Source organism: Chelatococcus reniformis (genome assembly GCF_014640075.1).
Lineage (GTDB): Bacteria > Pseudomonadota > Alphaproteobacteria > Rhizobiales > Beijerinckiaceae > Camelimonas > Camelimonas reniformis.
This window is the reverse complement of sequence record NZ_BMGG01000001.1, coordinates 455,726-513,396: the sequence shown is the minus strand read 5'-3', so window position 1 is coordinate 513,396 and position 57,671 is coordinate 455,726. Positions and strand designations below refer to the sequence as shown.

The window sequence follows — 57,671 nt, the reverse complement described above, 5'->3', positions numbered from 1 at the left end:
AATTCGGGCGGCGTCATCGATGCGCGGGAGAACGCGCTGTTCTCCACCGTGGTGATCCTGTCCATGGCCCTGACCCCGCTGCTCATGATCGCAGCTGATCGGCTATTGCGCAGCGAAGCATCGATGGACGGCGTCGACGTCGCCCGCGACCTGAAGGGGCGGATCCTCCTCATCGGCTTCGGCCGCTTCGGCCAGATCGCTTCGCAGGCGCTGCTGTCCAGGGGCGTCGACCTTGCTGTCATCGACAAGGAGCCCGACCGGATCCGCGACGCGGCTCGATACGGTTTCAAGGTCTACTTCGGCGATGGCGCCAGGCTCGACGTCCTGCGCCACTCCGGCGCGGGCGTGGCAGATGCGATCATGATCTGCATCGACGATCCCAAGGCCGCGCTGCAGATCGTGGAACTGGCGCAGCACGAATTTCCGCAGGCCAGGCTCCTGGTGCGAAGCTATGACCGTGGCCATGCCGCGGATCTGATCCGCGCCGGTGTCGACTATCAGATCCGCGAGACGGTCGAATCCGCCTATCTGATGGGAGCGGAGGGCCTGCGAGCGTTGGGCATTGCCGATGTCGACATCGAGGAAGCCGCCGAGGACATCCGTCGGCGCGATACGGAGCGGCTGGACGAACAGGTGCAGGGAGACGCCATGTCGGGCCGCGACAGGTTGCTCCTCCAGCCCGTCCCGGAACCGTTGAGTGGAGGGAGCGGAGAGGGACGACGATGACGGACCGACGGCAATCAGCGCTGTACATGGCGGCGGCGCTGATCGCGCTGGCGCTCGCCCTGGGCGCCTGCGCCTCACGGCTCATCGGGAGCACCTCGCTGACGGCGATACGCGAGGCGTCGTCGACGCGGACGTGGACGAATTCCCTGCCGGCGCCCCAGGTCTTGCCGCCTCGGTAACCATAATTTCGGAGGTTTGCGAGATGGTTAAGTCTCGCAAACCTTATCCGTCCGACGTTCCGGACGATGAATGGGCGCTGGTTGCGGCGTATCTCACGCAGACCGCGACAAGCCCCTCTCTCATTTCAGAACAGCCTCTTATAGCTGGATGGACTCCAGTCGTGTCGTATACGGATCACCGGTCGGACGAACCCAAGCCTTGACCTTCTTGCTGACCGCCCACTGAGAATCCGACCAAGGGCAGGTCCCGAGCAGAAAATTATCGTAGCAGAACTTATGCATCTCTTGCGCCAGCTTCACCTGGCGGTCCTGATCCGGTTCGTTGACCAGCTGCCGATAGCGATCGTCGATCTCGGGGAAGTTATCGGTCGCCCCATAGTTGGCGCCGGTGATCAGAAACGCCGCCGGCCTTCGCAAGTCATTGTAAAACGGCCAACCCTGAGCGGCGACGCCATGCAGCTTTCGGTTGACGAAACTGGTAAAGTAGCTGCCCGACTCCATTACTGTGATCTTCGGTTTGAGCCCCAGATCGGACCAGTAACCAGCGATCGCCTGGATCACTTCGGGAATACTTGGATACGACGACGAGCGGTAGCCCAGAAGATCGAACTCAAAGCCGACGAGGCCGGCTTCCTTGATCAACGCCTTGGCTCTCGCGGGGTCGTACTTGCGCACCGGAAACATCGCCTCGCTGTAGCCTAAGGCCCCGGGATAGACGTGCGCGTTCGGGCTCGGTTTGCCTTGTCGAAGCAACCCTTGCACGATCTCGTCCTGATTGACCGAGATGACCAGTGCCTCGCGGAAGCGAATATCATCCCACGGCTTGACGTTGTGTCCAACCTCGACGAAATTGAGTTTCAACAGAGCTGTCGCCGGCGATTTGACGATGGTGACGTTGGGATCGGCGCCGAGCTGTAGGGCCTGAACGCCCGTGATGCCTTCGATTAAGTCAACTTCGCCCGCGCGCAGCTGGGCGATACGCGTCGTAGGCTCTGGTACGACTTGCAGGCGCAGGCTCCGGACGCCAGGAATGCGGTCTTTCCGATAGTGGAGCTCGTTAGCCTCCATCTCACAGAGGGAGCCGACTTCATTGCGCACCACCTTGAAGGGCCCCGTCCCCATGGGTTGCGTCTTGAAGGCCTCCGCGCCAACCTTTTCGTAATGAGTCTTCGACGAAATGTAAAACCAGGCAAGAAATTCCCGGCATTCCATCGGCGTCGGCTGGAACAGCTTAATTTCAACAGTATATTTGTCGGTTGCCGTCACGGATTCGATAGTTTTCTTCAGGCCTGGGACATCCGCTGATGGCGGCGTTCGCGTCGTGAACGCTTTCCATGACCAGGCCGCGTCATCGGCCGTGAGCGGCGTTCCATCCCAAAACACGACATCTTCACGCATTTTGAATGTGACGGTCTTGCGGTCGGCGGAGACGCTATAGCTCGCAGCGAGATCGAGCTCACGCTGGCCCTTATCGTTGTCCCGAAAGAAAGAGTTGTAGAGGTGAGCATTGATCGGACGTGCCAAGCCGCCGCTCTGAAAAAATGGGTCGATCGACTGGTCCATCAGGCTGGCAACGGCCACACGGAGCTTGCCGCTTGGCGCCGCCTGTGCCGGGGCCGGAAAAACTGCGCTGCCGGCGGTGAAAGCGGCCGTGGAGGCGACCGCGCCAACCGCGCCCATCAAGACTTCTCTGCGATCGATATGTCCCGTCTGTGAAGTGTGGTTCTTTTTCATTGCTCGTCCTCCCGTTATTGGATCTCGATGACGAATTTACACTTTCCTCTCGCTGAGTACGTCAAATCCCTCCATCATCAGGCGCCAGCGTTCGTCAACGAGTGGCCGCAACGCTGGCTCGGTAAAGATATAGAGCCGGTTGTCGCGGATAGCGTCCAGCACCATGGCGGCGACCTTCTCCGGCTCGAGCGCACCAGCTGCGGCGCCGAGGCCGGTCCGGTTTGGCACGGCCGCCGCTGCGTCCATCCCCGCAGGGTGGTTCTGACCGCTTGTCTCACGGATCCGGGTCCTGACGGCGCCGGGGCAGAGGACGGACACGCCGATGCCCGTCTCTTTCAGCTCCTCACGAAGCGTCTCGGAAAGGCCAACAACCGCGAATTTGGTGGTCGAGTAGAGCGAACTGACCCTGCTCGGCAGCACGCCTGCGATCGACGCCGTATTCACGATGTGCCCGGGTGTTCCCTGAGCCCTCATCCGTGGCAGGAAGGTTTCGATGCCATTGATGACGCCCCAGATGTTGACGGCAACGACCCACTCCCACACCAGGCGGTCGGCATCCCCGGCGCGTTGCCATGGCACGACGCCGGCATTGTTGCAGAGGACGTCGACGGCGCCGAATTGCCCATAGGCGACGTCAGCCAACCGCTCCACGTCAGTGAGCTGAGCCACGTCGACTTGAGCCGGAATGGCGCGGCTGGGCGGCAGCTGCAGCAGGGCGCAGGTCTCCTCCGCGGAGGCGCCATCGATGTCGGCGAGCACGAGCCGCATACCGGCCGCGGCGAACGCCTGAGCCAAGCCGCGGCCGATGCCGCTCCCAGCCCCGGTAATGACTGCAACCTTCCCTGTCAGCTCTCGCACCGGCACCTCCCAGAGACCTGGCCTCTAGCCCGCGTAGTGGCAGGCCACGCGGTGATCGAAGTCGATTTCTCGGAGCTCGGGCTCCTCGCGGGCGCATCGCTCGGCAGCGAGTGGGCAGCGCGTGCGAAACCGGCATCCGCTCGGAGGATTGATCGGGCTCGGAAGATCACCCTCGATCGACGAGTTGAGATTGGGGCTTCTCGGATCAGGCGGCAGCGAGGCCTCGAGCAGCCCCTTCGTGTAAGGATGCCTAGGACGGACGTACAGCGCCTCGGAGGGCGCCCGTTCGACGATAGCGCCGAGATACATCACGATGACCTCGTCGCTCATGTAACGCACGGCGCCGAGGTCGTGAGCCACAAACACGAAGGCGGCTCCGCTGGCGGCTTGCAAGTCTTTGAGCAGATTGAGGATCTGTGCACGTATCGAGACGTCCAGCGCGGACACGGGTTCGTCGAGTAGAATGAGCTCGGGGTTGGTCGAGATGGCGCGGGCAATGGCGATGCGCTGACGCTGGCCGCCACTGAACTCGTGCGGATACATGCGGCCTGCCGTGGCGGGCAAGCCAACCGAATGAAGCAGCTCGCCGATGCGACCCGCGTTGGTGGCTTTGCGTCCAAAATTGACGCGGACGGGCTCCATGACTACCTGTTCGACGCGGTGGCGCGGATTGAGCGAGCTGTAAGGATCCTGGAAAACGGCAGACACCGACTTGTGAAAGTCGCGCAGTCCTTCCTTTTTTAGGTCCCAGATGTCGGTCCCGCGAAAGCGAATGACTCCGCTCGACGGCGTCTCCAGGCGCAACATCATGCGCGACAGCGTTGTCTTTCCGCAACCGGACTCGCCGACCACGCCCAGGACCTTGCCGGGCTTGATAGCGAGCGACACACGGTCCACCGCCCTCAGCTCAGCCTTTCGAACGGTATACGTCCTCGAGACCGCACTGAGCTCAATCAGCGGCGCGGTTGACGGACCCGCGGCGTCGTCGATCGTGTTCGGCGGGGCGATATTCAGGGCATCACTCATCGAGGCCCCGATCCGATCTTCGCCGACACCGCCCAGCAGGAGGTCGTGTGGTTGGGCGATAACACCACTTCCGGCGGAAATTCCGATGTGCAGATGTCCATGGCCTCTCGGCAGCGCGGGGCGAACGGGCAGCCGCGTTTGATCTGGCGGACGTCCGGCGGCTGGCCCTCGATCGCATGCAGCCGCCCCTTGCCGTCAGTCTCGCCATTCAGCGACCGCATCAACGCCTTGGTGTAGGGATGCGAGGGATTTTCAAAGAGCGAGACCAGACCAGCTTTCTCGACGATGCGCCCGGCGTACATGACGGCTACGTCGTCGCAGACGCGAGCGATCACGGCCAAGTCATGGCTGACGATGATCATGCTCAGCCGCTGCTCACGCTGAATCTCGCGGAGCAGCCTGAGCACCTGCATTTGCACGGTCACATCGAGCGCGGTCGTCGGCTCGTCGCAGAGCAGCAGAGACGGGTGGCACTCCAATGCCATCGCGGTAACAACGCGCTGTCGCTGCCCACCGCTCATCTGGTGGGGATAGCTGCGCACCCGCATCTCTGGCGCCGGGATTCCGACACGCCGCAGCCCGGCGATGACCTTGTCCCGCAGCACAGACTTCGTCTTGATCCCCTGATGCAGGCGCAGAGGTTCCTCGAGCTGATTTCCGATGGAGTACACCGGGTTGAGCGACGTCATCGGATCTTGGGTCACGACGGCGATCTGATCGCCTCGGATCCGCCGCATCTCCTCGTCGGTGAGCTTCAGAAGGTCCTTGCCCTCGAACAGGATTTCGCCTGACTCGATGCGCCCGGCCGGCTTTGCGATCAAGCGCACGATCGACATCATCGTGACGCTCTTGCCGCTGCCGGACTCCCCAACGATCCCGAGCGTACGGCCCTGCTGCAAGGAGAATGACACACCGTCCACGGCCTTCGCGACACCGGCGCGCGTACGGAAGTAGGTACGGAGATTCTTGACCTCCAGAAGGGCAGGCTGGCCTGACATCTGCGTCATAGCTGGCGGAACCTCGGGTCCAGGCGTAAGCGCAGCCAGTCGCCGAGCAGATTGATGGAAAGGACGACCAAGAAGATCGCGATGGCAGGGATGATGACGAGCGAGTCCTGGAACCCGATGTAGTTCTTGCCGGCTGCAAGCATTCCGCCCCACGTCGCCTGCGGAGCGGGCACGCCGAGGCCGAGGAAGTTCAGTGAGGCCTCGATCACAATCGTGGCGCCGAGCTGTAGAGTTGCAAGTATGACAAGCGGATTGACGATATTGGGCAGGATATGATGGAACAGGATCCGCATATTACTGCATCCTGCTACTTTCGCGAGCTTAACGAACTCGAGCTCCCTCAACCGAAGAACCTCGGCCCGCAGGACCCGCGCGTAGCCGGCCCACGTCATGAATATCAATGTGAGGACCAAATTAGTCGTGCTCGCGCCCACGGCGCCGACCACGGCGATGGCCACGAGCAGGAACGGCACGGCCACGAAGACCTCGGTCATGCGCGAGATGATGATGTCGACGATCCCGCCGAAATAGCCGGCAAGGAGCGCCAACACCGTCCCGATGGAACCCGCTCCCAGAACGACAGCAAATCCCACCAGAAGCGAGATGCGAGCACCGCTGATGAGGCGGCTGAGGTTGTCGCGGCCGAGATCGTCGGTTCCGAGCACGTAGTCCCACGTGCCACCCAGAAAGACCGGCGGCCGGTGAGCCTTCATGATCTGCGGGGTATCCGGATTGTGTGGCTCGAGAAAAGGCGCGAAGACGCCGAGCACGAGCAGGACAATGAGGATGGCGATAGATCCGACCGGCCAGCGTTTGAGCAGAGTACGGATTCTGCTTGAGATCGAAACGGGTGTGCCGGCATCGAGTGAGAGCTGCGTCATCGTGCTGCCCTCCCTCTACGAAAGCCGAATGCGTGGGTCGATGAACCCGTACAGGACATCGACGCCCAGGTTCAGCGCGACCAGCAGGACGGAGGACAGGAACACGATCGCTTGCACCAGGGGATAATCCCGAGCCTGAATGGCCTGGATCGACAACTGGCCAACCCCAGGCCATGCGAAGATACTTTCGACGATCACCGACCCGCTGATAAAAAAGACGAGCTGTAGCGAGAATAACGTTAGAATCGGAAGCATCGCGTTACGAAAGGCGTGTTTCCAGATGACTGTCCGCTCCGGCAGCCCCTTTAGTCGGGCCAATCGAACGTACTCCGTATCCAGCACGTCATGCATCGACGAGCGCGTCATTCTGGTGAGCGAGGCCAGTGAGTACCAGGACAGCGCGATGGCGGGCATGATGAACGACGTCCAATCCCCCATGCCAGACGTGGGTAACAGACGGAACTCGACCGCGAGGATCACGATCATCAGAATGCTGATCGCAAAGGACGGGATCGCCTGGCCCATCAAGGCGACCAGATTGGCGGCCCGATCGGTGAGTCCGCCGGACTTCACCGCGCTGTAGACGCCAATGAGGACGCCGACGCCGGCGGAGATCAGCGATGCCACGAATGCGAGCTGAAGCGTCGCTGGAAAACGCTCCATGTAGACATCGAGCGCCGGCTTACCGAACCGAAAAGAATTTCCAAAGTCGAAGCTGAGCGCGCCTTTGAGGAACAGGGCGTACTGAACGATGATCGGTTTGTCCAAACCGAGTTGTTCACGCAACGCGAGGCGATCCCGCTCGGAAGCGTCGGGTGGAATGAGGAGGGCCGCCGCATCACCACTGAGGCGCGATAACGCGAACACGACGATACTGATGCCGATGATCGTGATGATCGCCTGCAGAACGCGCGAGGTGAGATATGAAGTCACGGTCCGCCTCGATCTCCTACACAGGTGTCAAAACAGCAGTTAGGTGCGTCTGTAGGGGCCCTCCCCGCGGCGCCTAGTCTGGCCGTACGGAAATGTTGGCAGCCATCCATCCGCCATCGACGAGAAGAGTATGGCCGGTCACGTAGCTTGCCAGATCGGATGACAGGAACAAGATGGCTTTGGCGATCTCGTCAGTCGTTCCCCGGCGCTTCATGGGAATCGGCCCTTTGCGCGTCGTCCGGTCCGTCTCCTCGGTCTCGGGCAGACGAGGCGTGATGATGCTTCCCGGCGCAACCGAATTGACGCGGATATCGTATTTGGCGAACTCGACGGCCATCGTCTTCACGAGCTGGATGAGGCCTGCCTTTGCCGCGCCATAGGGAGCATGCCGGGGGGAGGAGTTCACGCCGCTGACCGACGTGATGCATGTGATCGCGCCCGGCTGGCCTTGGTCTACCAGGTGGCGCGCGAAAGCCTGGCCGAGAAAGAAGAATGACCGGAGATTCTGGTCGTGCTCGATGTCCCAGAGGTCGGGCGTGACCTCGAGAACGGATGCCCATCGCGCCTGGCCGACGATCGAGACCAGGATATCCAGCCCGCCAAGCTTCCGCTCCGCCTCCTGCACGAGCGCGGCTGTATCGGAGATTTTCAGGATGTCGCCCTGGAGGGCGGCACTGGTACGACCAAGCGCCGCGATCTTGGTGGCGACGTCCTTTGCCCGCTCTTCAACCACGTCGACGACGGCTACGTTGCACCCAACGCTGGCCAAGAGCAGCGCCGTACTTGCGCCCATGCCTTGGCCGCCGCCGACCACCAGGGCGCACTTGCCATCCAATTTAAAAATATCGTTCAGCATCAAATGTGCTCCTTAAGCTTGGCCGGCGCGGTGTTGCATTGCCGAAATACGGGTCGGACGATCGCGGCCGCCAATCCGAAGATTGGCGCCTGCCCGGACGCGCGCATTGCCTGTTTCGGCCTCCCGACAGACGGTGGCGGCGCGGTGGTTTCTTCGCGGCCGTGTCCGGCGTTGAGCCGGGACGACGAGGCACCGCGCGTGAAACCGGCATGGGTTCGGCTGGAGGCGTGTTTCGCTACGCCCGCACCCCTGCCTCGGCGCAGCGGGCGACAGGCACGACCATGACTTGGAGCAAACCCCTCATTATTATTCGTCTCCTCCCGCTCACTTTTATGTGTTCCGATCAGGTCGGCTGCCGGAGCGTCGGCGGCCCGAACCTCGATTGTTGCGGGTGGGAAAGCTGTTCCGCTACGGAACACGCTCGCCGGTCATCTCGCTATCGGGCTCGGTGCTGGTGACAAGATAAGGTCTACCGGCTAGCCCTGGCCATTGTCGCCAGAGGAAACTTCACTGTTCCTTTTCGTCAACATTGACCGAAAACGTAGGCCCGCTGCGCTCTACAGCGTTTTCGAGCGAAGTGGACGCCGGTTCGCGTGAAGAAAACGCGACAAATCAATCAGATAGAGCATTTCGGCGGTTCGAAGAAACGCGGAATTGCTATAGCGGCACGGTGATCTCCGCGCCGGGGCCGGTATGCTGGAGTTCGCAAATCAAGGGGAAGTCTTGCTTGGTCGCCACCGCGGAATCGCGCGCCGGCGAGAGGAGCTGCCGAGAAAGCGGGCGCAACGCGGCGCCGTTCGCGGTCAGTTGTGGCGGCGCTGCTCGGCGAGCTTCTTCTGCACGAAATCGAGGAAGACGCGAATGCGCGGGCTCATATGCCGCTGATGGTGAAAGACGGCATAGATTGGCTCCTCCTCCTCCTTCTCCACATAGTCGGCCAAGACGGGCACCAGGCGTCCGGCGGCGGTATCGGCGGCGACAACAAATTCGGAGATCCGCAGGATACCGACTCCGTTCAAGGCGAGTTGCCGCAACATTTCGCCTTGGTTGGAAATGGCGTTGCCGCGAACGGGCACTCGGACCGTGTGCCCATTCTCTTTAAACGACCAGTGCACGCGATGCGTGCGAACGGAGAAGCTCATACAATTGTGCGACAGGAGATCAGTCGGCGTCTGTGGCGTGCCGTGACGGCGCAGGTAGGAGGGCGCTGCACAGATGATCCAGCGCGATCCACCGATCTTGCGTGCGACCAAGGAGCTGTCCCGCTGCGGCCCCATCCGTATGGCGAGGTCGACGCCGGCCTCGACCGGATCCACGATTTCGTTGTGAAGCTGGAACTCGAGACGCAGGTCCGGATACAAGGCAAGAAACTCGGGAACGAGTGGCGCGAGCTGCAGGTAGCCGAAGGCCGGCGGCCCGAAGATGCGCAAGAGGCCGCGCGGCGAGTTTGACAGACTCTTCAGGGCGTTCTCGGCCTCGTCGAGGGTATCAAGAGAGCGCGCCGCTCCAGCGTAGAAGGCTTCCCCCTCCGCAGTTAAGCGGAGCGAGCGGGAAGACCGGTTCAAGAGGCGGACGTTCAGCCGTTTCTCCAGGCGGGAGATGCGCTTGCTCACGGCGGAAGGGGACAGAGAGAGCGCGCGCGCAGCCGCCGATAGCCCTCCGCAGGCGACAACGCGCGTAAAGACAAGAATCTCCCCATAACGGTCAGCGTTCATGTCGCTCTCCGGGCCTGCTCTCCCCATGGTCCCTCGTTTTTGAAATGAGGATCCTGTGCCCTCATAGCTGATCCGCTAGGGCGACGGGAGCGGGCGGGTCGACAGAAGATCGGGGTTGCTCAGCCTCGCGTTAGGTCAACCGACGGCTTGCGGCGCGGCCGCAAGGGGCTGCGACCGGGTGCGGACGATAGGGCGGGCCACCTTTCGGGAGGCGATCCGTCACCCGCTCAAGCCGCAAATCGCTTCCGAAGCCGGGGGGCGACCTCGCGCGCGTAAAGCTCAAGGCTCGGGTTCATGTCGTCCGTCCGCAATCCTGGGGGTACGGCCCAGGTCACGATGTCGGTCAGCCCATATTCCTCGATGAATGCGGTGAGCTCGGTCACGCAATGGTCGACGTTTCCGACGATCCAGGTCTGTGGAATAGCCTCGCCCGGCGTGATCCCGGACGCGCCGCCGGGCCCGCCGGACTCTTGACGGAAGCGATCGTAGACCTCCATGCGCCGCCGTTCGGCGGCGCGCACGGTCTGCCAGTCGCGTTCGCGATCGTCGGTGACGAGGCAGGAGCGGATAATGCCGACGCGAAATTCCGACGGATCGGTGCCGTGGGCGCGGAGGTCGGCCGCCCACGTGTCGAGGGTGCTGGCCCGCATCCCCTGCGGCAACAAGTTGGCCTTGTGCTGCGCAGCCCGGCGCGCGCCTGGTTCGCTCATCGCAGCCACCCAGAGCGGCGGCCCACCCTCCTGGACGTAACCCGGCCTGATCGTTACGTCCTCGAACGTGTAGCGTTTGCCCGTAAAGCTGAACTTTTCGCCGGTAAACGCCAGACGCAGGACCGCGAGGCCTTCGTCAGTGAGTGACACCCGGCGCGCCTGCGGAATGCCAAACCCGCGGAACTCATGAGGCGCGTATCCCATACCTACGCCGATTTCCACGCGCCCGTTGCTGATGTTGTCGAGCACGGCAAGATCTTCGGCCAGCCGGATCGGATGGTTGAAGGGGAGGAGGCAGACGTCGCAGGAGAAGCGAACGTGCTTGGTGCGCGCCGCCATCGCCCCTGCGACCGGAACCCATGACGGCAGGTAACCGTCCTCGACAAAATGGTGCTCGGTGAACCACACGAGGTCGAGCCCCAATCCGTCCAACCAAGCGACCTGTTCAATGATCGAGGCATAGAGCTCGTGGTGGCTGAGGCCCGATACAGCCGGATTGCGAAAGTCGTAGGCTACGCCTAGACGCAGTGCCCTGGCCATTCGTCACACCTCATCGTCAGCGGACTGGGTGGCCCAAGGTTAGCACCTCCTGTGACCTCAATGCCAAGGCGATCGTGACGCGCAGGAAAAATGACATTTCCCATGGGGCCAATGGTCATCTCCGACCGGTCGACTCTATCGTCTCACGGCAAGTCCCTCGCTGAGGACTGCGACGGGGCGCTCGTCTGCGCGGCGGCGAGCGAGACTTCCCGGTGACGAAAGGCAAACTGGGCATGCTGATGGCAGCGCTCCGTGTGACGACGGTTGCAGGCGGAGCTTTCACGCTTTCCGCCCAGCCATGGCCCGTATGTGCTCGGCCTACGAGCTCGACGTCTACGCGGGTAGCCGCGCCGTCGACGATCACGAGACATGGCCGCTATGAAAGATGCTTCGCATGCTGTTCACCCACACTCTGCCTGAGCGGACCGAAATAGGCGGCTCCCCCGTTGAATACCTGCGCGTCGGCGAAGGGCCGACGCTGCTCTATCTTCACGGCTTCGACGGCGTCAGCGTCGACGATCCATTCATCGGAGCACTCGCCAAGCACTTCGATGTCGTGGCCCCGTCGCTGCCCGGCTTTGGCGCGTCCGCGCGGCCGCGCTCGATGCGGACGATGGAGGACCTCGCGCACTTCACGGTGTCGCTTGTACGCACCCTCGGCCTCGACGACGTGACCCTTGTCGGATCGTCCTTTGGCGGGTGGGTTGCTGCAGAAATGGCTGCAAAAGGCTGTGATGGGCTCTCGCGCCTAGCTCTCGCCGACCCTGTCGGCGCACGCTTCACCACGGACCCGGCGGAAAAGGAAATCCTCGACGTCTTCATCACGGAGACGAAGCATTATCCGGGGCTCCTTTTTTCAGACCCCGAAAAGGCAAACCTGGCGTTTTCAAACATGGATTTCGCCAACATGGACGAGGATGCATCTCTGCGCTTCTGTGCAAATCGCGAAGGGCTCACTCAATTTGGTTGGGCGCCCTTGCTGCACAATCCGGGGCTGCGCGCGCGCCTCGCCTATATCGATATTCCCACGCTCGTGCTTTGGGGAGCGGACGACAGGATTGTTCCGGTCTCGTATGGCCGCCGCTTTGCCGAGGCCATTCCAGGCGCCACCTTCGAGGTCGTTGCGGAGGCAGGCCACTATCTTCCGCTGGAGCAGCCCCTCAAGTTCGCGGAACATCTCGTCAAATTCCGCCAAACGGCACACGTGAACTGAGAGGATAGCCATGAAGCTCTGGTATTTCACTGAGCAGCAGTATCACCCCGGGTGGGACAGGGTGGGCGGTCCCATTCGAAATACTCCACCGACGGCTCTCATAGACCCTGATGAGGCTGCCGATTTGTTCGACCGGTACTTTGAGGAGTATGCGGTCTTGGATCAGCTCGGGATCAACATCGCGGTCAACGAGCACCACGCGAGCTTCCAATGCATGTCGCCCTCGCCGATGGTCATCGTTGCGGCCTTGGCGCGGACGACGTCGCGGGTGCGACTCCTGTCCATTGGATCTCCCATCGCGCAGCGGCTCGATCCCGTCCGTCTCGCGGAGGAGATGGCGCTGACCGATATCCTGTCGCGCGGCCGAACCGAAGTCGGTCTCATCAAGAGCATCCCGTGGGAGCACTTCAACTCCAATTCCAATCCGATGGAGGTGAATGGTCGCTTCTGGGAGGCGCACGACCTCATCCTCAAGGCCCTGACCACGCGGGATGGCCCATTCTCGTGGGCAGGCGAATACTTTCATTTTCGCAACGTCAATATCGTTCCACGGCCCTACCAAGATCCGCACCCGCCCATCTGGATGACGGGGCAAAGCATCGCCAGCGCAGAGAATATCGGCCGCAAAGGCTATGTCTGTGTGACCTCGCAGAGTGGGTTCAGGGATGCTTCGCCCTTCTACGCCAGCTATCGCAAGGCGTACGAAGCGGCCCATGGCAGACCCACCCCCTTGGATCGCCTCGGCTATATGGGATACATGGCGGTGGGGCGGACCGAAGACGAAGCAGGCGAGATCGCCCAGCGCATTCACAAGTGGGTCGAATTCCTCGGAAGTCAGCACCCGAGTTTCCAATACGCCGCTGGATTTGCGCCGGCGGCTGCTTATGCGAGCGGCTTGCGGCGGGGCATGGGCGGGGTCCACTTCTTCCTTGGCCATCAAGCCCCCTCCATTCATGAGCTGCGCGAGAAGGGGATGATGTTCTGGGGCACAGTTGATCAAGTCTACGAGCAGGTCCGTGCCTTCTATAAGAAGGTCGGCGGCATCGGGCATCTGCTCATGCAGATGGGAGGCACCGCCACCAAAGAGGATACGCTCCGCTGCATGGACCTTGTCGCGAACAAGCTGCGGCCGATGCTCGAAGGGTTGGCGAACGAGCCAGTCCATGCCGAGCCCGAAAGGCTGCGCGCCTGAGAGCGGGAGCGAGCCGACGCGGTCGGCGCTGAGCAGGTTGCGCCGAGCGAACACTGTCGGGCGGGGCGGGTGACGGCCATCAGTCGTAGCCCGCCTCCCGATCTGGCATGCACGCACGCACGGGGGAGAGGTGGGCCATGAAGCCACTGGCTCGGGGCTTGGAGTTTCCGGAAGGGCCGGTCGCGATGGGCGATGGTTCGGTTATTCTTTGCGAGATCGTGGGAGGTCGGCTCACGCGCGTAGCCGCAGACGGTAAGACGGACGTCGTTGCAAACCTTGGCGGGGGCCCGAACGGTGCCGCCATCGGCCCCGACGGGCGCATTTACGTGTGCAACAATGGCGGCGCCCAGTGGGAAGGCGGCCGGATCGATGTGGTCGATCCGCGCACCGGCAAATGGGATGTCCTCTACGACAACGTCGATGGCCACCGGCTCGCCGGTCCGAACGACATTGTGTTTGATACCGACGACGGCTTTTACTTTACGGACTTCGGTAAGACCGAGGGGCGGGTGCGCCACCGCGGCGGCATCTTCTGGGCGAAAGCAGACGGTTCGCATATTAGAGAGGTTATTTTCCCCTTCAATGGGGATTTGAACGGCATCGGGCTGTCGCCGGACAACAAGACCCTTTATGCGACCGAGACGGCTGCCGCGCGTGTATGGTCCTGGGAGATCATCGGTCCGGGCTCTGTCCGTCGCAGGCCTTTTCCGGCTGCCGAAGGGGCTACGCTTGTCGCCCAACTTCCGGGCGTCGCGCGGTTTGACAGCATGGCTGTCTCCCAATCTGGCAAGATCCTCGTCGGAACGCTCAGACAGGGCGGGATCACCGAGATTTGTCCGCTGACGGGAGCATATAAGTACTACTTTCTGCCGGACTTTCTGGTGACCAATCTTTGCTTTGGCGGTCCGGACATGACAACCTGCTTTGTCACGATGGCGCATTCTGGACAGCTTGTCGAACTCAACTGGCATGAGCCCGGCTTGCGGCTTAGCTGGCAGCAGCCCTGGCAAGGCCGATCAGAAAGTCACACTTGAGGGTGCCGACCCCGCGGGCAGGACCGTTGATTCACGCGAAACAGCTCCGACAGCCGTAGAGAACGGCTGTGATGCGCCTGGCGGTGAGCACGGCGCGGGTGGCATCGACGCGCGCAGCGCCCACGTCGGGGGGGCGCCCCACCCACACCTCCAGTCTCGACCCGCATTCCTGCGCCCGGTAGGCGAACGTCTCCATGGCGTAGCGAGCGCCGGCCTAAACCGCAGGCCAGTCGCTGAGCCCACGAACACGGCACCCGGTCGGGCGACGACTCAGCCAGGACTACGCGCCGCGGTCGCCCCGCCCCGCCACGGAGCGTTGCCATATGGCACGATCGATGGCCGGGCCCCCAAGGAGGCTGCCAAATGGGCAGAGAAGCGTGGCCCAGCTGCTCGACGCCGCTGCCCGATCAGCTGACGAGGCCGGCCGGCACTTTGCCGCCGTTCTCCTTGAGCTTGGCGATAACCTGCTTATGAAGCCACACGTTCATCGTCGCCGAGTCGTTTGTGTCGCCGGTGTAGTGCAGATCCTTGGCCAACTCCTTGCGAGCGGAAAGGCTGCTGTCCAAGTCCAGGGCCTTCATCAGATCCACGATCGAAGAGCGCCACTGAAGCTTCTCGCCCTTGTTCTTCGCAGCGTTGTCAAGAATCGCAGCGACGTCGACGTTGCCGCTCGCACCGCCCGACGCGGGCTTTGCCTGTGCTGTCTCGACACCGGCCTGCGGCGCGCTCGCGGCGGCAGCTTCGCCCGCGGGCAGCGTCGGGCCAGTCCCTTGCGCGGAGGGAGCAGCAGTGGCCGATGTCGAGCCGAAGACGGCGCTCATGATTTTGCCAAGGATGCTCATGCTGGTGCTCCAGGTTCAAGAGTTCTGGCTCGGAGAACCAATGCGGAGCCCAGGCTGTTCCCGGCGCGCTTGGGCAGCGCGTGGAGCGCGTCATCATCTCATTGGCTGACCGCGGCGATGATGAGCGCCACCGCCCCTGGAGCGCTGGCCGAGCAAGCTGGAGGCCCGGCGCGGCCCGAAGCTCAATCCCCACGCGATCACCAACCGCGCCACCGACCAGGCGGCGCGTTTCTGACCGAAGACGAGATGGGCGTCTACGAGGCAGAACGTCAGCTTTGCCGCGACGTTGCGACGAAACCGCGCGCCCAGCCTACCTGGCGCTTACTCGCGTGTGTTGCCACGCGACGTATGAGCTAACGCAGCTTGTCTGACTACCGCCTGGCGGACTGCGGCCCTCGTCGCGTCCTCGTGCCGTGGATATCAGCCCACGCGACGCACGCCAGCAGTGTCTCGTTCGGTGAAGAAGCGCGTTCCGGCGGTCGCGACCGGGAGTGCAACAATCTATCCCACGACTTCCGGCCAGTTGCTTCCGCGACGCATGTCTCGCGTGGTGACGTTGCGTCTACTTCTTTTATCTCATTGAAGAACTTGAGATATTGGCGCACCCGACACGATTCGAACGTGTGACCTTTGCCTTCGGAGGGCAACGCTCTATCCAGCTGAGCTACGGGTGCCAGCCTGGCGCGGACACTAGCCGAGCCGGGCGGCCTGCGCAACGGGGCTCGTGTGGCTAATCGTGGCCGTGTCCCCAGCCGGCTCGCCGAGCCAGGCCAGCAGGCCGCGGCCGGCGGCAGCGCCGGTTGCCAACGTCGCCTGGAGCAGGTAGCCGCCGGTCGGCGCCTCCCAGTCGAGCATCTCGCCGGCGACGAAGGTGCCGGGGCGGGCACGCAGCATGAAGCGGGCGTCGACGGTGCCCTGCGGGATGCCGCCGGCGGTGGAGATGGCGCGGGCGAGCCCGGCGAGGCCGTCGACGGGGATCGGCACGGCCTTGATACACCGGGCCAGCGCCGCCGCGTCAGCGGCCGCTCCTGCGGCGACTCCCGCCACCGTTGCTGCGTCTGGCGGTCCCGGCCGGTGCTCCGCCTCGCGCAGCAGCACAGCGGCCACGGGCGGCAGGCTTGCCTTGCGCAGCCGGTTGGGGAGCGACGGCCGGCCGCCGGCGCGGCCAAGCTGCTGCGTCAATTCGGGCTCGTTCAGATCGGGGCGGAGGTCGAGGTGCAGCAGGGGGCGCTCGCCGCGGTCCAGTGCGGCGCGCACGTCGCGCGTCAGCGCGTAGACGGCGCCGCCCTCCAGACCCGCTTCGGTGATCACCGCCTCGCCGCGCACGGTGCGGTGACCCAGGGTGAGTGCGATGCGCTTCAGCGGCGTGCCGGCATGGCGCTCACGCAGCAGCGGCGTCCAGGCGACGCGGAGGCCGCTATTGGCCGGCGCCAGCGCCGTGACCGGGATGCCGGCCGCCATGAGCGGCGCCGTCCAGCTGCCGTCGGCGCCGAGGCGGGGCCAGCTCGCGCCGCCGAGCGCCAGCACGCAGGCATCAGGCCGCGCCATCACCGGTGCGCCGTCGGCCCCCTCGAACAGCAGCGCCCCATCGTCGCTCCAGCCGCGCCACGTGTGGCGCAGCCTGAGCTCCACGCTCAGGTCCGCCAGCCGGCCGAGCCAGGCGCGCAGCAGGGGCGAGGCCTTGAAGGCGTGCGGGAACACGCGGCCGCTGGAGCCGACGAAGGTGGGCTGACCCAACGCCTGGCACCAGGCCCGCACGGCCTCCGGCGGGAAGGCGCGAATCGCCGGCGCGAGCCACGGCGCGTCGGGGCCGTAGCGCTCCACGAAGCGGTCGAGCGGCTCCGAATGGGTGAGGTTGAGGCCGCCACGCCCGGCCATCAGGAACTTGCGCGCCGGCGAGGGCATGCGCTCGTAGACGACGACGTGGTGGCCGGCGCGGGCCACCACCTCCGCCGCCATCAGGCCCGCGGGCCCGGCGCCGATGATGGCGACGCTGCGGCTCACGGGTGGAGGGGGCGAGGGCGGATGCGCAGCCGGCATGGGCAGGGCTTTAAGCCATAGGCCGCCGCGGCGGAAGCGACTATGCGCGTCCGAGCGCGCGGCATCGCAGCCGCTTCGCCCGTTCCGCCAGGAGATGGTTCAGCGCGGGACGGCAGGCGGGCCTGCCGTCCCAACCGCCGGGATCACGCTCGGGCCGACGGTTCGGCCGGCGTCCGCATCATCCGCTTCAAGCTGCTCTGGGCATGCGGGTCGACGAAGTGGAAGAGCGCGGTCGACCGGATCTCGTCCGCATCGCAGGGTTCGTTCGTGTGCAGCGATCTGTAGCCCCAGAAGAAGTACAGATTGCCGGGCTTCAGCTCGAGGCTGACCATGCGGCCCCAGCGTCGCCCGTAGGCGTATTTGAAGAGCACCTGGGATAGTCGGTTGTCGACAAGGATCTTGTCGACCAGATTGGCGCCGTAGAACTTCCTGATCGGCCGCGTCTGCGGCAGGATGATCAGATTGCCCTTGGTTCCGTGCGACGGCATCATAATCGGGATAAGCGCGGTCAGGACATACGAGTCGTAGTGAAAGCGCATGGAATGGCGCTTCGCCTGCGTGCCAGCGAGGCAGCGCAATATCTGGTAGAAACCCACGTCCGGGGCCGGTGCGCCGTTTCCTTCCTGGTAGATCCCTCGACACAAGCCGACGAATGCGGGGTCGGCCTGCAGGCGCTCCAGGAAGGTGCCGCCGAGATCCTCGTGTCCCGAGAACCCGACATATTCGCCGCCGTTGCGGGCGACGGCACCGCGCACGAAGGCTTGTGCTTTTCGCAGTTCGTCTGGAGGAACGAAGCCGTCCACGACGGCATAGCCGTGCTTTTCGATGCGGCCTGCAAGGTCGGCCGGGAGGAGCGCAGCCAGGGTCCGAGCGGCTTCGATCATGCGGGCACCTAAGGCTCGGTCGTGGACGTGTCGGCGCGCCGCAGCCTGGCGGCAGTGCAGGGTTTGCGGCCGGCACGGCGTGATTGCAGCAATATCTACCGGTGAGCGATCGCCACAACCGGCCAAAACGGCCAAGTTTCGTCGAAAACGGGGAAGCGTTGCCCGGCGCTTTCCTCCGAAGGAGGGTGCTGGGATAGCCCAATTGCGGACTCTGTCGGTTTGATCGGCCCTCGGGATCAGGCTGGAACGGGCCGTCGCGGAGCGGCGGCGGCGACCAGCAGCATGGGAACCACTGGGTTGACGATCTGGATGGCGATCAGCGCGGCTTCGCTCAGCCAGCCGGCCAGATAGGCCGCGAGGGAGGCGATGAGCACGCCATGGAGCGCCACACCGCCGGCGAGCGTGGCGGCGACCGCCCGGGGTCCGAGATCGGGCCGTCGCAGCGCGATGCGGAAGGCCCACAGCGACATCGGCAGGAACAGCACGAGGGCGGTGAGCAGCCCCGGATTGTAACTGCCGGTCGCCACGGCCGGGCCGATATGGGCCACGGCGTTGATGGCCGGCACGTTGAAATAGCTGAGCGCGATCGCCGGCCAGCGGAGCCCGAGCAGGGCGCTGACCGGGCCGGCCAGCCACACCACGGGGATGTTCACTGCGGTGATGAAGGCCTCTGGGATCGCGCAGGCGGAGGTGTCGGCAAAGCCGAACGTGGTGCACAGCATGCCGCGAAAGGCGTAGGGCGTGCCGGCGGCATCAATGCCGTGCTCTTCGAACTGATGAATCAGGTAGGCGGCGGTGGCGGCCCAGGCGAGCCACACCATGTCGTAAGCGCGCGGCACTGTGCGGTCGCCGCGCAGGTCACCCAACAGCAGCCCGCCCACGAGCAGCGCGGCGAGGCCAAGCCCGATCCAGGGCCACAAATGGGAGAACGACGTCATGGGCGGGGCCTGGAGCGCAATTCGGTCCGATGGAACCACTCGATCGCAAAGAAGCGCCCTCGATTCAAGGAATGCTTCTAGCACCGCTGGCTTTCCTCACGCGCGGCGCCCGGAGGAGCTGCTTCAGCGTCGCGCCGAGCCGAGCGGCCTCGGTGACCGTTGCCGCGCCTACAGCCCCAGCTCTTCCACGATCTGGCGCTTGAGCTTGTATTTCTCGATCTTGTTGGTCGGCGTCACCGGCAGGGCCGGTATGAAGCGCACATGCGCCGGCTGCATGTATTTGGGCATGACGCGGCGGGTGTGATCGCGCAATTCGTCTTCGCCCAGCGCCTCGCCCTCGGCCAGCTCGACGAAGAGAGCGATGTCCTCCTCGCTGCCGACACGGGCCGGGATCGGGATGGCGGCGGCGGCGCGCACCTTCGGGTGGCTCGCCACCAATGCCTCCACCTCGTAGGACGAGACGTTTTCGCCGCGCACGCGGAAGAATCCGCCCATGCGGTCGACGAAGCAGTAGACGCCCGAGCCGTCGTCAAGCTCCTGGACGGCATCGCCGGTGTGGAACCAGCAGGTGCGCAACACCTTGAGCGTCGCCTCCGGCTTGCCGAAATACTCCAGCAGCAGAAGGCCCGGGAAGCGCGGCCGGAAGGCGAGCTGGCCCACATGGCCCGGCGGCAGGCGATTGTCGTCCTCGTCCAGCACGGCCGCTTCGAACAGCGGGTTGGGCGTGCCCATGAAGCCCTTCGGCACGGCGCCGCCGCCGTGGACGACGAGGCGCCCGTTGGCCCGGCAGCGCGCGAGGAAGTCCACCTTGGAGAGGCCGCGCCAGAGCGCCGCCGGCGTGCCCTCGGCCATCCCGAACTGGTCGATGACGCCGGCGAAGCCGGCACCCGACTCGGTCTGGCCGAAGCCGGAGGTAACGAAGTCGAGGCCGAAGCGCTGCGCCACCTCGTGGTGGTTGGGCGGCAGCGGCTGCATGTGCACCTTGTTCAAGGTGTTGGCGCGGTCGTCGGGCCGGGGTTCGGCGCTCATCAGCCACGGCACCATCACGTCGAGCAGGACGCAAGTGGTGGCGCCGCATTCGGCGATCCGATCCCAGAACCGGCTGGGGCTGAACTTGTCCCAGAGGCCCACGGTGTTGCCCTGCCAGAGCGCCCGCGCCAGGAGGAAGAAGGCGCCGCCCACGTGGTACATCGGCAGGTCGCAGTAGATGACGTCGTCCGCTGAAGTCATCTGCCGGAACGGGAAGGTGTAGTGGTTGATCCAGCGGAATGGCTGAAGCACCCCCTTCGACGGGCCGGTGGTGCCCGACGTGTAGACGATGTTTGCCGGCTCGAACGGCCCGCGGACGATGGCCGGCGGACCGGCGTCGGTCGCGGCGAGCGCCGCGAGGTCGTGCACCGCGAGGCGGGCGAAGGCCGGGCCGAAGGCGGCGTCCGTCGCGTCATGGTCGCCCGCCGCGGGCGTGTGCACGATCAGCCGCTCCAGCGGCACCTCGGCGACGACCTCCTCCAGCACCTCGGCGAAGGACGGGTCGGTGATCAGCGCGAACGGCCTGGTGTCGTTCAGCTGGTAGGACAGCAGCATGCCGCGGAAATTGAAGTTGATCGGCGCGAAGATGCCGCCGGCGCGCCAGATCGCCACCATGGCGACGGCGGCCACCAGCGAGTTGCGGGTCAGCACGCTCACCGGTGCGCCCTGCGTCACGCCGATCGCTGCAAGGCCGGCGGCGAGGCGGTCGGTGCGGCGCTTGAACTCGGCGAAGGAGAGACGGACATCGTCCTCGCCGTAGTGCAGGAACACCTTGTCGGGCACCGTCCGGGCGCATGCGTCGAGCTTGTCGAGGACGATGTCGCCTTCGGCGAGCATCTGGGCGAAGACGTCCTCCGGGCTCATGGCCATATCCTCCGTCGGGTGGCGTTGTCGGGTGCTCAGCGGCGCTTCGCCGTCGGGTCGAGGGCGATGCGCAGGGATTCGCCCAGCGTGTTGAAGGCGAGCGCGGTGAACAGGATGGCGAGGCCCGGCGGGTACATCTGCTCGGGCGCTATCTCCATGTTCTGGTAGGCGCGCGCCAGCATGGCGCCCCAGCTCGGGTTGGGCGGCTGGATGCCGAGGCCGAGGAAGCTCAGCGAGGCTTCGGCCAGCAGCGCTCCGGCGAGCAGCAGCGTCACCTGCACGATCACCGGCTGGATGGTGTTGGGCAGGATGTGGCGGGAGAGGATGCGCGAGGTCGGCGCGCCGAAGCAGCGGGCGGCGTCTACGTAAAGCTCGCCGCGCACCACCAGCGTCCGCGCCCGCACCAGGCGGGCGAGTTGCGGCGAGAAGACGATGCCCACGGAGATCATGCCGTTGGTGAGCCCGATGCCGAGCGCCCCGGTCACGGCGATGGCGAGCACGATGGCCGGGAACGACAGCAGGGTGTCGATGATGCGGCTGATCACGTCGTCGACCCAGCCGCCGAAATAGCCGGCGATGAGGCCGACCGGCACGCCGAGGAGGAGGGCGATGCCGACGGCGAGCGAGCAGGCATAGAGGGTGGCCGGCGCGCCGTAGATCAGCCGACTCAAGGTGTCGCGGCCGAGGTCGTCGGCGCCCAGCCAGTGCGCCGCCGACATGGGCGCGAGGGCGGCGTTGTAGTCCTGCTCGGTGGGGGAATAGGGCGCGATCACCGGGGCGAGCAGCGAGACCACGACGAGCAACAGCAGGAAGCCGAGGCTGACGGCGCCGCGGATGTCGTTGCGGATCCATCCGCCCAGGCGGTGCAGCGGGCCGGGCTCGGTGACGGCGAGAGCGATGCCGGTGGCGGTGCTCATGTCAGGAAATCCGCGGGTCGAGGACGCTGTAGAGCACGTCCGCCGTGAGGTTGATCAGGACGACGACGAGGACCATGGCGAACACCACGCCCTGCACCACCGGGAAGTCGCGGTTGATGGCGGCGTTGACGATCAGTCCGCCCATGCCGGGGATGGCGAACACGGCCTCCACCACCACCGTCGCCGCCAGCATGCGGTTGGCGAGCAGGCTGATGACGGTGAGCAGGTTGACGCTGACGTTCTTGAGCCCGTGCCGCCACAGGATGTTGCTAGGGCTCAGGCCCTTGGCGTGCAGGGTGCGCACCTGCTGGGAGGAGAGGATCTCCACCAGGGACGAGCGCAGCTGCCGCGACACCTCGGCGACGCCGCCGGAGGCGAGCGCGATGGCCGGCAGCAGGGCGTGGCGCAGCGCCCCCCCGGGGTCTTCCCCGAAGGGCACCGAGCCGGTCGCCGGCAGCCAGTTGAGGCCGAGCGCGAAGAAGGCCACCAGCAGCATGGCGAGCCAGAAGTTGGGAATTGCGACGCCCAGCGAGGCGATCGACATGACCAGGCCGTCGAGCCAGGAGCCCGGCCGGCTGGCGGCGGCGATGCCGAGCGGGATGCCCACCATGAGCGCGATGGAGAGCCCCATCACCACGATCAGCAGCGTGTTGGGAAAGCAGCGCGCGATCGAGGTGAGGACCGCCTCGCCCGACAGCAGCGACTTGGAGAGGTCGCCCTGCACTGCCTTCCACAGCCACTCGCCGTATTGCACCAGGAAGGGCTGGTCCAGCCCGTACATCTGGCGGATCTCGGCGATGCGCTGGTCGGTGGCGTTCTCGCCGGCCAGCGTCACGGCAATGTCGCCGGGCACCAGCTTGAGCAGCCCGAAGACGATGAAGGTCGACAGCACGATCACCGGGATCGTCTGCAGCATGCGGCGACCGATGATGCGGCGTTTGGTGGCGGACAGCATGGGGGTCAGTTGAGACTCACGTTTTCGTATTTTGGTTTGCCCAGGAGGTCGGGCTTGTAGCCCTTGACCTTGGCGGCGATGGCGTCGAGCTCGAACTGGAAGGCCAGGGGCGCCGACAGTGCGTTCTCCATGACGAAGCGCTGGATTTTGGCGAACACGGCGGCGCGCACGGCCAGATCCTCGCTCTCGCGGCTCTGGCGGATCAGCTCGACCAGGGCCGGGTCGGCCTCGCGGCCGGCGTTGTAGTAGGCACCTTTGTCGAAGCCCAGGGCATAGGTCATGCTCGGGTCGGGCCGGCCGGTCCAGGCCGACAGCAGCGTGTCGAACTTCTTCTCGCTGCCGAGGAACTGCGCACTGATCTCGGCCACGGTGCCCCGACTCATCTTGAGCCGGATGCCCACCTTGCCGAGCTGGTCCTGTACGATCTCGGCCCGCCTCACCGAATCCTGGTCGGTGTAGCTGCCGCAGGTGATCTCGACCCCGTCCTTGTAGCCGGCCTCCTCCAGCAGCTTGCGCGCCCGGTCCGGGTCGTACGGGTAGAGGCCGACCAGCGACTTGTCGAAGGCCCAGTGGGACTTCGGCAGCGTCATGTGCGCCACCTCGCCCAGGCCCGAGAGCGCCGCCTTGACGAAGGCTTCGCGGTCGAGCGCATAGTTGAACGCTTGGCGCACCTTGAGATTATCCAGGGGCGGGCGCGCCGAGTTGAAGTAGAACTGGATGCAGTAGAGTGTCGGCCCGGTGACGACCTGCAGGTCCTTGGCGCGGTCGATCACCGGCTTCAGCCGGGCCGGCAGGCTGTAGGCCATGTCGTTCTGGCCAGCGACGACCGAGCGCAATCCCGTCGCCAGCTCGGTGATGATGGCGAACTCGATGCCGTCGAGATAGGGCCGGCCCGGGCGCCAGTAATCGTCGTTGCGGGTCAGCACCACCCGCTCGTTGTCGGCCCAGCTGACGAACTTCCAGGCGCCGGCGCCCACCGGCTTGCGGTCGCCGGCGGTGCCGGTCATCGCCTTGGAGTTGGTGGGCGACACCATCATTCCGGCTCGGTCCGAGAGGATCGCCGGCAACGCGAAGTCCGGGTTCTTGAGCTTGAGGGTCACCTGGAGAGGCCCGGTCACCTCGACCGTATCGACGCTGGTCAGGTCGGCCTTGACGTTGGAGCGCGGGTCGGTGCGGTTGCGCTCGAGGTTGAACTTCACCGCCTCGGCGTCGAGCGGCGTGCCGTCGTGGAAGGTGATCCCGGGGTTGACGTCGAGCACCATCGTCCCCGGCTCGGGGAAGCTCCACCTGGCGAGGCCGGGCTTGGGCTTCAGCGTCTCGTACTCCCACTCCGTCAGCGTATCGTAGATCGGCCACAGGATGGTGTGGTCGCCGCCGCTGCCGCCGGTTGCCGGGTCGAGCGAGGAGGGATTGGCGACCGCGGCGATCTTCAGGACGCCGCCCCTCTTCGGCTCCTGGGCGTAGCCGGGCAACGGCGCCAGGCCGGCGGCCGCGGTGCCGCCGAGCAGCGCCAGCAGCTGCCGCCGGTGCAGCGCGGCGCGGCCGAACGAGGCGTTCGTCATCGCGTCCTCCTTCCCCGTTTGGTCAGCCGAGGCTGACGTTCTCGAACTTCGGCTTGCCGAGCAGGTCGGGCGTGTAGCCCTTGACCTTGGCGGCGAGCGCATCCAGCTCGTATTGGAAGGCCAGCGGCGCGGAGAGTGCGTTCTCCATGACAAAGCGCTGGAGCTTGGCGAAGACGGCGGCGCGCGCGGCGATGTCCTCGCTCTCGCGGCTCTGGCGGATCAGGTCCACCAGCAGCGGGTCGGCTTCGCGGCCCGGGTTGTAGTAGGCGCCTTTGTCGAAGCCCAGGGCATAGGTCATGCTGGGATCGGGCCGGCCCGTCCACGCCGAAAACAGCGTGTCGAACTTCTTTTCGCTGCCGAGGGCCTGGGCGCTGATCTCGGCCACGGTGCCGCGCGTCACCTTGAGGCGAATGCCGACCTTGCCGAGCTGATCCTGCACGATCTCGGCGCGCTGCACCCAATCCTGGTCGGTGTAGCAGCCGCAGGTGATCTCCAGGCCATCCTTGTGGCCGGCCTCGGCGAGCAGCTTGCGGGCCTTGTCCGGGTCGTGCGGGTAGAGGCCGACGAGCGACTTGTCGAAGGCCCAGTGCGACTTCGGTAGCGTCATGTAGGCCACTTCGCCCAGGCCCGAGAGCGCCGCCTTGACGAACACCTCGCGGTCCAGCGCATAGTTGAACGCTTGCCGCACCTTGAGGTTGTCCAGAGGTGGGCGCGCCGAGTTGAAGTAGAACTGGATGCAATAAAGCGTCGGCGCGGTGATCACCTGCAGGCCCTTGGCCCGGTCGATGACGGGCTTCAGCCGCGGCGGCAGGGCGTAGGCCATGTCGTTCTGCCCGGCGATGACCGAGCGCAGGCCGGTGGCGAGCTCGGGGATGATGGCGAACTCCAGCCCGTCGAGATAGGGCCGGCCCGGGCGCCAGTATGTGTCGTTGCGGGCCAGCACCACGCGCTCGTTGTCGGCCCAGCTGACGAACTTCCAGGCGCCGGCGCCCACCGGCTTGCGGTCGCTGGCGTTGCCCGTCAGCGCCTTGATGTTGGTGGGCGACACGATCATGCCGGCGCGGTCGGAGAAGATCGCCGGCAGGGCGAAGTCCGGGTTCTTGAGCTTCAGCGTGACCTGCAGCGGCCCCGTGACCTCGACCGTGTCGATGCTGGTCAGGTCCGCCTTGACGTTGGAGCGCGGGTCGGTGCGGTTGCGCTCGAGGTTGAACTTCACCGACTCGGCATCGAGTGGCGTGCCATCGTGGAAGGTGATGCCGGGGTTGATGTCGAGCACCATCGTGCGGGGGTCGGGAAACGCCCATTTGGCGAGGCCGGGCTTGGGTTTCAGCGTCTCGTATTCCCACTCCACCAGCGTGTCGTAGATCGGCCAGAGGAAGGAGTGATCGAAGCCGCTGCCGCCGGTCGCCGGGTCGAGCGTCGACGGGTTGGCGGCGGCGGACAGCTTCAGCACGCCGCCTCTGGTCTCGGCGTGGGCCGGGCACGGCATCAGGCCTGCGGCCGCTGTGCCGCCGAGCAGGGCCAGCAACTGCCGTCGCTGCAGCCCGGCCGCGCCGTCCATGACGTTCGTCATCTCGTCCCTCCCCACACGATCAACCCAGGCTGACGTTCTCGAACTTCGGTTTGCCGAGGAGGTCGGGCTCGTAACCCTTGACCCGGCCGGCGAGCGCGTCGAGTTCGAACTGGAAGGCCAGCGGCGCCGAGAGCGCGTTCTCCATGACGAAACGCTGGATCTTGGCGAACACGGCGGCCCGGGCCGCCAGATCCTCGCTCTCGCGGCTCTGGCGGATCAGCGCGACCAGCGCCGGGTCGGCCTCGCGGCCGGCGTTGTAATAGGCGCCTTTGTCGAAGCCGAGCGCATAGGTCATGCTCGGGTCGGGGCGGCCGGTCCAGGCCGCGAGCAGCACATCGAACTTCTTCTCGGCGCCGAAGAACTGCGCGCTGATCTCGGGGATGGTGCCGCGCGTGGACTTGAGGCGGATGCCCACCTTGCCGAGCTGGTCCTGGAGGATCTCGCTGCGGAGCACCGAATCCTGGTCGTTGTAGCCGCCGTAGCTGATCTCGATGCCGTCCTTGTGGCCGGCCTCGGCGAGCAGCTTGCGCGCCTTGTCCGGATCGTGCGGGTAGAGGCCGACGAGGGATTTGTCGAAGGCCCAATGGGTTTTCGGCAGCGTCATGTGCGCCACTTCGCCCAGGCCCGAGAGCGCCGCCTTCACGAACACCTCGCGGTCGAGGGCATAGTTGAAGGCTTGGCGCACCTTGACGTTGTCGAGGGGCGCGCGGGCATAGTTGAAGTACACCTGGATGCAGTAGAGCGTGGGCGCGGTGACGACCTGGAGCCCCTTGGCGCGGTCGATCACCGGCTTCAGCCGGGCCGGCAGGCTGTAGGCCATGTCGTTCTGGCCGGCGACGACCGAGCGCAGGCCGGTCGCCAGCTCGGGAATGATGGCGAATTCGATGCCGTCGAGATAGGGCCGGCCCGGGCGCCAGTAGGTATCGTAGCGGGCCAGCACGACGCGCTCGTTGTCGGCCCAGCTGACGAATTTCCAGGCGCCGGCCCCCACCGGCTTGCGGTCGCTCTCATTGCCGCCGAGCGCCTTGATGTTGGCCGGCGACACCATCATGCCGGCGCGGTCGGAGAGGATGGCCGGCAGGGCGAAGTCCGGGTTCTTGAGCTTCAGCGTGACCTGGAGCGGCCCCGTGACCTCGATCGCGTCGATGCTGGTCAAGTCCGCCTTGATGTTGGACCGCTGGTCGGCGCGGTTCCTGTCGAGGTTGAACTTCACCGCCTCGGCGTCGAGCGGCGTGCCGTCGTGGAAGGTGATTCCCGGGTTAAGATCGAGCACCATGGTGCGGGGCTCGGGGAAGCTCCACCTGGCGAGGCCGGGCTTGGGCTTGAGCGTTGCGTATTCCCACTCCACCAGCGTGTCGTAGATCGGCCACAGGAAGGTGTGGTCGAGGCCGCTGCCGCCGGTCGCCGGGTCGAGCGAGGAGGGGTTGGCGGCGCCCGCCACCTTGAGAACCCCGCCCTTGCTCTGCCCCTGCGCCCAGGCCGGCAGCGGGAGCGCGCCGATGGCGGCGGCTCCCATGAGCGCCAGCAGCTCGCGGCGCCCCGGCGCCCACGGCCGGTCGGCAGCGTCAGACATGGCGTTCCTCCCCTGATGGTCTTAGCCGGCTTGTTGCTGTGCGAGCTCGTCGGTCCGGCGCGGGTTGGGCGGTGGCGGCCCTGCCGGCGTCGCGAAGTGGCAGGCGACCCAGTGGTCCGCCTGAAGCTCGCGCCAAGCCGGCTCTTCCTCCGCGCAGCGCGGCTGCACCGACGGGCAGCGGGTGCGGAAGCGGCAGCCGGAGGGCGGCGAGATCGGGCTCGGGATCTCTCCCTCCAGCATGATCCGCCGCTCGGTCCGCATGCTTGAGGGGAGGGGCACCGGCTCGGCCGACAGCAGGGCGCGCGTGTAGGGATGCAATGGGCGCTCGATCACCGCCTCGGCCGGCCCGAGTTCCATGAACTTGCCGAGATAGGTGACCGCGATCCGGTCCGAGATGTGCGAGACGACGGAAATGTCGTGAGTGATGAAGACGTAGGTGAGGCCGAACTCGCGCTGCAAATCCGCGAACAGGTTCAGGATGTCGCCGCGGATGGAGACGTCGAGCGCCGCCACCACCTCGTCGCAGACGATCAGCTTCGGCCGCAGCGTCAGCACCCGCGCGATGTTGACGCGCTGCTTCTGGCCGCCGGACAGCTGGTGCGGATAGCGCTTGGCCGTCTCCGGGGCGAGGCCGACGCGGGCCAGCGCCTCCACCGCCCGCTCGCGGCGCACGGCGGCGGCCTCGCCGGCGATCTCCAGCGGCTCCATGATGGAATGCAGGATGGTCATGCGCGGGTCGAGCGCCGCGTTGGGGTCCTGAAAGACGATCTGGTAGTCGCGGCGGTGGTGGCGGAAGGCGCTTCGGCCCAGCTGCGCGGGATCGACCCCGTCGTGCAGGATGCGCCCGTTGGTCGGGCTGATCAGCGAGACCAGCGCGCGGCCGAGCGTGGTCTTGCCCGAGCCTGATTCGCCGATGACGCCGAAAGTCTCGCCGGCGCGCACCGCGAAGTCGACGCCGTCGATCGCCTTCACGGTTTCGCCGCTGTCGCGGGTGGGGAAATGGATGGTCAGCCCCTCCGCCGTCACGATGGTGCGGGGCTGGCTGTCGGCGGCGGTGCGGGGCCGTTCCGAAGTCATGGTGTTGCCCATCAGCTCACCGCCCCCGGCAACGTGAGCTCCGGCGCCCGCCAGCAGCGCGCGACCCGCTCCGGAGCGACGGGCAGCAGCGGCTGAGGCCGCTCGCAGCCGTCCATGGCCTGCGGGCAGCGGCTGCGGAAGCGGCATCCCGCCGGCATGGCCAGGGGCGAGGGCACGCGCCCGGGGATCGAGGGCAGATGCGCGCGGCGCTGGGCGAGGCCCGGCAGCGAGCGCAGCAGGCCCGACGTGTAGGGATGGCGCGGGCGGATCAGCGCCGGGTCGACGGGCGCGTCCTCCACCACCTCGCCGGCATACATGGTGATCAGCCGGGTGCAGATCTCGGCCACTACGCCGAGGTCATGGGTGATGAAGATCAGCGCCGTGCCGGTGCGCTCGCTCAGCGCGCGCAAAAGGTCGATGATCTGCGCCTGGATGGTGACGTCGAGCGCTGTGGTCGGCTCGTCGGCGATCAGGAGCTTGGGCTCGCAGATCAGCGCCATGGCGATCATCACGCGCTGGCGCATGCCGCCGGAGAGCTGGTGCGGGTATTCGTCGTAGCGCCGCGCCGGCGCCGGGATGCCGACGTCGGCGAGCGCCGCGATGGCCCGCTCGCGCGCCTCGCGCCGGCTGACGCGGTTGTGGGTGCGATAAGCCTCGCTGATCTGCTCGCCGACGGTGAACACCGGGTCGAGCGCGCTCATCGGCTCCTGGAAGATCATCGCGATGTCGCGCCCGCGCACCTCGCGCATGCGCCGCGCCGGCAGCTTCGCCAGGTCCTGGCCCTCGAAGCGGATCTCGCCGGTGAGGCGCGTGCTCTGCTGCGGCAGCAGCCGCAGGATGGCGAGCCCCGTCACGGTCTTGCCGCAGCCGCTCTCGCCGACGATGCCGACGCGCTCGCCGGGGTGCACCGAGAAGGTGACGTCGCGCGTCACCGGCAGTTCGCCGTCGGCGGTGGCGAAGGCGAGCGACAGGCCGCGCACGTCGAGCAGTGGCGCCGACGCGATTCCGCCGTCGAAGGACGAGGTGGAGGGTTGATCGTTCACGGGCGGGCCAGCCGCTCGGCCGCCCTGCACAGAAGCCCCGCGCCGCGCCTGGCCAGACTGCGGAAGCCCTTGATGCTGCGCGCGTGCGGCACGCCTGCGATCCCTGGCACCCCGTCCACCCATTCCATGCGCGCTAAAAGCATACTAACCCTCCCGATAGCGGCCGATCATGCGGCCCCGGCCATTCCCCGCCCCTGTCGCCCTGCCGCTCTTGGGGCGGTTCGGCTACTTTTGATACTTTATAACAGATGCGTCGGCGTCCCATGTCAACGCTCGCCGACACGAATCGATCGTCTGACGACCGGAACCGGTGGACGGAGCGAGCCCGCGCGCTGAAACTTTGCGCGGATGGAGGATGCGCCGGTTGGGTCGACCCTCCGCGCTACCTGTGCGGGAAATTATATATCCTATACAATATATTGGTGGTGTCGGGTGGCTCATGCGAGCCATTCCGCAAGCGCATGGCGAACGCCCGCCGTCGCCAGCGCCGTCTGCACCGCGTTGACAGGGCGCGCCGCGCGCCGCTAGCGTCCGCGCAGCGAGCGGGACACAACACCGCCGACTAGGGATGGAAGCGTATGACGGCTAACGCGACGGACGCGCGGAGTCGGACCTCATTCGTGGGGGCTCAGCTTCAAGGATTGACGCAAGAGCACGTGGTGCTCTTCATCACGGTGTTGCTGCTCCTGGCCTTCGGCGTGCTGCTGAAAGGCTTCGCCACCGTCGACAATTTCCTCACGCTGCTGCGCAGCATCTCGATCCTGGGGATCCTCGCACTCGGCATGGCGCTGATCGTCATCAGCCGCGGCATCGACCTCTCGGAGGTCGCCATCATGGCCGGGGCCTGGGCCGTGGGCCTGATCCAGATGCAGCAGGGCATGCCGGTCTTCTGGGCCGCCCTGCTCGCCCTTTCCATCGCGCTTGCCATCGGCGCCGTCAACGGCTTCATGGTCGCGTTCGTCGAGGCCCCGGCCCTGTTCGTCACCCTGGCGGCAGGCTTTGTCATCTACGGCCTCGCGTTCTGGTTCGCGCCGGCCTGGGTGGTCTATGCGCCCAAGGACGCGCCGTGGCTCATGTTCCTGGGCGCCGCCCGCGTCCTCGGCGTGCCATTGCCGATCTTCGTCTTCGCCGCCATGGCGCTGATCATGCACCTGTTCCTGTCGCGCACCTCGATCGGCCGCTTCATCTATGCCCAGGGCGACAATCCCGAATCGGCGCGCTACGCCGGCATCGCGCTGCGCCCGCTGATCATCCTGGAGCATGTGATCGTCGCCTTCTGCGCCTGGATCGCCGGGCTCGTCTGGATCGGCACCACCGGCAGCATCCAGATGGCGGTCACGCAGGGCACGATGATCTTCGACGTCATCCTGGTCGTGGTACTCGGCGGCGTCAGCCTGGTGGGCGGGCGCGGCGGCGTGTTCAGCGTGATCGTCGGCTGCGCGCTCATCGGCACGCTGCTCAATGCCTTCACCATCATGGACGTCAACAGCGAGGTCCAGAACATCATCAAGGGTGTCGTGCTGCTCGCAGCCATCATCCTCGACAACTGGCTGCATCCGCGCGACGAGGAAACGGCACGGCAGGGCGACTAGCGATCGTCGGGAGACTCCCTTTGGCCGCCGCCCGGCCGTCGCACGCTCGGCCGCGACAGTGCGGGTCTTCTTCTCCTCGATACTGTGAGTGTTGCGGGCATAACGCATAACAACGACGGGAGGAGCTCAACATGTCGAGACGACTGCTGAACGCGACGCTGGCCGTTCTGGCCGGCGCTGTGGTCGTGGGTGGCGTCACCGCGCGGGCGCAGGAGGGCGGCACCAAGACGGCGCGCGAGCTGCGCGAGCAATACGACAAGGCGGTCAAGGGCAAGACGGTCGCCTACATCCCCATCGCCCTCAATGTACCGCTGTCGGATGAATGGGGGCGTGTGCTGCGCGACGAGGTGGAGTGGCGCGGCATGAAGTTCATCGTGCGCGATCCCAACAACAACCCGTCCGCCATGCAGCAGGCGCTCACGGCGCTGGTCAACGACAAGCCCGACGTCATCGTGGTGCAGAACCCGAGCGTCACGCTGCTGCAGAAGGAGCTGAAGCGGGCCGAAAGCCAAGGGACCTATGTCATCCAGGTGAACATGTCGTCCAACTACAAGTCGTCGGCCTTCGTCGGCGTCGACTGGGTCGAGATCGGCCGCATGCTGGCCGAGGACGTGGTCAAGCAGTGCGGCACCGGCACCGGCAAGTCGGGCAAGGTGCAGATCGTGCAGGGCGAGCTCACCGCCGCCGCCAGCGTCGACCAGATCGCTGGTGTCATGGAGGTGTTCAACAAGGACCCGGCCATCAAGGTGGTGTCGAACCAGGCGGCCAACTGGGACGCCAACACGGCGCTCAACATCACCTCCACGGTGATCCAGCAGCACCCGGACCTGTGCGCCAGCGTCGGCTTCTGGGGCATCATGGAGTCGGGCGCGGCCCAGGCGATCCGCAACGCCGGCAAGATCGACCAGGTCAAGGTCTATGCCTCGGGCGAGGGCTCGCAGCTCGATTGCGACCAGCTCCAGCAGGGCAGCTTCTACAAGTTCCTGAGCTACAAGGCGACCGAGCAGGGCCACGATCTGGCGACCGCAGCCATCTCGCTGCTGCAGATGGGCGAGAAGCCGGGCAGCCGCAACATCGAATACTACACGCGCCCGGTGTGGCTCGACAAAGCCAATGCCCACGGGGCCATGTGTTTCGCCTTGCCGAAAAGTTGAGGGACGCGCTGTCGGGCGCGTCGACGGTGCTACGTCGGTGCCGCCATGGCCGGGCTTGACCCGGCCGCCCGGCCCCTAGGGGGGCGCCCGTCCGCCCAGCCCCGCCGGGCTGGCGTTTTCTGGGGTCGATGGATGGCCGGGGCGCGCCCGGGCATGACGCAAGGGGCTGGAACCAGATGTCGATGACGACGTGGAACGCGATGAGCGGCGCGGCGCGGCGGTTCTCGCCGCGGCTGCTGCTCTCCGAGCTGATGATGAAGCAGTGGTTCGAGCCGGTCATCCCGTTCCTGGTGATGATCGGGCTCGCCCTCTACTTCGCCGCCACCATCCCGGACTATGCCAGCGTCGCTAATTCGGTTTCGCTGCTGCGCCTGTTCGCCGAATTCGGCTTCGTCGCGCTCGCCATGGCAGTGTGCCTGATCTCCGGCGGCATCGACCTCAGCGTCGGGGCGATCTTCGCCATCGGCAATTTCGCGGCCCTGTTCTTCCTCCTGGTGCTGGGCTGGCCGACGTGGGCGGTCATTGCCGCCACGCTCGCCGTCGGCGGCGTCCTCGGCGCCTTCAACGGCTTCCTCATCGGCTACCTCAAGGCGCGGCCGTTCCTCACCACCCTGGTCACGCTGATCATCCTGCGCGCCGCGGTGAATCTGCTCAACGGCGCCTACGCCACCGTCTTCGCCACCAACTCGCCCGACAGTGCCGTCTGGGACTTCCTGGGCGAGGGGAGCGTGCTCGGCATCCCCATCAACGCGGCGACGCTGTTCGCTGTGCTGCTCGTCGGCCACCTCTTCCTCAGCCGTTCGCGCTACGGCTGGCACCTCACCGCCATCGGCGCGAGCCGCAAGGCGGCGCGCCATGCGGGTATCCGCGTGCGGCTGATCCTGTTCGCCGCCTACGTGCTGTCGGGCATCCTGTGCGCGGCGGGCGGCATCTTCTACGCGGCGCGCCAGGCCAGCACCGATTCCACTACGGGCGTCGGCTGGGAGTTCCAGGCGTTGACCGCCGTGGTGCTGGGGGGCGTCTCGCTGGCCGGGGGCAAGGGCACCGTGTGGCGTGCCATGATCGGCGCCATCATCGTCTTCATGCTCACCAACGGCCTGGTGCGAATGGGCATCCCCGGCTACATCACCTCGGCGGTGATCGGCGTGATCCTGCTCGCCGCCGTCGGCATCGACGTGAAGTGGACGAAGAACCGCGGCAAGGCGGTGCAGAAGACCTACGTCAACCCCGCCGCCATGCCGCTCGCTCCGGCGCCGTCGGTCGCCGCGGCCAGCGGCACGCCCTTCGCCCAGAACGACCGGCTGATCCATGCCGAGGCGATCGGCGTCGACCAGGTGGAGGGGCCCGAGGACGTCATCCTCGACCGGCAGGACCGGCTCTACGGCAGCACCCGCGACGGCAACATCATCCGCTTCTCCGGCCTGCGCTTCGAGCGGCGCGAGGTCTTCGCCCACATCGGCGGCCGCCCTCTCGGCATGCAGTTCGACAAGGACGAGAACCTGATCGTCTGCGTCGCCGGCATGGGCGTCTACGGCGTCAAGCCGGACGGCGAGGTCTTCAAGGTGACCGACGAGACCAACCGCACCTGGTACAAGCTGAACGACGATTCGCGCCTGCGCATGGCCGACGACCTCGACATCGGTCCGGACGGCAAGATCTACTTCAGCGACTGCACCACCCGCTACGAGATGACCACCAATACCCTCGACATCCTCGAGGGGCGGCCGAACGGCCGGCTGGTGGTTTACGACCCGGCGACGCGCAGGACGCGCACCCTGATCAACCACTTCTACTTCCCCAACGGCATCTGCGTGGCGCACGATGGCCGCTCGGTGCTGATCGCCAGCACCTCGCTGTGCAAGATCTTCCGCCACTGGCTCGAAGGCCCCAGGAAGGGGCAGACCGAGGTGCTCATCGACGAGTTGCCGGGCAACCCCGACAACATCAACCGGGCCTCCAACGGCGACTATTGGCTGGCCCTGGTCGGCATCCGCACGCCGACCTTCGACCTCGCCACGCGCAAGCCGGGCTTCCGCCTGCGCATGATCAAGCAGGTGCCGACCGACGAGTGGCTGGCGCCGGGCCTCAACCACGGCTGCATCCTGCGCTTCACCGAGGCGGGCGAGGTGCTGGAATCGTGGTGGGACCCGACCGGCATCTCGCACTCGACGCTGACCTCGATGCGCGAGCACAAGGGCTACGTCTACCTGGGCGGCCTGGAGAACAACCGCATCGGCCGCATCAAGGTCGACGGCGCCGATCCCGCCTGGACCGGCTACGAGGCCTATTGGGGCGCCGGGCGCCGGGACGGGAGGTGACGGCAATGGGCGTGTTCGATCATCTCATCAGCGATATCAGGCAGATCCTGTTCCCCAACGCCGAGCAGGATGCGGTGCCCTCCATGGATGGCGCCTTCAGTCCCAACGACCGGCTCGATGCCTGCGAGCAACTCGGACCGCCGCTTCCCGGCGCCGACGACATTGCCGTGGCCGCCGACGGCACGCTCTACGTCAGCGCCGGCCGCGACGTCATCCGCCTCGCAGGCCCCGCCCACGGCGAGCGCAGCGTCGTCGCCAGCTTCGATGGGGCGGCCGGGGGCCTTGCCGTGCATCCGGACGGGCGCCTCCTGGTCTGCGTCGCCGGGCGCGGACTCGCCGCCGTCCATGGGGGGGCCGGCGGCGCGCCCCAGGTGCAGTGGCTCGAGGCCGCGGATGGCCGCCCGCTGCACGGACTCACCGGCGTCACGGCAGGCCCCGACGGGCGCATCTTCGCCACCGTGGGCAGCAGCCGCCACCCGGCCGAGCGGTGGCTGCACGACCTCATGGAGAAGGGCCGGAGCGGCTATCTCGTGGGCTGCGACGCCGACCTTGGTGCCGCTTCCATCCTGCTCGACGGGCTGGCTTTCCCCGGCGGCGTCGCCGTGGCGCCCGACAAGCAGAGCCTGTGGTTCACCGAAAGCTGGTCGCACCGGGTGCTCAAGGCACCGCTGGCAGCGAGCAGCCGGCTCGGCCCGGTCGACGTCGTCATGCGCAACCTGCCGGGCTATCCGGCCCGCCTCGCGCCCGACGGAGAGGGCGGCCTCCTGCTCGCCCTCGTGGGCGTGCGGACTCACCTGATCGAGTTCGTGCTGCGCGAGGACGACTACCGCCGGGAGATGATGGCCAACATCCCCGAGGCCTACTGGATCGGCCCGGCGCTCGGCGGCAGTCACGACTGCCTGGAGCCGATGCAGATCGGCTCGGTAAAGGCGCTCGGCATCCAGAAGCCGTGGGCGCCGCCACGCTCCTACGGCCTTCTGGCCCGCATCGACACGGACGGCGAGGTGATCGAGAGCTGGCACAGCCGCGCCGGCGGCCACGTGCACGGCGTCACCGCCGCCTGCGAGACGCCGGCCGGCGTCATCGTCGTGTCGAAGGGCAACGGCCGCCTCGTCATCGCCCGGGAGAAGAGCCTATGATGGACATGGTCAAGGCCCCCCCGCCGGCGGCAGCCACGGACACCAGCGAGCCGGTGCTGCGCATCGTCAAGGGCAGCAAGATCTATGGCGGCGTGCACGCCATCGAGGATGTCGATTTCGACCTCTATCCCGGCGAGGTGCACGCCCTCGTCGGCGAGAATGGGGCCGGCAAGTCCACCTTGTGCAAGGCCATCGCCGGCGCCATTGCGCTCACGTCGGGCGACTACATCCTCGACGGCAAGCCGGCGCGCTTCGAGCAGCCGCGCGACGCGCTCGCCGCGGGCGTCTGCATGGTCTACCAGGAGACCAGTCTGGTGCCGACGATGACGGCGGCGCAGAACATCGAGCTCGGCAACGAGAAGCTGTTGACGCGATTCCGCAAGCTCAACATCCAGGCCCAGCAGCTCCTCCAGTCGCTCAACTTTCATGTCGACCCTGCGACGCCGGTGGCGATGCTGGGCGCCGCCAAGAAGCAGATGGTGGAGATCGCCAGAGCCATCTACCACAGAGCCCGCATCATCATCTTCGACGAGCCCACCGCGAGCCTGACGCCGGAGGAGATCGTCCACTTCTTCCACCTGGTGCGGGACCTGCGGGCCCGCGGCGTCTCGGTCATCTACATCTCGCACGCGCTCGAGGAATCGCTTCAGATCGCCGACCACATCACCGTCCTGCGCGACGGCCGGCTGGTGGCGTCGGCGCCGGCGAGCGAGCTGACGCGAGCCTCGCTGATCCAGCACATGGTGGGCCGCGACGTGGCCCAGACGCTCTACGGCAAGGCGCGGCCGGCGCGCCATGTGCGCCGCGAGAAGGTGCTCACGGTCGAGAACGTCACCATGGGTATGACGGTCAAGAACATGTCGTTCTCGGTCTACGCCGGCGAGGTGGTGGGCATCGCCGGCCTCATCGGCTCGGGCCGCACCGAGATCGCCAAGATCATCTTCGGGGCGCTCAAGCGCAACCTGATCAACGGCGGCACCATCCGCCTGCGCGGCAAGCCGGTGCGCTACCGCGTGCCCAAGCAGGCGATCGACGCCGGCATCGCCTACATCACCGAGGATCGCAAGCTGAACGGCTTCTTCGAGACCATGGTGGTGGACGACAACATCTACATCACCAATCTGGCGACGGACAAAGGCTGGCGCTTCCTACTGTCGAAGCTCAGGCGCAGCGAGATCGCCAACTACTGGGTGCAGCGCCTGCGCATCAACGCGCTGCAGCGCAAGGCCAGGATCATCGAGCTCTCCGGCGGCAACCAGCAGAAGGTGGTGGTCGCCAAGTCGCTGGCGCAGGACCCGTCGATCATCATCTTCGACGAGCCGACGCGCGGCGTCGACGTGGGCACCATCCCCCACATCCACGCCGAGATCCGGCGCCTGGCCGACGAGGGCAAGGCGGTGGTGGTGATCTCCTCCTACCTCCCGGAGATCCTCAGCGTCTGCGACCGCATCCTCGTGGCCCGCCTCGGACGCATCGCCGCCGAGTTCGATGCCGCCACCGCCACCGAGGACAAGATTCTCTACGCGGCGATCCACTGAGGGAGCTGGAGCGCTCCCGCCGTCGTCACGGGGAGGGGTACGAGCTCCCATCCGGGTCAAACCCGGCCCTGAGCGGAGGGTGGTCGGCGGCCGCGGCGCCCGTCCAACGCCGCACCCAAGCGGCTTACCCTGTCCGAGCCGCCGCAAGGTAAAGCGGCCCCAAGACCCCCACAAGTCCAAGCCGCCCTCCAGCCCTATCGCCGCTCGTCCTGCGGCTCCAAAGGACTTCTCCTTGCGGTCCTTATCCCGTAAGAGATCTCCGGGGGCGGCCGTTCGAGCGGCGGCTAGCTTGGTCATGAGCTGGCCTGAGGGGGCAACGGAATGACGATCTACGGGCCGAACATCAATGGCGTGAGCTACGACGTGACGCTGGATACGTCCGGCGCCTTCTACGACCTCGCGGTGCTGCACGAGGGCACCACCCCGGTTCACTTCGCCCACATCGCCGCCGGGCACATCCTGTTCAACGACGGCGACATCATCGAGATCGCGTCCGACCCCTTCGAGGTCGCCCACTACGTCGTGCCACCGACCGTCGAGGGCACCATCTCGATCATCGTCGATCTCGATGCCGACAACGTCTTTCACATCGGCGGGTCGGTCCTCATCGACATCGGGGTGGATTTCGCCAGCAGCGCCACACTGGACATCGACGGTGGCACGGCGACGCTGAGCGAGACGGTGGAGGTGCTGGCCGGCACTACGGTCAATCTGACGAACGGGGGCACCTTCGGCAACGGCGACGGCCTGCTCAGCGCGCTCGCCAACACCACCATCGCCTTCGGCCCCGGAGGCGGCACCTTCATCGCCGACGCGGGCGGCGCCCTGATCAACCTGTCGTCGACGCGGATCACCGGCTTCGATGCCGGCCGCGACCACGTGGCCTTCGAGAACCTCGTGCCGGGAGCGGTGGTGACGGGCTATTCCATCGTCACCGACGCCAACGGCGACCAGATCATCGTCGGCCACGACGAGGGTGCCGAGGTGCTTCGCTTCGTGATCGAGGGCGGAACCTTCCCGAGCGGCTCATACGTCACCGGCACGGGTCCGCTCGGCATCAGCACCGACGGCACCACCATCATCGTCACCGCCTGCTTCCTCGCCGGCACCCGGGTGGCGACCCCGGCCGGTCCCGTGGCGATCGAGACGCTGCGGGCCGGCGACCTCGTCACCACGCCCGGCGGAGAGGCCCGGCCGGTGCGCTGGCTGGCGATGCAGACGGTCGCCAGGCGCTCCATCCACGCCAACCCCTGGGCCGTGCTGCCCATCCGCATCCGCCAGGGTGCGCTCGGCGACGGCCTGCCGGCCCGCGACCTCTTCGTCTCCCCCGACCATGCGCTGCTGATCGAGGGCTGCCTCGTGCAGGCGGGGGCGCTGGTCAACGGCACCAGCGTCACCCGCCACGTCCACGCCCCGCAGAGCTTCGTCTACTACCACGTGGAACTCGACGACCACGCTCTCGTCTTGGTCGAGGGCGTGCCGGCCGAGACCTTCATCGACCACGTCAGCCGTCAGTGCTTCGACAACTGGCAGGAGGCACCCGCCCCGGCCGGGCCGATGCCCGAGATCGAGCTGCCGCGCATCAAGGCCGCGCGGCAGCTGCCGCGCGCTGTGCGCGAGCGCCTGGCCGCGGCGGAAGCCACGCTGGAAACCGCATCGCCGGTGACGCGCGCCGCTTGAAGCGGAGACGGCGCTAGGCGGATTGGCGGACACGTTGAGCTCAGGGCAGCAGCTGCGCCCAAATCGGAGCTGATATTCCCGCTCTATACCTGGCGCGACATCAGGATATCTTCCGCAGTTCGCCGGGTTTGTGCGCCGCGCGCTTGCCCGACTTCGCGCTCTCGACGATATACTGCGGATCGTCCTTGGAGGCGGCGGCCGTGTGACCCTTGATACGGGTCTTGGAGGTCTGCTTCCGCACCACCTTGCCGTGCGTCTCGCCCTGGCTGGTGTCCCACGCGACCTTGTCGCCCTTGCTGAGATTCTTGGCCATGGGACCTACCTCGCCATGGCACCTACCTCAGGTCGACCCGCGCGACCTTGTCGCGGTAGTCCTTCTTGGGATCGAAGCCCAGCAGCATCTTGACGCCGGCCATGAAGCTCGACGCATCGGCCCAGACCTGGCCCGCATCGGGATCGAGGCGCAGCAGCGCGAGCTTGGGGTCGTCCTTGCCGCCCTCGTACCAGGCGGCGACGTAGCGGTTCCACAGCCGGTCGATCACGGCGCGGTCGGTGTCCAGACTGAGGTCGCCATGCACGGTGGCGAAGAGGTCGTGGTCCCTGGAGGTGAAGGTCGCCACGGCGCGGGCGCCGCCGCGCAGCTGCCGCACCAGTTCGTTGTCCTTCGCTGTGAAGAACCAGATGGGGCCGCTTTCGTCGCCCTCGAGCTGCGCCGTCATCGGGCGTGTGTGCGCCTCGTCCACGCCGGCGATGCCGATCATCATCGTCATGTCCGATTTCAGCGCCTTCCAGAATTTCGCTTCCAGCTCGGCCGGGTTGGTCATGCTCGTCTCCTGCTGCTGTGCCTCGGCTCCGGCACGTCCGCCTCGGACATCGAGCCGCGACAGCGGCCACGGCGTACAGCTGGAAGGCCAGGGCGTTCGTTGCACCGGGAAGGGCGTGCTGTTGAAAGGCTTTGCCGAGCGAGATGTTCCGCGCGACGGCGAGCCATGCGGCTGCGCCGCCGGCGCTGGCGCAGGCCCGACATCGCCCGGGAACTCTCCCCTGGCTCGCGCGTTTCGCGCCGCAGGCTTTGTCTTCAGAGTATCACAGCGGCTCCAGCCTGGGCTGAGAGGTGGCAATGCGGCCGGATCGATGCGCGGACGATGCTGATCGCCTGTTTCTGACGGGCGGCGGCGAACTTGCCCGTCGTATTGCCGACTACGACTGGGCATCAACGCCGATAGGGCCGATCGAGGTGTGGCCGCCGAGCCTGCGCCACACTGTCAGTCTCATGCTCGCCAGCCCCGTGCCTATCGTCCTTCTGTGGGGCGGGGCGGGCGTCATGATCTACAACGACGCCTATTCGGTGTTCGCCGGCGGCCGCGACAGCACCCTGCTCGGTTCGCATGTGCGTCAGGGCTGGCCGGAAGTGGCCGACTTCAACGACAACGTCATGCGCGTGGGGCTCGCCGGCGGCACCTTGAGCTACCGGGACCACGAATTGACGCTGCATCGCGACGGCCACCCCGAGCAGGTCCTGCTGAACCTCGACTACTCGCCGGTGCGCGGGGACGACGGCGAGCCGGCCGGGGTGATCGCGGTCGTGGTCGAGGTGACCGAGGCGCACCGGGCTCGCGCGGCCTTGCGGGAGAGCGAGACCAGGCTGCGCTTCCTCGACGACCTCGGCCGGGCCGTCGCGGAGTGCCACGATGCCGACGAGATCCTCGCCATCACGACGCGGATGACGGCGCAGCATCTGGGCCTCAGCAACTGCGCCTATGCCGATATGGACGGGGACGAGGATGGCTTCACCATCCGCGGCAATTGGCATGCGCCGGGCACGCCGTCGATCGTGGGCCGCTACAGCCTGACCGATTTCGGCAAGCTCGCCGTCCGCGAGCTGCACGCCGGCCGGCCGCTGATCATCAACGACAACCGCCTCGAGCTCGCGCCGGAGGAGGCGAGAACCTTCCAGGCCATCGGCATCAGCGCCACCATCTGCATGCCCCTTATCAAGCAGGGGCGGCTGACCGCCCTGATGGCGATCCACGACCGGCAGCCGCATTTTTGGTCCGACTACGAGTTGAGCCTCATCCGGGAGGTCACCGCCCGGTCGTGGGCGCATGTGCAGCGCGTCGGCGCCGAAGGCACGCTGCGCGAGCACGAGGCGCATCACCGGCAGATTCTCGACAGTGCCATCGACTACGGCATCGTGGCGACCGATCTCGACGGCGGCATCACGCTCTGGAACCGGGGCGCGGCGGAGATGCTGGGCTGGAGCGAAGCCGAGATGCTGGGCCAGCCCATGGCGACGTTCTTCACGCCCGAGGACCGGGACGCCGACAGGCCCCGCCTCAAGCGCCGCGAGGCGCTCGAGACGGGCCGGGCCCACGACGCGCGCTGGCACCTCAAGAAGTCCGGCGAGCGCTTCTGGGGCCTGAGCGAAATGACGCCCCTGCGGGATGGGCGCGGCAGGCCGATCGGCTTCGTCAAGCTGATCCGCGACCGCACCCGGGAGTACGAGGCAGAGGAGGCGCTGCGCCAGAGCGAGGAGCGCCTACGCCGTGCGCAAGCGGCGGGCGGCATCGGCCTGTTCTCGATCGACGTTGCCACCAGCACCGTCAGTCCTACCCCCGAATTCTGCCGGATATTCGGGGTCGTGCCGGCCGCCCAGATCCCCGCCGCCGCCCTCGAGGCGCTGGTGCTGCGGCAGGACGCGGAGATCGTGTCCAACGCGGCGACCCGCCGCGCGGGCATCGCCCCGCTCGAAGTGGAATATCGGATCCGGCGGCAGGACAGCGGCGAGCAGCGGATCATCGCCCGCAAAGCCGACTACGAGCGCGACGCGGCGGGGCAGCCGGTGCGCATGGTGGGCGTGGTCCAGGACGTGACGGATCGGCGCCGCATCCAGATGGCGCTGGAGAAGAGCGAGGCGCAGTTCAGCGCGCTCGCGCAGAACATGCCCAACCAGGTGTGGACCGCGCGGGCGGATGGCGCGCTCGATTGGTTCAACGACCAGGTCTACGCCTATTGCGGGGCCGCGCGCGGCAGCCTCCGGGGCGACGGGTGGATGCAGATCGTGCACCCCGAGGATCAGCCGCGCACGCGCGAGCGCTGGGCGCAGGCGCTCGCATCGGGCGACACCTACGAGGCCGAGTTCCGCCTGCGCGACGCCGACGGCGCCTATCGCTGGCATCTGTCGCGCGCCTTGCCGCTGACCGACGCCCGCGGCGCGATCACGGCCTGGGTCGGGACCAATACCGAGATCGACGCGCAGAAGCGCACCGAGGAAGCCTATGCGCAGGATCGCGACCGGCTTTGGACGACCAGCCGCGACCTGATGCTGGTCTGTGATTTCGAGGGCATCATCACTGCGGTCAACCCCTCCGCCCCACGATTGCTCGGCTGGGACGAGACGGAGATGGTGGGCCAGGGCCTTGCCCATTTCCTGCATCCCGACGATCGCGAGGCGACGGCGCGCGAGATGGCAAACCTCTCCGCGGGCGCCGCTCCCCTCTCCTTCGAGAACCGCTATCGCACCAAAGCGGGGGAGTATCGTCTGCTCGCCTGGACCGCCGTGCCCGACAATGGCCGCATCCACGCCATCGGGCGCGACATTACCGAGCAGCGCGCCGTGGAGGAGGCGCTGCGCCAGAGCCAGAAGATGGAGGCCGTCGGCCAGCTCACCGGCGGGATCGCGCACGATTTCAACAACCTGCTCCAGGGCATCACGGGCAGCCTCGACATCCTCGGCAACCGCATCGCCCAAGGCCGCACCGCCGACCTCGGCCGCTGGCTCACCGGTGCCAAGCTGTCGGCCGAGCGTGCGGCGGCCCTCACCCATCGCCTGCTTGCCTTCTCCCGCCGCCAGCCGCTCGATCCGCGGCCGGTGCGCGCCAATCCGCTCATCTCGTCCATGGAGGACATGCTGCGCCGCACGCTGGGCGAGGGCGTGGAGCTGGAACTGGTGCTGGCCGGCGGCCTGTGGCTGACGCGATGCGATCCCAACCAGCTGGAGAGCGCGGTGCTCAACCTGGCGATCAACGCCCGTGATGCGATGCCGGCGGGAGGCAAGCTCACCATCGAGACCTGCAACGTGCATCTGGACAGCCTGTACGCGGCGCGCCAGCGCGACCTGAAGCCCGGCCAGTATGTCTGCGTCTGCGTGACCGATACCGGCATCGGCATGACGAAGGAGACGATCGCCCGGGCTTTCGAGCCGTTTTTCACCACCAAGCCCCTGGGGCAGGGCACGGGGCTCGGGCTCTCCATGGTCTACGGCTTCACCCGGCAGTCGGAGGGCTATGCGCGCATCTATTCGGAGGTTGGACAAGGCACGACCATCAAGCTCTACCTGCCGCGTCACCGCGGCGAGGAGGATCCGGAAGAGATTCACGGCGGGCCGCGCGAGGCACCCGCGTCGGAGGCCGGCGAGGTCGTCCTGGTGGTCGAGGACGAGCCGGTCGTGCGGGGGCTGATCGTCGAGGTGCTGGGCGAACTCGGCTACCGCGCCATCGAGGCGAGCGACGGACCCAAAGGGCTGGAGATCCTCCAGTCGCGGCGGCGCATCGACCTCTTGATCACGGACGTCGGCCTGCCCGGCCTCAACGGCCGCCAGATGGCCGACGGCGGCCGCGTCTCGCGTCCCGAACTCAAGGTGCTGTTCATGACCGGCTATGCCGAGAATGCCGCCTTCGCCTCGGGCTTCCTGGAGCCGGGAATGGCCATGATCACCAAGCCCTTCGCCATGGATGCGCTGGCGAGCCGCATCCGGGACATGATCGCGGGCTGAGCGCCGCGGCTCCGCCTTGGCGCAGGGCGCAGCCCGGGACCGGCGGAGCTGGCCCTCAAGGCCCGTTCGCCTATAGTCGGGCGCTGCAAGCAGCGCCGCCCCGCCAATGGCGGCGCGCAAGGGAGGTTACGCGTGCCCGTCGACCCACAAATTCAAGCCCTTCTCGACAAGGGGACGGGCGTGCCGGCGACGCATACGCTGCCGGTCCCCGAGGCGCGGCGCCAGTACGAGGCGCGCATCGCGCTGATGGCGACGCCCGCGGCCGTGGCGGAGGTGAGCGAGCGCCACCTTGCCGGACCGGGCGGACCGTTGCTCGCGCGGATCTATCGCCCGCACGGGACCGGCCCGTTCCCGCTCGTGATGTTCTTTCACGGCAGCGGCTTCGTTCTGTGCAGCCTCGATACCCACGACGGCATGTGCCGCAATCTCTGCGCCGGGGCGGGCTGCGTCGTGGTGTCGGTCGACTACCGGCTGGCGCCCGAGCACAAATTTCCCGCGCCGCTCGACGATTGCGTCACCGCGACCCGCTGGGCGGCCGAGCACGCGGGCGAGCTCATGGCGGATGCCGGGACGATCGTCGTCGCCGGCGACAGCGCCGGCGGCAATCTCGCCGCGGCGACCGCGCTGCGCCTGCGCGACGAAGGCGGCCCGAGGCTGCGCGGACAGCTGCTGATGTACCCGGTCACCGACTACCACACGCCCGGCACGCGCTCCTACCGCGACAACGCGGAGGGCTATGGCCTGACCCGCGAGACGATGGAGTGGTTCTGGGACCACTATCTGGCCGATCCGGCCGATGCGGCGAACCCCTACGCGGCGCCCCTGCGCGCGGCGTGCTTCGAGGCCCTGCCGCCGGCGCTCGTCCTCACCGCCGAGTACGACCCGCTGCGCGACGAGGGCGAAGACTTTGCCGCGCGCCTCCAGGCCGCCGGCGTTTCCGTGCAGCTCACGCGCTGGGACGGCATGAACCACGGCTTCCTCTTCTGGGTCGGCAAGGTCGACAAGGCCGACGGGGCCATGGCGGAATGCACGGCGTGGCTGCGCGCCCTCTTCGCCGAGCCGGCGGGCCCGGCGGATGGACGGCAGGGTCAAGCCCGGCCATGACGAGGTGGGAGTGGTTGCCCCAACGCCGTCGCCGGGCTTGGCCGGCTCGGGCGCTTAGGGGGACCAACGTTTCGCGCCGGGCTTTACGTTCACGGGCTCGGCCCACCCACCGGGCAGCGGGCGCCGGCCCCTCCTCTCAGCGCCGGCGGGCCACGATATAGTGGCGCTTATCTCTGTCCGTCGACGCGTGATGTTCGGTCGACAGAACGTCGAAGGCCGCGTCGGCCATGAGCCGGCGCAACTCGTCCACGCCGAAGACGCTCACGTGCGGCGCCCGGCCCAGGGCGCGCATCGCGGGCATCACGGCGAGCCGCAGCAGCGCGTTCATGTCGGCCAGACAAGGCGTCTTGGTGATGAAGAAGCCGCCCGGAGCGAGCAGGGCTTGGATATGGCGCAGCGTGCCCGGCACGTCGCGCACCAGGTGCAGATAATTGAAGGCGAGAACGGCGCTGAATGTCGCCGCCGCCGCGGCCAGTTGATCCGCCGTCGCGGTCTGGAAGGCGAGCGCCGGGATCGGGGCCTCGGCGCGCTTGGCCTGCGCGATGGCGATCATGCGGGAGGAGAAGTCGGTGGCAAGGTAGTGCGCCACACCGTCGGCCAGGCGGAACGCCGTCGTCCCTGTCCCGCATCCGAGCTCGAGAACGCGGTCATCCGGCTTGAGGAGCTCCCGCGTCCGGCCGAGGGTGCGCTCGTATCCGGCCGCGTCGGTGATCTTGCTCCGGGCATAGCTCCGCGAGGTCCGGTCCCAGAAGCGGGCATCGTGCGCTGTGCTCATCACCGGGGCTCCCTTCCAGGGCCGCCCTCCCGGGCCGGCCATCTCAGCGGTCGAAGTCGTGCTCGGGTCGAGGTGGGCCTCATCCTCTCTCTGGCAGATAAGGGTCGATCGTGAAAGTATCTGCCAATGCACCCGGTCGCCTTCATCGTCTATCCCGGCTTCGAGCTGCTCGACCTCTCCGGGCCGGCCGCGGTGTTCAACGGCGCCAACCGGGCCCTCGGTGAGCGCGGACGGCCGCCCGCCTACCGGGTCGCCATCGCCTCGGCCGGGGGCGGCGCCGTCGCCAGCAGCAGCGGCATTGAGGTCGAGACAGGCAGCATCGCCGCGCTCGAACCCGGCGAGGCCTGCACCGTGCTCGTCACTGGCGCCGAGCGGGAGCCGCTGCTGGCCGCGGTGGCGGACCCGGCGCTGCGCGCCGCGCTGCCGGGATTGACGGCCGCGCCCGGCCGCTTCGGCTCGGTATGCACCGGCGGCTTCGTGCTCGCCGCGCTCGGGCTGCTCGACGGCCACCGCATCGCCACCCACTGGGATTCGGCCGTACCCCTCGCCAAGGCCTTTCCGGCGGTCACGGTGGACGCGGAGGCGCTCTACGTGGTCGACGGGCGGCTGTGGACCTCGGCCGGGGTGACCACCGGCATCGACATGGCGCTGGCCATGGTGGCGCAGGATCTCGACGCGGCGATCGCCGGCGAGGTGGCGCAGCGGCTGGTGCTCTACGCCCGCCGCCCCGGCTACCAGTCCCAGTTCAGCCCCGTGCTCACCGCCCAGGCCAAGGCGGAGAGCCCCTTCGCCGACCTGATCGGCTGGATCCAGGCGAACCTCGCCGCGCCGCTCGACGTGCCGGCGCTGGCGGAACGCGTCGCCATGAGCGAGCGCAGCTTCCACCGCAAGTTCGTGGCGGCGACCGGCGCCACCCCCGCCCGCTTCGTCGAGACCGCCCGGCTCGACGCGGCCCGCCTCATGCTGTCGCGCGGGCTGGCGCTGAAAGCGGTGGCCGTGCGCGTCGGCCTCTATCCCCCCGCCCGCCTGACGGAGGCCTTCGAGCGCCGCTTCGGCATGACCCCGAGCCTCTTCCGCGACATGCACGCGGAATTGTAGGGCCGACGCAGAGATTCGACGCGCTGTTCATCACAGTAGAAAAGGGGCGCAAGGCGGCGACACAGCGTCCCGGAAACAGTATAGTCTCTGCAAGACGATGGATGATCGGGTCAAGCCCGACCATGACGGGACGAAGTGGAGAGCCATCACTCTCAACGTCATGGTCGGGCTTGACCCGACCATCCATCTACTGGAAGAGCCGCTCACCGCCACGCGAAGCCGGCGAGGCCGGCGTAGCCGCGCACCACCGCCTGGCGCTCCACGTGCGAGGCCACCTCCTCGATGTCGCGGAAACCCTCCGGCGCCCGTGCCTCGATGAGGTCGATGACCCGCTCCGGCCCGCCCTCGCGGTTGGCGAGCACGACGGCTGCCGTCGCAAGCCGCCGCTCCGCATCGTAGGCGGCGAGCGCGGCTTCGACCGATCCGCCCCGCGCCAAGTGACGGGCGAGGCTCGCTGCGTCGAGAATGGCTTGGCTCGCGCCGTTTGAGCCCACCGGATACATGGGGTGGGCCGCATCCCCCAGCAGCGTCACCCGCCCATGGGACCAGCGCGGCAGCGGATCGCGGTCGCAGTTGGGGTATTCGTAGAAGCCGCCGGTCGCCGCGATGATCGCCGCCGGATCGACGTAGTCGAGGCGGAAGCGGTCGCGCACGAAGGGCAGCACCTCGGCCGGCACCCCCGGCCGGCTCCAATCCTCGGGGCGCGCGGGCAGGGCGCCGCGCTCGCCGGTCCTGGCCATCACCGCCCAGTTGGTGAGGCGCATGTCCGGCCGGTCCGCCGCCGCTGCGATCGGATAGAACACGAACTTGGCGAAGTTGCCGCCGGCGATCGCCATCGTGCGTCCGTCCAGCCACGTGGGCCACGGCGTGCAGCCGCGCCACAGCATCACCCCGTTCCAGATCGGCGGCCCCTCATCGGGATAGAGATGGGCGCGCACGCGCGAATGGATGCCGTCGGCGCCGATCAGCAGGTCGCCGCGCGCGCTCGTCGCCCCGCCGCGGCCAGCGAGCGCGACCGAGACGCCGTCGGCGTCCTGCTCGACGCCGACCACCTGCCGGCCGGTGCGGAGCGCGTCGCGGCCCAGCCGCGCCACCACCGCGGCGTGGATCAGGCCGAGCAGGCGCCCACGGTGGATGCTGTATTGGGGGAAGGCATGCCCGGCCTCCGTGCCACGCAGCTCCCGCCACACCACTTGGCCGAGGCGGTTGGCATAGATCAGCTCGCGCGTGCGGATGCCGTGGGCATCGAGCTCGTCCTGAAGCCCGAGCCCGACCAGCTCCGCCACCGCATGGGGCAGCATGTTGATGCCGACGCCGAGTTCGCGGACGGCGTCCGCCCGCTCGAAGATCTCGACCTCGATTCCGGCCCGGTGCAGGGCGAGCGCGGTGGTCAGCCCGCCGATACCGCCGCCGGCGATCAGCGCCTTCATGATGCCGCCTCATGGGATCGTGTGTCGGAGGCAGGCTAGGGGCGGGGCGGAGGGGGCGGTATGACAGAACGGGCGGGATATCTGCCAGGTGGGGCCTGAAGAGGGACGGGCTCGACGGGTTGCTAGGGGAGCTGCTTCGTTTTGCAGAAAGCCTCCATGTATGGAGGGCCGAAATCAACGAGCTCCCGAATAGAATCGCGTACGAAAACCTCAATTATGGTGACGATTCGAATCGGTATAAATTCGCATATTTCTGAAATTTGATCTTTTGCATTTTTTCCATGTGTTTTAAATTTGTTGTAGTTCGTTGAGAGTAGTAAAAACCGATATTGATGATCCACGTTTCGTCTTCCACTCAAGCATATTTTTGATGTCAGATTTCGCCATACTGAGTGTTCCCTATGCATCCAATTTCATCCGAGGCGACGCGATATATAATTCTCAATTTCGTGGGCAAAGTGGAGAGCGTGCCGCCCCTGTCGGCTACGGGCAAAAGGCGGATGACCGTCCACCCGCCAATGAATTGCGGCTTCCATCACCTGTCGCCCACGCGCTGCTACGGCGTCCAAGCTCGGAGACGATACGGGTCCGCCCAGGATGGTGGAATAGCGGTTCTGTCTCGCCCGTCGCTTGATCTCTGGCCCGACCTTCAGATTGATCTTGCGCTTCGGGTTCCGCGAGAGGCCAGCGGTCGACTCCGGCCGCATCGCGCGCTCCGCAATTGACTGCCCTGACGCCTCAGCCTCAATACACAGGTCGCGCAAGCCGCAGAGCCCCACACCCCGCCGGAGTCGCCATGCTGTCTCGCCTGCTCGCCCTGGCTTTGCTCCTGCTGCCCGCCCCAGCCCTGGCCGGCGTCAAGGAGAAGCTCGCGGCTGCGGCGCCGTCCGCGGCGGTGCTCATGGTCGATGCCGCCGGCAACGAGCTGGTGGCGCAGAACGCGGATGCGCCCTTCGTCCCCGCCTCGGTCACCAAGATCGTCACGGCGTGGCTGGCGATGGAGGTGCTGGGCGGCGACTATCGCTTCCAGACGCGCTTCTATCTCGACGACAAGCGGGTGCTCCACGTGCGCGGCGGCGGCGATCCGTTCCTGATCTCGGAGGAGCTGGCGCTGCTCGCGACCGGGCTGGTCGCAGCCATCGGCACGGAGCCGATCACCGGCATCGTGCTTGACGCGAGCTACTATCCGTCGAAGCTCGCCATCCCCGGCATCGAGGACACCGAGGAGGCGTATGATGCGCTGAACGGCGCGCTGGCGGTGAACTTCAACACGGTCCATGCCGTGCGCAAGGGCGGCAAGGTGCGCTCGGCCGAGACGCAGACGCCGATCACCCCGCTCGCCATCGCCGAGTTCCGGGCGCGGGGCCCAAAGGGGAGCGGGCGCATCAGCCTGAGCAAGGACCCGGCGGTGAGCCTGCGCTATGCCGGCGAGCTGATCGCCGCCTTCATCGAGCGGGCCGGCGGCCGCGTGACGGGCGGCATCTCGATCGGGCCCGTGCCGGAGGGTCGCGAGCCGGTCTACGTGCACCGGCAGTCACGCCCCCTGTCCGAGATCCTCGTGGCGCTGCTCCGCGGCTCCAACAACTATGTCGCCAACCAGGTCTTCCTGGAGATCGGCGCGCGGCGCCTGGGCGGGCCGGTGAGCCTCGACAAGTCGCTTCAGGTCGCGGGCGCGATGCTGGCCGCCAATGCTCTCGCCGACAGCATTCATCTGGAGGAGGGCTCGGGCATCAGCCGCGGCAACCGCTTCACCACGCGCGGCCTCGCCGAGGTGCTCGCCCTCTTCGCTCCGCACGCCGACCTGCTGCGCGGCCACGACGGCGGGGCCAACAAGACCGGCACGATGGAAGGGGTGCGCACGCTGGCCGGCTATGCCGACACCGCAAAGCACGGCCAGGTGCGCTTCGTGATCGCGCTCACCAACGGCGACATCGGGTTGCGCTTCCGGCTGCTGCGGCTTCTGAAAGCCGAGTTGTAGCCGCCAAGAGGCGGTAGGCGACGCCCGATCTGTCTGAACTCGATGGCTGCTGGCACGCGGCACGTGCGCGCCGGCCCCCTCCACCATGCTGCGCATGGTCCCCCTCCCCCGCGTCGCGGGGGCTGCGATCCTCACCAACGCAGTGGGGGAGGGGGACCGCCGCAGGCGGTGGAGGGCAGCGACATGTCTGTCACGCGCCGCTCGCATCGCTCAGCTGGTCAGATGCCCGGCCCACATCCGCGCGGCCCGATGCTTGACACGTTTAGAACGCGTTCTAACTTGAATCGTCCGCCGAAAGGCCGCTTCGCCGAGACGGCGTGCGCAGTCCTCACGCGTGAGGGGCACCGCTGACGCATGAAGGCGCGAGCCGGCAGGTATTCAAATCAAGCTTGAAAGGATGCGCGCCGCCGAGGGTCAGCGGCGCGCAGCGAATGCTTGGCGGAAAAAACGAAAGGGCCGCTCGACGGCCCGCCGCGGGAGGACAGACGCACATGACGAGCGACAGGCCAACCCTCATCCGGCCCGACGGCGAGATCTCTCGCCGCAGGCTTCTCACCGCGGCGACCGCGCTCGTTGGAGCTGCCGTGCTTCCCCACCGTGTGCGCGCGCAGGGCCCCGCAGATCCGCTCAAGATCGGGTGGGTGCGACCGACGACGGGCCGTCTCGCCTCATCGTTCTCGTCGCTCTACGTCAACGGGCTCGTCGCCATCGATGAAATCAATGCGGCCGGCGGCATCCTCGGGCGACAGATCGTCCGCGACGAGCAGGACGACGAGGCCTCCCCTGCCAAGGAGCCCGCCATCATCCTCAAATACGCCGAGGAGGGGATCAACTTCGTCTGTGGCCCGACCGGCTCGTCCCAAACGCTGTCGTCCATCTCCGCGTCGTCCCCGCGCAAGATCATTCAGACGTCGTATAGTCTGGCCTCCGACGTCGCCAACGGCACGAAGTATCCCTATCACTATCAGCTCGTTTTCAACTCGGACCATCAGGCGGTGGCCTGCGTTTCCTACTTGTGTGACGTGCTCAAGCTGAAGAAGATCGGCATCCTTCAGGAAAGCACGGCCTACGGGGAGCAGATCACGCCGGTGTCTAAGGCTGAGCTGCGCAAGCGCGGCCTGGAGGCGGTCGACACCCAGGTCTTCCCCATCACGGCTCCGGACCTGTCGGGTTACGTGCAGGCTCTGCGCAAGGCCGGAGCCGAGGGCGTCCTCATGTGGATGTCCAACATTCCGAACTCGGCGATGATCTTCAACGCCATGAATTCGATGAAGTGGTTCCCGACCATTACCGGCCACACCGCCCTGTTCCTCGAAGCCTTGCTCGACATGGTGCCCGCCGAGGCCCTCAAGAACGTCTACTCCACCTGGTACAAGTCGCTCACGTGGTCGGATACCCAGGAGCGCGGCACTCGGCAGGTCGAGTATGTGAAGAAACTCCTGACCTACCCTGGCGCGGAAGGGAGAGGAACGGATTCAGCGGGCAGCCCCTACTACGACTTTCTCAATCTCCTTAAGTTCGTCATCGAACAGGAAAAGACCTTCGAGACGCCGCGCCTCAAGACGGCCCTCGATAGCGTCAGGAACTTCCCGGGGATGCTCGGCAACCTGAGCTTCACGCCGGAGAACCACTGCGGCTTCAGCCCGGCGGACATGGTGATGGCGACGATCATATCGGCAAGGGATCCGCGGGCCCTCAAGGTCTTTCGCGAACGTGCGCCGATGTAGCCCGGAGCAGGATGGGCGCGCCGGCCCCCTCCACCATGCTGCTCATGGTCCCCCTCCCCCGCGTTGCGGGGGAGGATCAAAGCCTTGCCGCCGCGCCTGTTCCTCCTCCGCGCAGCGGGGGAGGGGACCGCCGTAGGCGGTGGAGGGGGCGGCGACGCGACCGCCCCGTGTCGCGGCGAGGATCAATGGATCGCCGCATACATGATCTGCCGCTCGTCGGCGGTCGCCGCGTCCAGCTCCGCCACGATGCGGCCCTGCCGGGCAACCAGGATGCGGTCGGAGATGCTGAGCACCTCCGGCAGGTAGGAGGAGATCACCATCACCGCCTTGCCCTCGTCGGCGAGGCGGCGGATGGCGCCGTGGATCTCGGGGATGGCGCCCACGTCGACGCCGCGGGTCGGCTCGTCGAAGATGACGATCGACGGGTCCTGGGCCAGCGCCTTGCCCACCACCACCTTCTGCTGGTTGCCGCCGGAGAGCTCCACGATCTTGGCGCGGCTGTCGAGCGCGGCGATGCGCAGGCGGGCGATCAGGTCGGCGGCGAGCGATTTGCGCACCGCGCCGGAGAGCAGGAAGGTGCGGCCGGCCTTGGTGGCGAGCTTGCCCACATACATGTTGTCGTCGATGGCCATGGTCTCGAAGAAGCCGTCGAGCTTGCGGTCCTCGGTGATGTAGACGATGCCGTCGTCGATGGCCTGGCGCGGCACGCGGTAGCGCACCGGCTTGCCGCGCAGGTAGATCATGCCGCCGTTGATCAGGTTGCGCTTCAGAGCGCCGGCGATCACCTTGGCGATCTCGGTGCGGCCCGAGCCGATGAGGCCGGCCACCCCCACCACCTCGCCGGCGTAGAGCGAGAACGACATGTTCTTCACCGCCGTGCCCATGGTGACGTTCTCCACCTCCAGGACTTTTTCGCGCAGCACCGGAGGCGCTGACGCCGCGGGCGCCGCCGTGGCGTGCTTGGCGTAGTGGGTGCGGGAGATGTCGCGGCCCACCATGTGCCGCACCAGCTCCTCGCGCGTCATGTCCTTCGTCGGCGCGGTGATCACCAGCTTGCCGTCGCGCAGCACGGTGATGCGGTCGGAGATCTTCAGCGATTCTTCGAGCGCGTGCGAGATGTAGATGATGGCGACGCCCCGCGCCCGCAGGTCCTCCACCAGGTGGAAGAAGTGCAGGATCTCCTCGGGTGTCAGGCTGGCGGTCGGCTCGTCGAAGATGATCAGCCGCGCCTTGTGGCGCACGGCGCGGGCGATCTCCACCATCTGCCGCTTCGCCGTGCCGAGCGTCGCCACCATGGCGGTGGGCTCGACGTGGAAGTTGAGCGATTGCAGCAGCTGCTGGGCCTGGATGTTGAGCGAGCGGAAGCGGGTGATCAGCGGCTCGTTGCCGAGCTCCAGGTTCTGTGCCACCGTCATCGTCGGCACCAGGCTGGTCTCCTGGTAGACCATGTTGATACCGGCGGCGAGCGCGTCGGCCGGGCGCTCGAAGTGCGCCGGCGCCCCGTCGAGGGCGATCTCGCCCGAGGTGAGCTGGATCGCCCCGGCGATGGCCTTGCACAGGGTCGACTTGCCGGCGCCGTTCTCGCCCACCAGCGCGTGCACCTCGCCGGCGTGGACGTCGAAGTCCACGTCCTCGATGGCGTGCACGCCGCCGTAGATCTTGCTGGCGCGGGTGACGCTCAGCACCGGCACTTTGCCGGTGCCTTTGGCTGCGGCGGCCGCCGGCTGCGCCGCCCCCGCCGCGATGATCATCTCGTTCATTGGCGGGTCTCCGCTGGGGCTTGGAGCAGCTGGCCCATCGCCTTGGAGACGACGACGAGGCCCTGCGGCGGCTCGATGGCCCTGACGATGCCGTGGTGGTCGCCGCCCGCCCGGCTCTGGACGCTGTCGAGGAAGCGGCCGTCGTCACCGATGCGGCCGACGAAGCCATAGGAGCGCGGCGGCGCCCAGGGCTTGAGGATGCCGAGCTTGCGCATGCCGCCGCCCTGCAACGGCTCCAGGTAGCTCTTGCCGGACGCATACTGCGGCGCGATCCACAGCTCCGGGGCGATCGAGAGCATCATGTCGCGGCGGAAGTCGTCGTCGCGCAGCACCAGCTCGACCAGGTGCGTGCGCAACGCGAACAGCGGCAGCCAGAAGCCGCCGGCCGCAGCCGGGGTGAGGCGCGCCGGATAGCCCGGCAGGTTGGGGATCAACACCTCGGGCGCGGCGAGGCCCCCGGCGCCGGAGGCGCAGCGGCTGACGCGGTGCATCCAACTCTCGGTGAACCAGAGCTGGCGCCCATCGGCCGAGAACGCACAGCCGTGCGGATAGGCGAGCCCGCCGCGCACCACGCGGGCCGTGGCGAGCCCGGCGTCGGCGACGATGAGCCGGCCAGCGGCATTCTTCTCCATCAGGTCGCGGCACCAGTCGGCGGCGCGGTGGCGGCTGCTGCCGTCTGTCAGCACGATGGTGCCGTCGGGCGCCGCGGCGACGCCGGTGAGGCAGGCGAGGGGCTGTCCCTCCGCCTCGGTCAGCCAGCGCTGGCCGCCGTCGGTGCCAATCGCCGCAAGGCCTTTGCCGGCGACGCAGACGAGCAGGCGCCCGTCCGGGTGCAGCGCCAGGGCGCCCGCCGCGGCGTCGAAGCTCGCCAGGGTGCGGCTCTGGCCGAGGCCGGGGCCGAAGCGGTGCACCACCTGGCGCCCGGCGGAGACGTAGAGGCCGTCGGGGGCGACGGCGACATCGTCGACGTCGGTCAAATCGGGCAGCAGCACGGTGAAGGCGTCGAGCTTGCCGTTGGGGGAGAGCGCGCCGTCCATGGAGGGGATGGCGTGCTGGTCCCGGTCCGGGAAGAAGATCTGCTCCATGTTGCGGAGGAAGTGACTGTAGAAGGCCATGATTCAGCTCCGCCGCTTAAGCTGAAATCTGCGACCGGAACTGAGTTCCGGTTCGAAAATTTCAGCTAAAATTTTCAAGATACTGCAGAAATCCCGGACCCGCTCGTTGGGCGGACTCGGGAATTCTGCTTGTTACCCCAATAGCTCTCCCACCCCGTCCAGTCGGGGTCGGCGCCCGGGAGCTTGATACGGCCGATGCGGTTGTTCTCCAGGCCCCCGATGTAGAGATAGCCCTTGTGCTCGCGCATGGAGGTGATGGTGGGGTGCAGCTTGCCCGTCGGGTCCCAGTAGGTCTCCACCGGCTGGCAATCGGCATCGAGCTTCACTACGCAGCCGTTGTTGAGGCCGGGGTAGAGCCACTCGTCGCGCGGGATCTCCTTCACCATGCGCAGGCGGAAGTCGGGCTTGCGCATGGCGAGGTCGTAGGCCGGCGAGCGGATGCCGGCGAGCGCCAGCCAGTAGCCGCCGTCGGAGGCGCGGTTCAGGTTGTCGGGGTAGCCCGGCAGCTGCTCCACCACGGTTTCCAGCTGGCCCTTCTTCGGTCCGGCAATCCAGTAGCGCAGGATGCGGCACAGCCAGGTGGAGACATAGAGCACCGACTGGCCGTCGTGGGCCACGCACACGCCGTTGGGGAAGCGCTGGTTCTTGATGATGGTGCGGGTGGTGCGCGTCGCCGGGTCGTAGCAGATCATGCGGCCGTTGCCGCGGCCCTCGATGCCGTCCATGTCCCAGCTGTGCATCTCGTAGCGGATGGTGGCTTCCGAGAAGTAGATCTTGCCGTCCGGGGCGATGTCGAGGTCGTCGGCGAGGCGCAGGCGCGAATCGTCGTTGAGCTTGCCCCAGGTGCGGTTGGTCTCGTCGGTGATCTTGAAGATCTCGCCCTGGGGCGTGACGCCGTAGACACCCATGCCGCCGTTGCAGCAGACCAGGTTCTCGTCCTTGTCGAAGGCGAGGCCGAGCGGCCGGCCGCCCATGCGGGCGAAGACCTCGCGGTGCTCGAAGTTGGGGCCGGAGAAGCGCAGGATCCAGCCCTCGCGGGTGCCGGTGTAGAGCCTGTCCTGCCGGTCGAGGATGACGTCTTCGGGGCCCTCGACCTGGCCGAGCCCGATGACCTCGGCCTGGCTCAGTCGGTCGTTCTCGGCGTAGGGCGAGGCGCTGCCGCGGGCGATGGAGGGCGCCTGCTTCAGCTCCAGCCGCGTCGGGTTGACGTAGATCTTCTGGATCGCCTTGCCCCGGTTCTTCGCCCATTTGACGTCGAAGCCCACGGCGACGAGCAGGATGGCGCCCAGCGCCGCCATGGTGAGGTAGCCCTCCAGCCCCAGCCGCACGAAGCCGTTGATCAGGAGGAAGACGATGACGGCGCCCATGGCCGCCCGCCACACGGTGCCGCGGCCGCCGGCGAGCGAGATGCCGCCGAGCACCACGGCGGTCAGCGCCTGCATTTCCCAGCCCTGGCCGGTGTCGGAGCCGGCGCTGTTCTGGCGCGCCGCGTAGAACAGGCCGGCGAGCGCGCAGAGCAGGCCGGAGAGCACGTAGGTGCCGAGCAGCACCCGCTCCACGCGGATGCCGGCGTGGCGCGCCGCCTTGCGGCTGGAGCCCACCGCCATGATGTGCCAGCCGTAGCGCGAGCGGCTCAAGTAGACGTGGCCGATGATCAGCACCACGAGCAGTGCCAGGGCGTTGGTGGGGATGCCGAGAATGGTGCCGCCGCCCAGAAAATCCCAGACGTCGCTCTCGATATCGGAGACGGCGAAGCGCGGGGCGTATTTCTCGCTCACCATGTCGAAGCCGGCGCGCAGGATGATCAGGGTCACCAGCGTGGTGAGGAACGGCCGCGCCTTGAGGTAGCCGACGAGCACGCCGTTGATCAGCCCGATGAAGGCGCCGACGGCGAGCGTGCCGAGCGCCACCGCCCACACCGGCCATTCCCACGACTTGAACAGGATGAGCGCGGCGAGGTTGGTCACCGCGAAGATGGCGCCGACGCTGAGATCGATGCCGCCGGAGATGAGCACGAAGCCCATGGCCACCGAGACGAGGCCGATCTCGGCGAACAGCCGCAACAGCTGCTGGGTGTTGTCGAGCGAGGTGTAGTTGGGCACCGTCGCCGAGAAATAGCCGATCAGCGCCACCATCAGCAGGAACGGAACGATCGGCTCCATCCAGTTCTTCGACAGGAGCTCCGACAGGAACAGCTTGATCGAGAAGCGGTAGCGCAGATCGTTGACGGCGTCCCGGACCGACGACCGCGGCGGCGGCGAAGCGGCGACCGACATGGGCTCTCCCTTAGGGTTCTTCTGTGTCTCGGCAGCCGGGCCGGCTTATCCGAGTGCCGAGATGGGCTCGAATTCTTCCGCTGGAGCCGGGGCTTCGGCCCCGGCCCTTGATTCCAAGGAGATGGATAGCCGGGTCAAGCCCGGCTATGACGTTGAGGATATGGGCTTTTCCGCCTCAACCTCGTCATGGCAGGGCTTGACCCGGCCATCCATCCGCTCGAACGCCGCAGCTACTTCTTCAAATCCCAGCAGGCGTCGCCCTTGCCGGTCTCCTTGTCGAGCCAGTTGAGCTCGCTGAAGTTGGCGATGTAG

At 66.9% G+C, this 57,671-nt stretch carries 45 protein-coding genes and 1 tRNA gene (2 of these 46 running past the window's edge); 16 read left to right on the top strand and 30 right to left on the bottom strand.

Annotation, left to right across the window (positions count from 1 at the left end; genetic code table 11):
- Window positions 1-726, top strand: the final stretch of a protein-coding gene (locus IEW34_RS02255; protein ID WP_188607482.1) for a monovalent cation:proton antiporter-2 (CPA2) family protein. It extends 1,044 nt beyond the left edge of the window; 726 of the gene's 1,770 nt are visible here — the last part of the coding sequence; its start codon lies off the left edge, out of view; the stop codon is at window positions 724-726.
- Window positions 723-905: a hypothetical protein gene (locus IEW34_RS02250; RefSeq protein ID WP_188607481.1), complete on the top strand. Its 183-nt coding sequence runs from the start codon at window positions 723-725 to the stop codon at window positions 903-905. The genes IEW34_RS02255 and IEW34_RS02250 overlap by 4 nt, the downstream gene beginning before the upstream one ends.
- Window positions 906-1,043: 138 nt before the next feature.
- Here the strand turns inward: IEW34_RS02250 and IEW34_RS02245 are convergent, their stop codons facing one another.
- The 9 genes from IEW34_RS02245 to IEW34_RS02205 form a co-directional block, all read right to left on the bottom strand.
- Window positions 1,044-2,639 carry an ABC transporter substrate-binding protein gene (locus IEW34_RS02245; RefSeq protein WP_188607480.1) on the bottom strand — a complete coding sequence of 532 codons (1,596 nt, stop codon included), beginning with the start codon at window positions 2,637-2,639 and terminating at the stop codon, window positions 1,044-1,046.
- Between the two features lie 36 nt (window positions 2,640-2,675).
- Window positions 2,676-3,497 (bottom strand): SDR family NAD(P)-dependent oxidoreductase, encoded by an 822-nt coding sequence (locus tag IEW34_RS02240; protein WP_188607479.1) that lies wholly within the window; start codon window positions 3,495-3,497, stop codon window positions 2,676-2,678.
- Window positions 3,498-3,521: 24 nt separating this feature from the next.
- The gene (locus IEW34_RS02235) at window positions 3,522-4,523 is read right to left on the bottom strand and encodes an ABC transporter ATP-binding protein (protein WP_188607478.1); all 1,002 of its coding nucleotides are present in this window, start codon (window positions 4,521-4,523) and stop codon (window positions 3,522-3,524) included.
- Window positions 4,520-5,530, bottom strand: a complete 1,011-nt coding sequence (locus IEW34_RS02230) for an ABC transporter ATP-binding protein (RefSeq protein WP_244641697.1) — start codon at window positions 5,528-5,530, stop codon at window positions 4,520-4,522. The genes IEW34_RS02235 and IEW34_RS02230 overlap by 4 nt, the downstream gene beginning before the upstream one ends.
- Complete coding sequence (locus IEW34_RS02225) at window positions 5,527-6,411, bottom strand: ABC transporter permease (RefSeq protein ID WP_188607477.1); 885 nt, start codon at window positions 6,409-6,411, stop codon at window positions 5,527-5,529. Before IEW34_RS02225 ends, IEW34_RS02230 begins: the two co-directional genes overlap by 4 nt.
- Before the next feature lie 15 nt (window positions 6,412-6,426).
- The gene (locus IEW34_RS02220; RefSeq protein ID WP_188607476.1) at window positions 6,427-7,344 is read right to left on the bottom strand and encodes an ABC transporter permease; all 918 of its coding nucleotides are present in this window, start codon (window positions 7,342-7,344) and stop codon (window positions 6,427-6,429) included.
- A gap of 73 nt (window positions 7,345-7,417) precedes the next feature.
- Window positions 7,418-8,200 (bottom strand): SDR family NAD(P)-dependent oxidoreductase, encoded by a 783-nt coding sequence (locus IEW34_RS02215; RefSeq protein WP_188607475.1) that lies wholly within the window; start codon window positions 8,198-8,200, stop codon window positions 7,418-7,420.
- A gap of 803 nt (window positions 8,201-9,003) precedes the next feature.
- Window positions 9,004-9,915 (bottom strand): LysR family transcriptional regulator, encoded by a 912-nt coding sequence (locus IEW34_RS02210; protein ID WP_188607474.1) that lies wholly within the window; start codon window positions 9,913-9,915, stop codon window positions 9,004-9,006.
- Between the two features lie 227 nt (window positions 9,916-10,142).
- Entirely contained in the window at window positions 10,143-11,165 is a 1,023-nt protein-coding gene (locus tag IEW34_RS02205) for an LLM class flavin-dependent oxidoreductase (protein WP_188607473.1), read from the bottom strand.
- Between the two features lie 394 nt (window positions 11,166-11,559).
- Between IEW34_RS02205 and IEW34_RS02200 the strand changes: the two genes are divergently transcribed.
- From IEW34_RS02200 to IEW34_RS02190, 3 genes are all read left to right on the top strand, one after another.
- A complete protein-coding gene (locus IEW34_RS02200) occupies window positions 11,560-12,378 on the top strand; it encodes an alpha/beta fold hydrolase (RefSeq protein WP_188607472.1) in 819 nt (272 codons plus the stop codon).
- Window positions 12,379-12,388: 10 nt separating this feature from the next.
- On the top strand, window positions 12,389-13,570 hold the full coding sequence (locus tag IEW34_RS02195; RefSeq protein ID WP_188607471.1) for an LLM class flavin-dependent oxidoreductase: 1,182 nt from the start codon (window positions 12,389-12,391) through the stop codon (window positions 13,568-13,570).
- A 137-nt stretch (window positions 13,571-13,707) separates the two neighbouring features.
- Window positions 13,708-14,604 (top strand): SMP-30/gluconolactonase/LRE family protein, encoded by an 897-nt coding sequence (locus tag IEW34_RS02190; RefSeq protein WP_188607470.1) that lies wholly within the window; start codon window positions 13,708-13,710, stop codon window positions 14,602-14,604.
- A gap of 407 nt (window positions 14,605-15,011) precedes the next feature.
- On the opposite strand, the gene IEW34_RS02185 is transcribed toward IEW34_RS02190, so the two are convergent.
- From IEW34_RS02185 to IEW34_RS02125, 13 genes are all read right to left on the bottom strand, one after another.
- Complete coding sequence (locus IEW34_RS02185) at window positions 15,012-15,446, bottom strand: DUF3597 domain-containing protein (RefSeq protein WP_188607469.1); 435 nt, start codon at window positions 15,444-15,446, stop codon at window positions 15,012-15,014.
- Window positions 15,447-16,043: 597 nt separating this feature from the next.
- Window positions 16,044-16,120, bottom strand: a tRNA-Arg gene (locus IEW34_RS02180).
- A gap of 16 nt (window positions 16,121-16,136) precedes the next feature.
- Window positions 16,137-17,486 carry a BaiN/RdsA family NAD(P)/FAD-dependent oxidoreductase gene (locus tag IEW34_RS02175; protein ID WP_188607468.1) on the bottom strand — a complete coding sequence of 450 codons (1,350 nt, stop codon included), beginning with the start codon at window positions 17,484-17,486 and terminating at the stop codon, window positions 16,137-16,139.
- 143 nt (window positions 17,487-17,629) lie between these two features.
- On the bottom strand, window positions 17,630-18,505 hold the full coding sequence (locus IEW34_RS02170) for a phytanoyl-CoA dioxygenase family protein (RefSeq protein ID WP_244641696.1): 876 nt from the start codon (window positions 18,503-18,505) through the stop codon (window positions 17,630-17,632).
- Window positions 18,506-18,606: 101 nt separating this feature from the next.
- Window positions 18,607-19,308 (bottom strand): HXXEE domain-containing protein, encoded by a 702-nt coding sequence (locus IEW34_RS02165; RefSeq protein ID WP_244641695.1) that lies wholly within the window; start codon window positions 19,306-19,308, stop codon window positions 18,607-18,609.
- Window positions 19,309-19,476: 168 nt separating this feature from the next.
- Window positions 19,477-21,201 (bottom strand): AMP-binding protein, encoded by a 1,725-nt coding sequence (locus tag IEW34_RS02160; RefSeq protein ID WP_188607466.1) that lies wholly within the window; start codon window positions 21,199-21,201, stop codon window positions 19,477-19,479.
- A gap of 35 nt (window positions 21,202-21,236) precedes the next feature.
- Window positions 21,237-22,118 (bottom strand): ABC transporter permease, encoded by an 882-nt coding sequence (locus tag IEW34_RS02155; RefSeq protein WP_188607465.1) that lies wholly within the window; start codon window positions 22,116-22,118, stop codon window positions 21,237-21,239.
- Between the two features lies 1 nt (window position 22,119).
- Complete coding sequence (locus IEW34_RS02150; RefSeq protein WP_188607464.1) at window positions 22,120-23,073, bottom strand: ABC transporter permease; 954 nt, start codon at window positions 23,071-23,073, stop codon at window positions 22,120-22,122.
- A 5-nt stretch (window positions 23,074-23,078) separates the two neighbouring features.
- Window positions 23,079-24,635 (bottom strand): ABC transporter substrate-binding protein, encoded by a 1,557-nt coding sequence (locus tag IEW34_RS02145; protein WP_188607463.1) that lies wholly within the window; start codon window positions 24,633-24,635, stop codon window positions 23,079-23,081.
- Between the two features lie 22 nt (window positions 24,636-24,657).
- Complete coding sequence (locus tag IEW34_RS02140; protein ID WP_244641694.1) at window positions 24,658-26,208, bottom strand: ABC transporter substrate-binding protein; 1,551 nt, start codon at window positions 26,206-26,208, stop codon at window positions 24,658-24,660.
- 19 nt (window positions 26,209-26,227) lie between these two features.
- Window positions 26,228-27,781, bottom strand: coding sequence for an ABC transporter substrate-binding protein (locus IEW34_RS02135; protein WP_188607462.1), 1,554 nt, complete (start codon window positions 27,779-27,781; stop codon window positions 26,228-26,230).
- Between the two features lie 21 nt (window positions 27,782-27,802).
- Window positions 27,803-28,870 carry an ABC transporter ATP-binding protein gene (locus IEW34_RS02130; protein WP_244641693.1) on the bottom strand — a complete coding sequence of 356 codons (1,068 nt, stop codon included), beginning with the start codon at window positions 28,868-28,870 and terminating at the stop codon, window positions 27,803-27,805.
- Entirely contained in the window at window positions 28,870-29,901 is a 1,032-nt protein-coding gene (locus tag IEW34_RS02125; RefSeq protein ID WP_244641692.1) for an ABC transporter ATP-binding protein, read from the bottom strand. Before IEW34_RS02125 ends, IEW34_RS02130 begins: the two co-directional genes overlap by 1 nt.
- Window positions 29,902-30,560: 659 nt before the next feature.
- On the opposite strand from IEW34_RS02125, the gene IEW34_RS02120 reads away from it, so the two are divergent.
- From IEW34_RS02120 to IEW34_RS02095, 6 genes are all read left to right on the top strand, one after another.
- Window positions 30,561-31,493 (top strand): ABC transporter permease, encoded by a 933-nt coding sequence (locus IEW34_RS02120; protein WP_244641691.1) that lies wholly within the window; start codon window positions 30,561-30,563, stop codon window positions 31,491-31,493.
- 131 nt (window positions 31,494-31,624) lie between these two features.
- On the top strand, window positions 31,625-32,647 hold the full coding sequence (locus tag IEW34_RS02115; RefSeq protein ID WP_188607459.1) for a sugar ABC transporter substrate-binding protein: 1,023 nt from the start codon (window positions 31,625-31,627) through the stop codon (window positions 32,645-32,647).
- Window positions 32,648-32,829: 182 nt separating this feature from the next.
- Window positions 32,830-34,965, top strand: coding sequence for an ABC transporter permease (locus IEW34_RS02110; RefSeq protein WP_308424355.1), 2,136 nt, complete (start codon window positions 32,830-32,832; stop codon window positions 34,963-34,965).
- A 5-nt stretch (window positions 34,966-34,970) separates the two neighbouring features.
- Entirely contained in the window at window positions 34,971-36,104 is a 1,134-nt protein-coding gene (locus IEW34_RS02105; protein WP_188607457.1) for an SMP-30/gluconolactonase/LRE family protein, read from the top strand.
- Window positions 36,104-37,642: a sugar ABC transporter ATP-binding protein gene (locus tag IEW34_RS02100; RefSeq protein ID WP_244641689.1), complete on the top strand. Its 1,539-nt coding sequence runs from the start codon at window positions 36,104-36,106 to the stop codon at window positions 37,640-37,642. Before IEW34_RS02105 ends, IEW34_RS02100 begins: the two co-directional genes overlap by 1 nt.
- 321 nt (window positions 37,643-37,963) lie before the next feature.
- Complete coding sequence (locus IEW34_RS02095; protein ID WP_188607456.1) at window positions 37,964-39,322, top strand: Hint domain-containing protein; 1,359 nt, start codon at window positions 37,964-37,966, stop codon at window positions 39,320-39,322.
- A 100-nt stretch (window positions 39,323-39,422) separates the two neighbouring features.
- Here IEW34_RS02095 and IEW34_RS02090 read toward each other — a convergent pair whose 3' ends face one another.
- Together IEW34_RS02090 and IEW34_RS02085 are read right to left on the bottom strand one after the other, a co-directional pair.
- The gene (locus tag IEW34_RS02090; protein WP_188607455.1) at window positions 39,423-39,635 is read right to left on the bottom strand and encodes a hypervirulence associated TUDOR domain-containing protein; all 213 of its coding nucleotides are present in this window, start codon (window positions 39,633-39,635) and stop codon (window positions 39,423-39,425) included.
- Between the two features lie 22 nt (window positions 39,636-39,657).
- Window positions 39,658-40,146, bottom strand: a complete 489-nt coding sequence (locus IEW34_RS02085; protein WP_188607454.1) for a pyridoxamine 5'-phosphate oxidase family protein — start codon at window positions 40,144-40,146, stop codon at window positions 39,658-39,660.
- Window positions 40,147-40,442: 296 nt separating this feature from the next.
- Between IEW34_RS02085 and IEW34_RS02080 the strand changes: the two genes are divergently transcribed.
- A complete protein-coding gene (locus IEW34_RS02080) occupies window positions 40,443-44,096 on the top strand; it encodes a PAS domain S-box protein (RefSeq protein ID WP_188607453.1) in 3,654 nt (1,217 codons plus the stop codon).
- Between the two features lie 132 nt (window positions 44,097-44,228).
- Window positions 44,229-45,200, top strand: a complete 972-nt coding sequence (gene lipP1, locus IEW34_RS02075) for a LipP1 family hormone-sensitive lipase (protein WP_210324424.1) — start codon at window positions 44,229-44,231, stop codon at window positions 45,198-45,200.
- A 136-nt stretch (window positions 45,201-45,336) separates the two neighbouring features.
- Here lipP1 and IEW34_RS02070 read toward each other — a convergent pair whose 3' ends face one another.
- Entirely contained in the window at window positions 45,337-45,975 is a 639-nt protein-coding gene (locus tag IEW34_RS02070) for a class I SAM-dependent methyltransferase (RefSeq protein ID WP_188607452.1), read from the bottom strand.
- 126 nt (window positions 45,976-46,101) lie between these two features.
- On the opposite strand from IEW34_RS02070, the gene IEW34_RS02065 reads away from it, so the two are divergent.
- On the top strand, window positions 46,102-47,073 hold the full coding sequence (locus tag IEW34_RS02065) for a GlxA family transcriptional regulator (RefSeq protein WP_188607451.1): 972 nt from the start codon (window positions 46,102-46,104) through the stop codon (window positions 47,071-47,073).
- A gap of 203 nt (window positions 47,074-47,276) precedes the next feature.
- Here IEW34_RS02065 and IEW34_RS02060 read toward each other — a convergent pair whose 3' ends face one another.
- Window positions 47,277-48,503, bottom strand: a complete 1,227-nt coding sequence (locus IEW34_RS02060; protein ID WP_188607450.1) for a flavin-dependent oxidoreductase — start codon at window positions 48,501-48,503, stop codon at window positions 47,277-47,279.
- A 796-nt stretch (window positions 48,504-49,299) separates the two neighbouring features.
- Between IEW34_RS02060 and IEW34_RS02055 the strand changes: the two genes are divergently transcribed.
- Window positions 49,300-50,481: a D-alanyl-D-alanine carboxypeptidase/D-alanyl-D-alanine-endopeptidase gene (locus tag IEW34_RS02055; RefSeq protein ID WP_188607449.1), complete on the top strand. Its 1,182-nt coding sequence runs from the start codon at window positions 49,300-49,302 to the stop codon at window positions 50,479-50,481.
- Window positions 50,482-50,972: 491 nt separating this feature from the next.
- Window positions 50,973-52,208 carry an ABC transporter substrate-binding protein gene (locus IEW34_RS02050; RefSeq protein ID WP_188607448.1) on the top strand — a complete coding sequence of 412 codons (1,236 nt, stop codon included), beginning with the start codon at window positions 50,973-50,975 and terminating at the stop codon, window positions 52,206-52,208.
- Between the two features lie 182 nt (window positions 52,209-52,390).
- Here IEW34_RS02050 and IEW34_RS02045 read toward each other — a convergent pair whose 3' ends face one another.
- From IEW34_RS02045 to IEW34_RS02030, 4 genes are all read right to left on the bottom strand, one after another.
- Window positions 52,391-53,968, bottom strand: a complete 1,578-nt coding sequence (locus tag IEW34_RS02045) for a sugar ABC transporter ATP-binding protein (protein WP_244641688.1) — start codon at window positions 53,966-53,968, stop codon at window positions 52,391-52,393.
- Window positions 53,965-55,083 carry an SMP-30/gluconolactonase/LRE family protein gene (locus tag IEW34_RS02040; protein WP_188607447.1) on the bottom strand — a complete coding sequence of 373 codons (1,119 nt, stop codon included), beginning with the start codon at window positions 55,081-55,083 and terminating at the stop codon, window positions 53,965-53,967. Before IEW34_RS02040 ends, IEW34_RS02045 begins: the two co-directional genes overlap by 4 nt.
- A gap of 74 nt (window positions 55,084-55,157) precedes the next feature.
- Entirely contained in the window at window positions 55,158-57,359 is a 2,202-nt protein-coding gene (locus tag IEW34_RS02035; RefSeq protein ID WP_188607446.1) for an ABC transporter permease, read from the bottom strand.
- A gap of 230 nt (window positions 57,360-57,589) precedes the next feature.
- Window positions 57,590-57,671 carry the 3' end of a sugar ABC transporter substrate-binding protein gene (locus tag IEW34_RS02030; RefSeq protein WP_188607445.1) on the bottom strand. 941 nt of this gene lie beyond the right edge of the window, so 82 of the gene's 1,023 nt are visible here — the last part of the coding sequence; its start codon lies beyond the right edge, outside the window — the gene reads right to left on this strand; it ends in the stop codon at window positions 57,590-57,592.

Bases quoted from the DNA above. Each gene is read 5' to 3' on its own strand.
- IEW34_RS02135 (WP_188607462.1), bottom strand. From the start codon at position 27,781: ATGTCTGACGCTGCCGACCGGCCGTGGGCGCCGGGGCGCCGCGAGCTG.
- IEW34_RS02060 (WP_188607450.1), bottom strand. From the start codon at position 48,503: ATGAAGGCGCTGATCGCCGGCGGCGGTATCGGCGGGCTGACCACCGCG.
- IEW34_RS02175 (WP_188607468.1), bottom strand. From the start codon at position 17,486: ATGCCGGCTGCGCATCCGCCCTCGCCCCCTCCACCCGTGAGCCGCAGC.
- IEW34_RS02105 (WP_188607457.1), top strand. From the start codon at position 34,971: ATGGGCGTGTTCGATCATCTCATCAGCGATATCAGGCAGATCCTGTTC.
- IEW34_RS02250 (WP_188607481.1), top strand. From the start codon at position 723: ATGACGGACCGACGGCAATCAGCGCTGTACATGGCGGCGGCGCTGATC.
- IEW34_RS02080 (WP_188607453.1), top strand. From the start codon at position 40,443: ATGCGGCCGGATCGATGCGCGGACGATGCTGATCGCCTGTTTCTGACG.
- IEW34_RS02190 (WP_188607470.1), top strand. From the start codon at position 13,708: ATGAAGCCACTGGCTCGGGGCTTGGAGTTTCCGGAAGGGCCGGTCGCG.
- IEW34_RS02230 (WP_244641697.1), bottom strand. From the start codon at position 5,530: ATGACGCAGATGTCAGGCCAGCCTGCCCTTCTGGAGGTCAAGAATCTC.
- IEW34_RS02145 (WP_188607463.1), bottom strand. From the start codon at position 24,635: ATGACGAACGCCTCGTTCGGCCGCGCCGCGCTGCACCGGCGGCAGCTG.
- IEW34_RS02035 (WP_188607446.1), bottom strand. From the start codon at position 57,359: ATGTCGGTCGCCGCTTCGCCGCCGCCGCGGTCGTCGGTCCGGGACGCC.
- IEW34_RS02205 (WP_188607473.1), bottom strand. From the start codon at position 11,165: ATGGCCAGGGCACTGCGTCTAGGCGTAGCCTACGACTTTCGCAATCCG.
- IEW34_RS02140 (WP_244641694.1), bottom strand. From the start codon at position 26,208: ATGACGAACGTCATGGACGGCGCGGCCGGGCTGCAGCGACGGCAGTTG.
- IEW34_RS02095 (WP_188607456.1), top strand. From the start codon at position 37,964: ATGACGATCTACGGGCCGAACATCAATGGCGTGAGCTACGACGTGACG.
- IEW34_RS02130 (WP_244641693.1), bottom strand. From the start codon at position 28,870: ATGGGCAACACCATGACTTCGGAACGGCCCCGCACCGCCGCCGACAGC.
- IEW34_RS02050 (WP_188607448.1), top strand. From the start codon at position 50,973: ATGACGAGCGACAGGCCAACCCTCATCCGGCCCGACGGCGAGATCTCT.
- IEW34_RS02110 (WP_308424355.1), top strand. From the start codon at position 32,830: ATGACGACGTGGAACGCGATGAGCGGCGCGGCGCGGCGGTTCTCGCCG.
- IEW34_RS02210 (WP_188607474.1), bottom strand. From the start codon at position 9,915: ATGAACGCTGACCGTTATGGGGAGATTCTTGTCTTTACGCGCGTTGTC.
- IEW34_RS02215 (WP_188607475.1), bottom strand. From the start codon at position 8,200: ATGCTGAACGATATTTTTAAATTGGATGGCAAGTGCGCCCTGGTGGTC.
- IEW34_RS02090 (WP_188607455.1), bottom strand. From the start codon at position 39,635: ATGGCCAAGAATCTCAGCAAGGGCGACAAGGTCGCGTGGGACACCAGC.
- IEW34_RS02195 (WP_188607471.1), top strand. From the start codon at position 12,389: ATGAAGCTCTGGTATTTCACTGAGCAGCAGTATCACCCCGGGTGGGAC.
- IEW34_RS02115 (WP_188607459.1), top strand. From the start codon at position 31,625: ATGTCGAGACGACTGCTGAACGCGACGCTGGCCGTTCTGGCCGGCGCT.
- IEW34_RS02085 (WP_188607454.1), bottom strand. From the start codon at position 40,146: ATGACCAACCCGGCCGAGCTGGAAGCGAAATTCTGGAAGGCGCTGAAA.
- IEW34_RS02185 (WP_188607469.1), bottom strand. From the start codon at position 15,446: ATGAGCATCCTTGGCAAAATCATGAGCGCCGTCTTCGGCTCGACATCG.
- IEW34_RS02200 (WP_188607472.1), top strand. From the start codon at position 11,560: ATGCTGTTCACCCACACTCTGCCTGAGCGGACCGAAATAGGCGGCTCC.
- IEW34_RS02100 (WP_244641689.1), top strand. From the start codon at position 36,104: ATGGACATGGTCAAGGCCCCCCCGCCGGCGGCAGCCACGGACACCAGC.
- IEW34_RS02065 (WP_188607451.1), top strand. From the start codon at position 46,102: ATGCACCCGGTCGCCTTCATCGTCTATCCCGGCTTCGAGCTGCTCGAC.
- IEW34_RS02045 (WP_244641688.1), bottom strand. From the start codon at position 53,968: ATGAACGAGATGATCATCGCGGCGGGGGCGGCGCAGCCGGCGGCCGCC.
- IEW34_RS02160 (WP_188607466.1), bottom strand. From the start codon at position 21,201: ATGAGCCCGGAGGACGTCTTCGCCCAGATGCTCGCCGAAGGCGACATC.
- IEW34_RS02165 (WP_244641695.1), bottom strand. From the start codon at position 19,308: ATGACGTCGTTCTCCCATTTGTGGCCCTGGATCGGGCTTGGCCTCGCC.
- IEW34_RS02055 (WP_188607449.1), top strand. From the start codon at position 49,300: ATGCTGTCTCGCCTGCTCGCCCTGGCTTTGCTCCTGCTGCCCGCCCCA.
- IEW34_RS02235 (WP_188607478.1), bottom strand. From the start codon at position 4,523: ATGAGTGATGCCCTGAATATCGCCCCGCCGAACACGATCGACGACGCC.
- IEW34_RS02040 (WP_188607447.1), bottom strand. From the start codon at position 55,083: ATGGCCTTCTACAGTCACTTCCTCCGCAACATGGAGCAGATCTTCTTC.
- IEW34_RS02225 (WP_188607477.1), bottom strand. From the start codon at position 6,411: ATGACGCAGCTCTCACTCGATGCCGGCACACCCGTTTCGATCTCAAGC.
- IEW34_RS02150 (WP_188607464.1), bottom strand. From the start codon at position 23,073: ATGCTGTCCGCCACCAAACGCCGCATCATCGGTCGCCGCATGCTGCAG.
- IEW34_RS02245 (WP_188607480.1), bottom strand. From the start codon at position 2,639: ATGAAAAAGAACCACACTTCACAGACGGGACATATCGATCGCAGAGAA.
- IEW34_RS02155 (WP_188607465.1), bottom strand. From the start codon at position 22,118: ATGAGCACCGCCACCGGCATCGCTCTCGCCGTCACCGAGCCCGGCCCG.
- IEW34_RS02070 (WP_188607452.1), bottom strand. From the start codon at position 45,975: ATGAGCACAGCGCACGATGCCCGCTTCTGGGACCGGACCTCGCGGAGC.